53 protein-coding genes and 1 tRNA gene (2 of these 54 only partly in view) are annotated in these 57,671 nt (G+C 32.6%); 25 read left to right on the top strand and 29 right to left on the bottom strand.

What is annotated here, in order from left to right; all coding sequences use genetic code 11:
* The 4 genes from E0I26_RS00915 to E0I26_RS00900 all read left to right on the top strand — a co-directional run.
* Positions 1–876: the 3' portion of a ferredoxin--NADP reductase gene (locus E0I26_RS00915; protein WP_131914624.1), read on the top strand. 177 nt of this gene lie to the left of the window's left edge; the window shows 876 of its 1,053 coding nt (coding positions 178–1,053); the start codon falls outside the window, past its left edge; it ends in the stop codon at positions 874–876.
* 273 nt (positions 877–1,149) lie between these two features.
* Positions 1,150–1,578, top strand: a complete 429-nt coding sequence (locus E0I26_RS00910; protein WP_131914623.1) for a hypothetical protein — start codon at positions 1,150–1,152, stop codon at positions 1,576–1,578.
* Positions 1,579–1,717: 139 nt separating this feature from the next.
* Positions 1,718–2,176: a protease complex subunit PrcB family protein gene (locus E0I26_RS00905; protein ID WP_131914622.1), complete on the top strand. Its 459-nt coding sequence runs from the start codon at positions 1,718–1,720 to the stop codon at positions 2,174–2,176.
* Between the two features lie 296 nt (positions 2,177–2,472).
* Positions 2,473–2,781 (top strand): hypothetical protein, encoded by a 309-nt coding sequence (locus tag E0I26_RS00900; protein WP_131914621.1) that lies wholly within the window; start codon positions 2,473–2,475, stop codon positions 2,779–2,781.
* Between the two features lie 36 nt (positions 2,782–2,817).
* On the opposite strand, the gene E0I26_RS00895 is transcribed toward E0I26_RS00900, so the two are convergent.
* The 4 genes from E0I26_RS00895 to E0I26_RS00880 all read right to left on the bottom strand — a co-directional run bounded on the left by E0I26_RS00895 (position 2,818) and on the right by E0I26_RS00880 (position 8,374).
* On the bottom strand, positions 2,818–3,579 hold the full coding sequence (locus E0I26_RS00895) for a GLPGLI family protein (RefSeq protein WP_131914620.1): 762 nt from the start codon (positions 3,577–3,579) through the stop codon (positions 2,818–2,820).
* Positions 3,580–3,679: 100 nt separating this feature from the next.
* Positions 3,680–6,460, bottom strand: coding sequence for an outer membrane beta-barrel family protein (locus E0I26_RS00890; protein WP_131914619.1), 2,781 nt, complete (start codon positions 6,458–6,460; stop codon positions 3,680–3,682).
* A gap of 249 nt (positions 6,461–6,709) precedes the next feature.
* The gene (locus tag E0I26_RS00885) at positions 6,710–7,720 is read right to left on the bottom strand and encodes a glycosyltransferase family 9 protein (RefSeq protein WP_131914618.1); all 1,011 of its coding nucleotides are present in this window, start codon (positions 7,718–7,720) and stop codon (positions 6,710–6,712) included.
* Positions 7,721–7,768: 48 nt separating this feature from the next.
* On the bottom strand, positions 7,769–8,374 hold the full coding sequence (locus E0I26_RS00880) for a DUF4254 domain-containing protein (RefSeq protein ID WP_131914617.1): 606 nt from the start codon (positions 8,372–8,374) through the stop codon (positions 7,769–7,771).
* An 87-nt stretch (positions 8,375–8,461) separates the two neighbouring features.
* On the opposite strand from E0I26_RS00880, the gene upp reads away from it, so the two are divergent.
* Entirely contained in the window at positions 8,462–9,115 is a 654-nt protein-coding gene (gene upp, locus E0I26_RS00875; protein ID WP_131914616.1) for a uracil phosphoribosyltransferase, read from the top strand.
* Here upp and E0I26_RS00870 read toward each other — a convergent pair.
* Positions 9,110–10,039, bottom strand: a complete 930-nt coding sequence (locus E0I26_RS00870) for a DUF6427 family protein (protein WP_131914615.1) — start codon at positions 10,037–10,039, stop codon at positions 9,110–9,112. The genes upp and E0I26_RS00870 overlap by 6 nt on opposite strands.
* 143 nt (positions 10,040–10,182) lie before the next feature.
* On the opposite strand from E0I26_RS00870, the gene E0I26_RS00865 reads away from it, so the two are divergent.
* Entirely contained in the window at positions 10,183–10,413 is a 231-nt protein-coding gene (locus E0I26_RS00865) for a DUF6341 family protein (RefSeq protein ID WP_113664732.1), read from the top strand.
* 31 nt (positions 10,414–10,444) lie between these two features.
* On the opposite strand, the gene purD is transcribed toward E0I26_RS00865, so the two are convergent.
* Positions 10,445–11,719: a phosphoribosylamine--glycine ligase gene (purD, locus tag E0I26_RS00860; RefSeq protein WP_131914614.1), complete on the bottom strand. Its 1,275-nt coding sequence runs from the start codon at positions 11,717–11,719 to the stop codon at positions 10,445–10,447.
* 133 nt (positions 11,720–11,852) lie between these two features.
* On the opposite strand from purD, the gene E0I26_RS00855 reads away from it, so the two are divergent.
* Positions 11,853–13,175, top strand: a complete 1,323-nt coding sequence (locus E0I26_RS00855; protein ID WP_131914613.1) for a phenylacetate--CoA ligase family protein — start codon at positions 11,853–11,855, stop codon at positions 13,173–13,175.
* Here E0I26_RS00855 and E0I26_RS00850 read toward each other — a convergent pair.
* The 13 genes from E0I26_RS00850 to E0I26_RS00790 all read right to left on the bottom strand — a co-directional run bounded on the left by E0I26_RS00850 (position 13,165) and on the right by E0I26_RS00790 (position 27,998).
* Positions 13,165–13,941, bottom strand: a complete 777-nt coding sequence (locus E0I26_RS00850; protein ID WP_131914612.1) for a glycosyltransferase family 2 protein — start codon at positions 13,939–13,941, stop codon at positions 13,165–13,167. The genes E0I26_RS00855 and E0I26_RS00850 overlap by 11 nt on opposite strands.
* A gap of 1 nt (position 13,942) precedes the next feature.
* On the bottom strand, positions 13,943–15,310 hold the full coding sequence (locus tag E0I26_RS00845; protein ID WP_131914611.1) for an undecaprenyl-phosphate glucose phosphotransferase: 1,368 nt from the start codon (positions 15,308–15,310) through the stop codon (positions 13,943–13,945).
* A gap of 76 nt (positions 15,311–15,386) precedes the next feature.
* Positions 15,387–16,370 carry a UDP-glucuronic acid decarboxylase family protein gene (locus E0I26_RS00840; protein WP_131914610.1) on the bottom strand — a complete coding sequence of 328 codons (984 nt, stop codon included), beginning with the start codon at positions 16,368–16,370 and terminating at the stop codon, positions 15,387–15,389.
* Positions 16,371–16,566: 196 nt separating this feature from the next.
* Entirely contained in the window at positions 16,567–17,295 is a 729-nt protein-coding gene (locus E0I26_RS00835; protein ID WP_131914609.1) for a class I SAM-dependent methyltransferase, read from the bottom strand.
* A gap of 31 nt (positions 17,296–17,326) precedes the next feature.
* Positions 17,327–18,442, bottom strand: coding sequence for a glycosyltransferase (locus E0I26_RS00830; RefSeq protein WP_131914608.1), 1,116 nt, complete (start codon positions 18,440–18,442; stop codon positions 17,327–17,329).
* 21 nt (positions 18,443–18,463) lie between these two features.
* On the bottom strand, positions 18,464–19,588 hold the full coding sequence (locus E0I26_RS00825) for an O-antigen ligase family protein (RefSeq protein ID WP_235831692.1): 1,125 nt from the start codon (positions 19,586–19,588) through the stop codon (positions 18,464–18,466).
* A gap of 130 nt (positions 19,589–19,718) precedes the next feature.
* Positions 19,719–20,789 (bottom strand): hypothetical protein, encoded by a 1,071-nt coding sequence (locus E0I26_RS00820; RefSeq protein ID WP_131914606.1) that lies wholly within the window; start codon positions 20,787–20,789, stop codon positions 19,719–19,721.
* Positions 20,790–20,865: 76 nt separating this feature from the next.
* Positions 20,866–22,170, bottom strand: coding sequence for an MATE family efflux transporter (locus E0I26_RS00815; protein WP_131914605.1), 1,305 nt, complete (start codon positions 22,168–22,170; stop codon positions 20,866–20,868).
* A 96-nt stretch (positions 22,171–22,266) separates the two neighbouring features.
* Positions 22,267–23,253 carry a hypothetical protein gene (locus E0I26_RS00810; protein ID WP_131914604.1) on the bottom strand — a complete coding sequence of 329 codons (987 nt, stop codon included), beginning with the start codon at positions 23,251–23,253 and terminating at the stop codon, positions 22,267–22,269.
* Positions 23,254–23,262: 9 nt separating this feature from the next.
* The gene (locus E0I26_RS00805) at positions 23,263–24,942 is read right to left on the bottom strand and encodes a DUF6909 family protein (protein ID WP_131914603.1); all 1,680 of its coding nucleotides are present in this window, start codon (positions 24,940–24,942) and stop codon (positions 23,263–23,265) included.
* A 145-nt stretch (positions 24,943–25,087) separates the two neighbouring features.
* Positions 25,088–25,966, bottom strand: coding sequence for a carboxypeptidase-like regulatory domain-containing protein (locus E0I26_RS00800; RefSeq protein ID WP_131914602.1), 879 nt, complete (start codon positions 25,964–25,966; stop codon positions 25,088–25,090).
* Positions 25,963–27,474 (bottom strand): GH3 auxin-responsive promoter family protein, encoded by a 1,512-nt coding sequence (locus E0I26_RS00795; protein WP_131914601.1) that lies wholly within the window; start codon positions 27,472–27,474, stop codon positions 25,963–25,965. Before E0I26_RS00795 ends, E0I26_RS00800 begins: the two co-directional genes overlap by 4 nt.
* Before the next feature lie 8 nt (positions 27,475–27,482).
* A complete protein-coding gene (locus E0I26_RS00790; RefSeq protein ID WP_131914600.1) occupies positions 27,483–27,998 on the bottom strand; it encodes a peptidase in 516 nt (171 codons plus the stop codon).
* A 211-nt stretch (positions 27,999–28,209) separates the two neighbouring features.
* Here E0I26_RS00790 and tatA point away from each other — a divergent pair, with 211 nt between their 5' ends.
* The gene (gene tatA, locus E0I26_RS00785) at positions 28,210–28,383 is read left to right on the top strand and encodes a twin-arginine translocase TatA/TatE family subunit (RefSeq protein WP_131914599.1); all 174 of its coding nucleotides are present in this window, start codon (positions 28,210–28,212) and stop codon (positions 28,381–28,383) included.
* Between the two features lie 41 nt (positions 28,384–28,424).
* Here the strand turns inward: tatA and E0I26_RS00780 are convergent, their stop codons facing one another.
* Positions 28,425–30,548, bottom strand: a complete 2,124-nt coding sequence (locus tag E0I26_RS00780; RefSeq protein ID WP_131914598.1) for a Tex family protein — start codon at positions 30,546–30,548, stop codon at positions 28,425–28,427.
* A gap of 53 nt (positions 30,549–30,601) precedes the next feature.
* Positions 30,602–31,420: a BRO family protein gene (locus E0I26_RS00775; protein WP_131914597.1), complete on the bottom strand. Its 819-nt coding sequence runs from the start codon at positions 31,418–31,420 to the stop codon at positions 30,602–30,604.
* Between the two features lie 92 nt (positions 31,421–31,512).
* Here E0I26_RS00775 and E0I26_RS00770 point away from each other — a divergent pair, with 92 nt between their 5' ends.
* On the top strand, positions 31,513–31,842 hold the full coding sequence (locus tag E0I26_RS00770; RefSeq protein ID WP_317126107.1) for a DUF1294 domain-containing protein: 330 nt from the start codon (positions 31,513–31,515) through the stop codon (positions 31,840–31,842).
* Here E0I26_RS00770 and E0I26_RS00765 read toward each other — a convergent pair.
* From E0I26_RS00765 to E0I26_RS00755, 3 genes are all read right to left on the bottom strand, one after another.
* Complete coding sequence (locus tag E0I26_RS00765; RefSeq protein WP_131914596.1) at positions 31,821–32,963, bottom strand: ATP-binding protein; 1,143 nt, start codon at positions 32,961–32,963, stop codon at positions 31,821–31,823. The two genes, E0I26_RS00770 and E0I26_RS00765, sit on opposite strands and share 22 nt — an antisense overlap.
* 130 nt (positions 32,964–33,093) lie before the next feature.
* The gene (gene rpiB / locus E0I26_RS00760; protein ID WP_131914595.1) at positions 33,094–33,522 is read right to left on the bottom strand and encodes a ribose 5-phosphate isomerase B; all 429 of its coding nucleotides are present in this window, start codon (positions 33,520–33,522) and stop codon (positions 33,094–33,096) included.
* A 744-nt stretch (positions 33,523–34,266) separates the two neighbouring features.
* The gene (locus E0I26_RS00755) at positions 34,267–34,500 is read right to left on the bottom strand and encodes a DUF2007 domain-containing protein (RefSeq protein WP_131914594.1); all 234 of its coding nucleotides are present in this window, start codon (positions 34,498–34,500) and stop codon (positions 34,267–34,269) included.
* Between the two features lie 118 nt (positions 34,501–34,618).
* On the opposite strand from E0I26_RS00755, the gene rnr reads away from it, so the two are divergent.
* The 4 genes from rnr (at position 34,619) to E0I26_RS00735 (ending at position 38,769) form a co-directional block, all read left to right on the top strand.
* Complete coding sequence (rnr, locus tag E0I26_RS00750) at positions 34,619–36,811, top strand: ribonuclease R (RefSeq protein ID WP_131914593.1); 2,193 nt, start codon at positions 34,619–34,621, stop codon at positions 36,809–36,811.
* A 5-nt stretch (positions 36,812–36,816) separates the two neighbouring features.
* Positions 36,817–37,485, top strand: a complete 669-nt coding sequence (locus E0I26_RS00745; protein WP_131914592.1) for a head GIN domain-containing protein — start codon at positions 36,817–36,819, stop codon at positions 37,483–37,485.
* 40 nt (positions 37,486–37,525) lie between these two features.
* A complete protein-coding gene (locus E0I26_RS00740; RefSeq protein WP_131914591.1) occupies positions 37,526–38,203 on the top strand; it encodes a LysE family translocator in 678 nt (225 codons plus the stop codon).
* 173 nt (positions 38,204–38,376) lie between these two features.
* Positions 38,377–38,769, top strand: coding sequence for a hypothetical protein (locus tag E0I26_RS00735; RefSeq protein ID WP_131914590.1), 393 nt, complete (start codon positions 38,377–38,379; stop codon positions 38,767–38,769).
* Positions 38,770–38,954: 185 nt separating this feature from the next.
* Here the strand turns inward: E0I26_RS00735 and E0I26_RS16415 are convergent.
* Both E0I26_RS16415 and folB read right to left on the bottom strand, forming a co-directional pair.
* Positions 38,955–39,025: transfer RNA gene (locus E0I26_RS16415), tRNA-Cys, on the bottom strand.
* Positions 39,026–39,129: 104 nt separating this feature from the next.
* Positions 39,130–39,489 carry a dihydroneopterin aldolase gene (gene folB / locus E0I26_RS00730; RefSeq protein ID WP_131914589.1) on the bottom strand — a complete coding sequence of 120 codons (360 nt, stop codon included), beginning with the start codon at positions 39,487–39,489 and terminating at the stop codon, positions 39,130–39,132.
* 125 nt (positions 39,490–39,614) lie between these two features.
* Here folB and E0I26_RS00725 point away from each other — a divergent pair, with 125 nt between their 5' ends.
* The 4 genes from E0I26_RS00725 to E0I26_RS00710 all read left to right on the top strand — a co-directional run bounded on the left by E0I26_RS00725 (position 39,615) and on the right by E0I26_RS00710 (position 42,998).
* Complete coding sequence (locus E0I26_RS00725; RefSeq protein ID WP_131914588.1) at positions 39,615–41,717, top strand: glutamine--tRNA ligase/YqeY domain fusion protein; 2,103 nt, start codon at positions 39,615–39,617, stop codon at positions 41,715–41,717.
* A 302-nt stretch (positions 41,718–42,019) separates the two neighbouring features.
* The gene (locus E0I26_RS00720; protein WP_131914587.1) at positions 42,020–42,349 is read left to right on the top strand and encodes a YtxH domain-containing protein; all 330 of its coding nucleotides are present in this window, start codon (positions 42,020–42,022) and stop codon (positions 42,347–42,349) included.
* A 40-nt stretch (positions 42,350–42,389) separates the two neighbouring features.
* Positions 42,390–42,740 carry a phage holin family protein gene (locus E0I26_RS00715; RefSeq protein WP_131914586.1) on the top strand — a complete coding sequence of 117 codons (351 nt, stop codon included), beginning with the start codon at positions 42,390–42,392 and terminating at the stop codon, positions 42,738–42,740.
* Between the two features lie 3 nt (positions 42,741–42,743).
* Positions 42,744–42,998: a DUF6327 family protein gene (locus E0I26_RS00710; RefSeq protein WP_131914585.1), complete on the top strand. Its 255-nt coding sequence runs from the start codon at positions 42,744–42,746 to the stop codon at positions 42,996–42,998.
* Between the two features lie 27 nt (positions 42,999–43,025).
* Here E0I26_RS00710 and E0I26_RS00705 read toward each other — a convergent pair whose 3' ends face one another.
* Entirely contained in the window at positions 43,026–44,021 is a 996-nt protein-coding gene (locus E0I26_RS00705; RefSeq protein ID WP_131914584.1) for an SPFH domain-containing protein, read from the bottom strand.
* A 79-nt stretch (positions 44,022–44,100) separates the two neighbouring features.
* Between E0I26_RS00705 and E0I26_RS00700 the strand changes: the two genes are divergently transcribed.
* On the top strand, positions 44,101–44,742 hold the full coding sequence (locus E0I26_RS00700; RefSeq protein WP_131914583.1) for an outer membrane beta-barrel protein: 642 nt from the start codon (positions 44,101–44,103) through the stop codon (positions 44,740–44,742).
* An 89-nt stretch (positions 44,743–44,831) separates the two neighbouring features.
* Entirely contained in the window at positions 44,832–46,244 is a 1,413-nt protein-coding gene (locus E0I26_RS00695; protein ID WP_131914582.1) for a hypothetical protein, read from the top strand.
* 37 nt (positions 46,245–46,281) lie between these two features.
* On the opposite strand, the gene gltX is transcribed toward E0I26_RS00695, so the two are convergent.
* Positions 46,282–47,787, bottom strand: a complete 1,506-nt coding sequence (gene gltX / locus E0I26_RS00690; RefSeq protein ID WP_131914581.1) for a glutamate--tRNA ligase — start codon at positions 47,785–47,787, stop codon at positions 46,282–46,284.
* 154 nt (positions 47,788–47,941) lie between these two features.
* Between gltX and E0I26_RS00685 the strand changes: the two genes are divergently transcribed.
* From E0I26_RS00685 to E0I26_RS00665, 5 genes are all read left to right on the top strand, one after another.
* Entirely contained in the window at positions 47,942–51,244 is a 3,303-nt protein-coding gene (locus E0I26_RS00685; protein ID WP_131914580.1) for a hypothetical protein, read from the top strand.
* Positions 51,241–51,660, top strand: coding sequence for an rRNA maturation RNase YbeY (ybeY, locus tag E0I26_RS00680; protein WP_131914579.1), 420 nt, complete (start codon positions 51,241–51,243; stop codon positions 51,658–51,660). The genes E0I26_RS00685 and ybeY overlap by 4 nt, the downstream gene beginning before the upstream one ends.
* 143 nt (positions 51,661–51,803) lie before the next feature.
* Positions 51,804–53,675: a tRNA uridine-5-carboxymethylaminomethyl(34) synthesis enzyme MnmG gene (mnmG, locus tag E0I26_RS00675; RefSeq protein WP_131914578.1), complete on the top strand. Its 1,872-nt coding sequence runs from the start codon at positions 51,804–51,806 to the stop codon at positions 53,673–53,675.
* 162 nt (positions 53,676–53,837) lie between these two features.
* The gene (locus tag E0I26_RS00670; protein WP_131914577.1) at positions 53,838–54,686 is read left to right on the top strand and encodes a class I SAM-dependent methyltransferase; all 849 of its coding nucleotides are present in this window, start codon (positions 53,838–53,840) and stop codon (positions 54,684–54,686) included.
* A 245-nt stretch (positions 54,687–54,931) separates the two neighbouring features.
* A complete protein-coding gene (locus tag E0I26_RS00665; RefSeq protein WP_235831691.1) occupies positions 54,932–55,543 on the top strand; it encodes an OmpH family outer membrane protein in 612 nt (203 codons plus the stop codon).
* A gap of 9 nt (positions 55,544–55,552) precedes the next feature.
* Here the strand turns inward: E0I26_RS00665 and E0I26_RS00660 are convergent, their stop codons facing one another.
* Entirely contained in the window at positions 55,553–55,813 is a 261-nt protein-coding gene (locus E0I26_RS00660; RefSeq protein WP_131914576.1) for a hypothetical protein, read from the bottom strand.
* A gap of 27 nt (positions 55,814–55,840) precedes the next feature.
* Between E0I26_RS00660 and E0I26_RS00655 the strand changes: the two genes are divergently transcribed.
* On the top strand, positions 55,841–57,671 hold the 5' portion of the coding sequence (locus E0I26_RS00655; RefSeq protein ID WP_131914575.1) for a helix-turn-helix domain-containing protein. The gene runs 437 nt beyond the window's last position; 1,831 of the gene's 2,268 nt are visible here — the first part of the coding sequence; its start codon is at positions 55,841–55,843; its stop codon lies beyond the right edge, outside the window.

Genomic DNA, 57,671 nt, shown 5'->3' with positions numbered 1-57,671 from the left:
TGCTCGGCTCCTGAGAGCGGGGAATTGCGCATTGCGGTGAAAGCAGTGAAAAATGGTGCTTTCTCTCAATTTGCTAACACAAAACTTAAAGCTGGTGATGTTCTTGAGGTAGGAAAACCGGAAGGGAAATTTATTTTTGAACCTCAAGTTGGCCGACAAAAAAATTATGCGGCTTTTGTAGCTGGGAGCGGAATCACACCTGTACTTTCCATCTTAAAATCGGTATTGAAAAATGAACCTAAAAGTTCTTTTGTATTGGTTTATGGTAACAAATCCCCCGAAGAAACCATCTTTCATCAAGAATTACACGATTTGCAATTGCAATATGTGGGTCGTCTTTTTGTACATTATGTTTTCAGTCAAGCCAAAGCAGAAAATGCTTTGTTTGGGCGAATTGAAAAATCAACCGTGAATTTTGTTTTAAATAACAAACACAAGGAATTAGAATTTGATAAGTTCTATTTATGCGGTCCGGAAGAAATGATTAATACCGTTTCTGGAGTTTTGAAGGAGCATAATATTAAAGAATCGGCAATAAAATTTGAATTATTTTCTTCTTCTACGAAAGAAAATAAAATAGAAAAATCATTAGAAGGGCATTCTAAAATCACCGTAATGGTAGATGATGAGGAAACGACTTTTGAAATGTCACAAAAACAAACCGTTCTTGATGCCGCTTTAAAACAAGGTATTGATGCTCCGTATTCTTGCCAAGGCGGAATATGCAGCAGTTGTCTGGCTCGCGTTACATCCGGAACTGCCGAAATGACTAAAAACTCCATCCTAACCGATAAAGAAATCGCAGACGGTTTGATTCTTACTTGTCAGGCACACCCAACATCTGAAAGCATTTATGTAGATTATGATGATGTTTAGGAAACTTCTAAATTATAACGAAAACTTCTCTGAAAAGGGAAGTTTTTTTGTTTTAGTGAGGTTTTGATTTTTACTATATTAGCAGAATACTATTACAACCCGTTGGGTGTAATTCCACATATTCGCGTCCAAACTGACTCCATTAGCTAACGAAAAAAAATAAAAAATATTAATCAATTTTAAACAGTTTGTTTTCAAAATATTAAAAAATATTAGTCAAAATTTGACGCAACCAAATTGAGATTTGAGCATCTGACTTAAAAACAAAAAGTTATGAAAAAAATTATTATAATCCTCATTTTTTCAATTGGCTTTATTTCTTGTAGCTCTAACGACGAAACTAAAATCGAGAATTCGGATATAATTGGAAAATGGAATTGGATAAGTACAGATGGAGGGTTTGCATTCCATATTCACGAAAAGCCAACTACTGGAAATACTTTTCAATTAAGTTTAATGAAAAATTATGTATACTCAATAGCCCAAAATGGAAATGAAGTCGAAAGTGGAACATATGAATTAGTAATGAAAAGATCTATTTATTCTGGAGAAATGGAAAGATTTATAATTTGTTATGCTAAAAATCAACAACTTCAAAACGTTGTAATAAACGGAATAATTAAAGTTTACGAAACAAATAAATTGGATATTTCAGATAATAATTATGATGGAATTGGAAGCGGATTCGTAAAAACTGAATAAAGAACTATACAAAACAGCTACTACAATTGATTTGGGTAATTGGTTTAATGGCGAAATGATTTTGTGTGATTTTATCATATATGCGTAAGTTGTAGCAAATTAGACAAAAAAACACGTTAATAATAAAAACATCTACATTATGAAACCAAAAATTTCAATCTTATTTATTACAATATTTATCGGATTAATGACAAGTTGCAGCAAAACGGATGAAGATTTAAATCCGCTTAATTTAACGGCAATTGGACAGAACAATCTTTTTGGAAATGGACGAGAGAATATTGTTCAGCAGAATTTTACAATTTCTGACTCAGACTCTTGGAATGAATTATTGACTAAAATGAATTCCGTGAATAATAACAGTGACGGATTTACAGAAACGAATATTGATTTTGCGAATTTTATGGTTATTGCAGTTTTTGATAAAGTATATGGAAATGGTGGACATTCAATAGATATCATCAAAATTACAGAAACCGAGAATAAAATTATCGTAACAATTGACAATGTTTTAAAAGGAAATGCAACCGCTGTAATGACACAGCCATATCATATTGTTAAAATCCGGAAAACTAATAAATTGATACTATTTGAATAAAATAACGTGCTAAACACTTTATATAATTTATGCTCAATTTGGATTTATTACAAACATTCAACTAATGATTAGCTACGCCTGAACGCAAGAAACTACTTTCTCCCAACCGCGCGAATATGTCGCCACACTGATAGTGCAAAATTCCTTTCTGTGCCCAAAACGAGAGCAGTAAACACAAGCTACAACCCAAAAAAGTTCTATTTTTGTATCTAAAAAAGTGTTGAAATTAAAGAATGCACTGATTGCAAATCAGCCTATCGATTTTTAAGCTAACTGCAACTGAAAACTATTTTTACATGAAATCCATTCGAGAAATTTTCAAAACCAATCCCTCGCTTCTTGACGAACCAGAAGTTGCGCAACTTTTGGACTATTGCGAGCAATTGCAGGATGAAATCGTGGAGTTCAAATTTCAAAAAACGAACAATAAAGAATTGGCGATGCTCGATATGCTTAAAGAAGTCATCAAAGGCTGCAACGCAATCGAAAAAGAACAAATGGAACACGAACGTTTTGGTTTTGAAGCTCCAGCTTATCAAGAAACCATTTCGAACTTAAAAAGCTATATTTTGAAGCGTTGCCAAGACGAAAAAATTTATTTGTGATTTATTTTTTACACGAATTCATTTGTCATTAAAGAACTATAAAAAAGCATTCCATAAAAAAAGATTTTTTTGTCTTTTGTTTTCTTCTTTATCCTCGCCATAGGTGAACCAATCCTTAGTTTTTTCTCCTATCAACGACTTTAGACCCACTAAGTCATAGGTTTTTTTGGCTGTAATCGGTTGTATGTCTGATTCGTTACTGATTTTTAAATCTATTTTGGTAGCTATAAATGAGGTGTATAATCTTGGTATTGAAAGTCCTAAAATCATACCCGGCAAACCATTTATAGAACATGGACCACCAGAAATGGTGATGTCGTCCGTGTAAAAAGCAAATACATATACGTCGTCCATTATTTTGCCCACAGCTTTTCGGCAATTATAACCGGCTATTTCTCTATGTTCATTTGTGATTTTCCATTGTATATTTGGTATGCTGTCTGCTATTACAAAATTAGTTCCTACTATTTGCTTTTGCATATTCATTTTTCCAGTTGTAAAATCAAAATACCAAGTGTTTTCTTCATCCGCATCTTTTTCGTGTTTTGGTATTCTTGTTTTTGGGCTCCATCTATCAAATTTGTATAGGCTTTTGTTGTCGGCAAAAGTATAGGTGAAATAGGATATTTTTAGGTCAGACAGGTTCTCTTTCATCATCTCATCCCAACTGTCATTGCTCATTGTTTTTTTGAGATTGGTATTTACTTCATATTCAATTACAGCTTTATCTATAAATTGTTGTGCTATTGATGTAGTTGTAAAAATTAGTGCTGCAATAAAAAAAAGTATTGATTTCATAGATAGATATTTAGACTTTTAGATAATTAGATTTTTGGTTTTTTTGAACGCTCTTTATGTTATTCCGGGAACTTTGTTTTATTTCAGAACAGTTGCTAATTTATTTTTTTGTTGTTTCGCCTTTGTTTTTAAAATTCCAGGAAAAGCCTATCATAGCATATCTTTTGAGCCTATCGTTTCGTTCCTCGCCTATTACGTTTTCATAAACATATCTATTGATGCCTATATTTTGATTCAAAATATCTCGTACTAGGATATAAGCCGTAAACTCATCGTTTTTGAAGGTCCGTTGTAGCCTTGCGTTCCACAATTGATTGGTAAGATTGGTTTGAAAATCGACCGTTTTTTGACGAGAATTTAAATTGTAGTCTGTGGATAGTTTCCATTTTTCCCTGAAATAAACTCCTATATCCAAGTCCAAATTATTAGTGTTAAATGATTTTATTTCATCGTTTTGAGAAGTACTGTTTCTGTTATTTGAAAATCTATTACTTAAACTAAATTCGTATTTCTTTTCTTTTGATTTATTTAAATAAATTGAAAATCCTGAATTCAACGTATTGGAGTTGTTGGTTTTGTTATTAATACTAAGTACTGATTTGTTATAGTTAACAGATGGATTAAGATTAACATGTAAATCTATTTTTTTTATCTTAAATCCATATCCAAAATAAAAATTACCAGAAAAATTACCGTTTGTATTTATGGGTGTGCTAATTGTTTTAGCGCTTTCTGGATCTATATCTTTGTTGTAAGAAATTAAATTGGCAGTCGTTCTAAAAGAAATATTTTGGTAAAAATGCGATTCTGTCAAAATACTATAACTATTGTGTGATAGGCTTATACTATTGGTAAAGGATTGCTTTAAATCTGGATTACCTAAAGTTTGATTAAAAAAATCTTGATTGTTTCTCAAAGGCTGTAATTGATCGATAGTAGGCTGTTTGGTTGCGCCTTGATAATTGAAACGCAAGTTACTATTGCTTTTGTACTTGTAAGAGAAATTTGCAGTTGGAAAAAAGTTGGTGTAGCTGCGCTTGTATTCTTTGTTTAAAGTTTGATCTTGCAAATCAAACGAAGTAAAACCAAAACCACTTCCAAAGCTATAATTTATTTTTTTGGCATTGTAACTCAATTTTATATTGGGCTTGTTAGTTGTTATGGTCTGTTTGAACTGGTTTGATAAAGAATCTACAACCAAATCATACTTGCCTGTAACCTCCGAATAATCATAGGTTAAATAGTTGCTTTCACCAGTATTATGAGTAACTTGATAGCCAAATTGCAATGCAAATTTCTTTCCAATAGGCTCTGTATAGGTAACATTTAAAGCAAGATTTTGATTTGTTTTTTCTCCTATTTTGTTTTGATCTACATCAACCCTGGAGGAAAAATCACCTCCTTCATAACTTTCGTTAGAAGACTTTAAGAAATTATTTGCATCCGTATTCAAAGTGTTCCAACTACTGTTTACAGAAAATGTACGACGGGCTTTGGCGAATTTATGTTTATACAAAATACTGGCAAACAAAGATTCCTTATCTGATTTTGTAGTAAATGTTTTTTCCTGTTTGTTTTTTAATAATCCATCCTCTCCCGTAGTATTTCCGTTTATAAATTCATCGCTTTCTGTATTATAAAAATTGGTTTTGGCGGTAAATTTTATGGAGTTTACTGAATCTAATTTTACGTCGTAAGTAGCATTTAGTTTAAAATTACTTCTGTTTACATTGCTTACCTTCGATGTGTTTTCGTTTAATTGGGTTTCTCCTACTTGTGTTTGGGTAATCTTGCTATTATTGTTGGTGTAAATTTGCTTATTGTATTTTGGCGATAAATTCAATGTTTGTTTATCATTCCACTTGTTGCTGTACTGCAATCCTGCGTTGGTGTTTTTGATAAACCCATTTTGAGTGTCAACATAAGGTTCATCATCAGTATTGCCACCTGTCCATTCATAACTTACATTTCCATCGTCATCCATGTTCATGCTTATATCATCTCGTCCTCCAAATTTTTCGCTGTCTTGCCAGTCAAGTCCGTCTTGACCCGTATTCCCATTTAATAAAAAAGCGGACAGTTTTCTTTTTCCTTTAAAAGAGCTAAACATAAGATTGCTATTGTATCTGGAATCCATAGTTGTTAATGGTCCGTTTGCAGCATCTATTTTACCAAAATAACCTTTCTTTTTATCTTCCTTTAATTTCAGGTTAATTGTTTTTTTTGTCTCGCCATCATCAATTCCTGTAAACTCGGCTTGATCACTTTTCTTATTAAAAACTTGTACTTCTTTTACTGCATCTGCCCGTAAGTTTTTTACCGCCATACCAGGGTCATCGCCAAAAAATTCTTCGCCATCTACCAATACTTTTTCTACTGTTTCACCCATGGCTTTTATAACACCATTTTTATCTACTTGTATCCCTGGCAGTTTTTTTAGTAATTCTTCTACGTTTGCATTGGCACCTACTTTAAAATCACTTGCCCTGTAACTGGTAGTATCTCCTTTAATTTTAATAGAACCTGTCTTTATAATTACTTCTCTAAGCGCATTAATTTTGCTTATCAAAGCAATTGTCCCCATTTTTTTTTCGCCTTCTTCAACAGTTATGGCATCTACATAATCGGCATATTGGCTATGAGCCGTCATCAATATATAGTTTCCTGCTTTTACATTTTTGAGATTAAAGTTCCCCTCTTTATCCGATCGGGTAAACTTGTATAAAATAGAGTCTTTGGGGGTTAATAAAGCAACAACCGAATTGTAAATGGGGGTTTTTTCGCTACCTTCCTTTAAAACACCCGAAAGGTTTGTTTTTTGAGAAAACGCTGAAAAAGAGAATAAGAACAAAATTGCAATTGTTACAGTAATTTTTGGCATAAATAGGTTCTATTTTTTATTGTATTAGCATTTCAAGATTTCTAAAAGCAACTTGATTAAAAAAGCTCCTCTTTCTCCTAATTGAACTTTGAGTTGTAAGACCTAACTCACAGCCCGCTAAACTAGTATTTTTAACACTAATAATTTAAAACCTATTTGTTAAATAATTTATAAAATTATTCCTTCAAGAAATAGCTAAAAAACAACAATAAACCTAACTATGAATTTGATTTAATTCACTTGTTTACACTAATTTAAAACTTTTACAATAGAATCAACAGTAATGGTTCGCATGGCATCTTCATAGCCATCCACTTTTTTATTTCCATACACCGAAGTCGGTAATTTTGGAAACTGATTTCTGTCCGAAACCAAGGTATTTTCCAATGGCTGATTAAAAGGTGAAAATCCCGCATACGGATGCGTCGCGCCCCAAAGCGTAATCACTTTTACGCCAAGCATTGCTGCAATATGCGCATTTCCGGAATCCATGGAAAGCATCACATCCAGATTACTGATGAGCTGTAATTCCTGTTGAAATTTGAGTTGCCCTGCCATAGTAATGACATTTTCTTTGTTGGAAGCAAGCGAATGCAACAGTTCAATTTCTTTTTTTCCACCACCAAAAAGTAAAATGGTATTGGTTGCATCCAAAGCTAATTTGTCTATCACTTCCTGCATCAAATCCAACGGATACACTTTAGAATCATATTGTGCAAAAGGAGCTATTCCAATTAATTTTTGATTTTTATCTCCAATTAACGCTAGAATTTCTGGGCTCAAAACTGCTTTTTCAGGAAAAACCGTCCCGACACTTCGGGAGAATAAATCAACTGTAAAACCGAGTTGTTCAAACACTTTCACATGTCTTTCAAACATCGTTGGCAGTTGCTTAAACACTTTATTTTCGGGTTGGGTCAACGCCTTTTTCTCCGCTCTTCCTTTATCAACCGATGCTGTTTTTTTTCCGCTTAAAGCAAATAGGTTTCTGACGATTTTAGAACGCAAAACGTTGTGTAAATCGGCAAAAGCATCAATATTTAAACGTTTTAAATCTTGGAACAAACGCAACAATCCAAGAAATCCTTTGTGTTTTTCTTTTTCATCGAAAGCAAAAAAAGCAACATTAGGAATTCCTTCAAAAAAAGGTTTGAAAAAAGGTCGGGAAACCACCGTGATTTTAACTTCGGGGTGCTGACTTACAAAAGCCCGTAAAACAGGAACCGTCATGGCGACATCTCCCATTGCGGAAAGTCTCATGACGGCTATATGTTTGATAGTAGTTGACAATGCTGAGTTTGCCAAAAATTACTTCTTATTTTGATACAAAACAGGATTCAAATCATCATCGTTGTACATTTTCATTTGCTTGTACACTTTCATGAATTTATCCCCATTTTCGATGTCATGCAATAAATCGTCAATGGCCAAAGACAAGTCCGTTCTTTGTTCCAATAAAATATTCAATTTAGCTTGACATTTATCTCTATGATCTTGTGAAGCTTCGGCACGAGTAGCTTCTTCTCTCATGTGGTAAATTTTCAAAGCCAAAATAGACAATCTGTCAAAAGCCCAAGCCGGACTTTCGGAGTTGATTTTCGCTTCGTCTTTTACCTTTACATGACTGTATTTTTGAAGAAAATAACTATCAATATATTCCACCATATCGGTGCGTTCTTGATTAGAAGCATCGATTCTTCTTTTCAAAGTCAAAGCGGCAACAGGATCAATATTTGGATCACGAATAATATCCTCAAAGTGCCATTGCACGGTATCAATCCAGTTTTTATGATACAATAGATGTTCAAATTTATCTTTTGGGAAAGGATTATTAATCGGTTGGTCAACATTATCAAACTGATGATAATCTTTAATGCTTTGTTCGAATACGGAGTACGCTAATTTTGAAAACATATCTTTATATTTTAAAGGACAAAGATACTTTTTTATACTTTTATAGATTATAAAAATATTTATAAGTTTAACAGCAAAAATAAAAACATGCAAATTCATTATTTATCAGAAGACAATAGCATCCTAAATCATTTTTTGGGACAAATACGGAATGTAAATGTTCACAATGACAGCATGCGTTTCCGAAGAAATATTGAACGTATTGGCGAAATAATGGCGTATGAATTAAGTAAAAAATTACAGTACAAAAGTGTTGAAATCCAGACACCATTAGGCATAAAAAAGACTACCGAGATTAAGGACCAATTGGTTTTATGCTCCATTTTACGAGCTGGATTACCCCTGCATTTGGGGTTTTTGAATTATTTTGACAATGCCGAAAATGGTTTCGTATCTGCTTTTAGACATCATCCCAACAATGATGATTACTTTGATATATTAGTCCAATACCAAGCTATTGCTGATATAAATGAAAAAAATTTGTTGTTAGTTGATCCAATGCTTGCCACTGGTCAATCTATTGTTGCCGTTTATAATAAATTAATGGAAAGAGGTACGCCAAAAGAAATTCACATTGCCGTTGTAATTGCCGCGCCAGAAGGCATTGCTTATCTTGAAAAACATTTGCCGGAAAACTGTCATCTTTGGGTAGCTTCTTTGGACGAAAAACTCAATGAGCACAGTTATATAGTTCCCGGTTTGGGAGATGCAGGAGATTTAGCATACGGTGAAAAATTATAATTGGGAGAAAAAAGCAAAAAGACTACAGGCTGTCAGCACATACATAACTAATTCCTGATTTAATTTTTCTTGAGGAATTTCAATATGACTTGTTGCCATCATAGTCAGAGGTGCAAATGTAAAAAGCAACAAATCATTACTTTTACTGGCCGAAATCAGAAAAATTACTACTCCAATAAAGAAAGACGCGATGATTTTTTTGAAGGAAGTATGCAACAATTGTGGTCTGTTTGACAATGTGGCAAACATAGAAACCAGGAAAAACAAAGCGATTGTGGCATAGATTGACAAAGCACCGTTTTGGTAATTATTCGTGAAATAGTTGATTTCAAAATTGATTTGTACACTTTTAATAATGTATTCAATGACATTCAAATCAAAAACTGTTGCATAAATCATAAACAGAATTCCAACAATAAAAAAAGCGATAAAAGGTAATATCCAATTTCTATAATCTCTGGAAACATGGAAAATTATTGATATGAAAACCAACACTAAGAAAATTATACTCCAAAAATGAAATAGTGCAGCCAGAAAAATCCATAATGAGGCATCAAATATTTTTTCTTTGGAAGCTTTCAGGGATTGCAATGAAATCAATCGGCGAAGCGCCAATAGAATAAAAAAATTAGAAACGATCAGGTTTAAATTATCTAATACTGAAGGGAAAAAAAGTAGAAACAAAAAGTAAAAAAAAACCGTGTAGGTACTGTCTTTACTCAATCCGTTTCTCTTTACAACAAAATTCGTGATAAAAACAGATGCCAATAAAACACAGAACAACATTCCTTTTTTTAAAATTAATAAAAAGGAATTAGTCCAGGATAAATCTTGGAATTGGTATATTGAAAAGAAAACCAGCATTAAAATTACGACCAATGAAAAATTTAATGGTGTAGATTTTCTAAAAACACTTGTTATCATACGGATATTTTATACTTTTGTGTTCGTAAATATAATACTTGTTTAAAAAGTAAACCCTGCAAGTTCAAAAAGATTCTTCAAAATAAGAACTTTTACTACCCAGAGTTCCTCAAAAACAATTAATAAAATTAATTTTATACATTATGAAATCATTTTTCGAAGGAATAGAATACTTATTTGTAAATATCTTATTTGCTCCTCTAGACTTTTTACGCTCATTAGAGCTATCATCTTGGTTTGCTGCAAATACAATCAATTGGATTTTCATGATTATTTGTGCTTCGGCAATGGTATATTGGATCAAACAATTGAAAATTTTTGAAGATGCCGGAACAGAGAAGCAAGATACTACCGCTCACTCTTTCTTAAAATAATAATTAAAAAAAAGTGAACGATAATTGGAAACTATTTTAAGTCGTTTCCAATATCTTTTCTAAAATACATCTTATCAAAATTTAGTTTATCTATGTTTTGGTAAGATTTTTTTATGGCCTCTTCGAAATCATTTCCATAAGAAGTTACGGTTAAAACCCTTCCTCCATTTGATACTACGTTTCCGTTATCCAGTTTAGTTCCAGCGTGAAAAACAATCGAATCCTTAATAGTATCTAACCCCGAAATTACTTTTCCTTTTTCGAAATCTTCAGGATATCCACCAGACACCACCATAATTGTAGTGGCGCTTCTTTCGTCAATTTCCAGATTGATTTCGTCTAGTTTTTCATTGGCTACAGCCAAAAATAATTCCACTAAATCCGTTTTCAATCTTGGGATAACCACTTCGGTTTCCGGATCGCCCATTCTCACATTGTATTCTATTACGATTGGTTCGTTATTCACATTAATCAATCCGATGAAAACAAAACCTTTGTATTGAATTCCGTCTTTTTGGAAACCATCAATAGTTGGTTTTACAATGCGTGTTTCGATTTTTTCCATCAAAACAGCATCAACATAAGGAACCGGAGAAACAGCTCCCATTCCGCCTGTGTTTAATCCAGTATCACCTTCGCCAATGCGTTTGTAATCTTTAGCTGTTGGCAGAATTTTATAATTTTTCCCGTCGGTAAGAACGAAACAACTTAATTCTATACCGTCAAGAAATTCTTCGATTACCACTTTAGAACTGGCATCACCAAATTTTTGATGAACCAGCATATTTCTCAATTCTTCTTTGGCTTCTGCCAAATCCTGAATAATCAAAACACCTTTTCCGGCGGCTAAACCATCTGCTTTCAAAACATACGGAGGTTGCAATGTTTCCAGAAATTTACATCCTTTTTCTACCGTTTCTGCAGTGAAACTATCGTAAGCAGCAGTTGGGATTTTATGTTTGATTAGAAATTCTTTAGCAAATTCTTTACTTCCTTCTAATTGAGCACCAATTTTTGAAGGACCGATAACTGGTATATGACTTAACTCAGCATCGTTTAGAAAGAAATCATAAATCCCTTTTACCAAAGGATCTTCTGGTCCTACCACAACCATTTCTACTTTTTCCTTAATAACAAACGATTTTATAGCTTCAAAATCAGTTGGACTGATAGCAACATTAGTAGCTATAGAAGCTGTTCCAGCGTTTCCTGGCGCTACAAAAAGTGTGTCACAAAGCGGACTTTGAATCATTTTCCATGCAAAAGCATGTTCTCTTCCGCCTGAACCTAGTAGTAAAATTGTCATGGTGTAGTTTTCTTTAGTTGTGGTGCAAAAATAATTGCTTTTGAACTTAAAAAATAATTAATTTTCAAAAAGTTGTTGGTTCTCCGTCATTAGTTGTTGGTAAATATTATTTTTGGTGAAATATACCTTTAAAATGTTTCCACTATTTAACTTATCGCTGCAGCTAAATGGCTTCCCAATGAAGGAAGCTAAAGCCGAATTGCGAAAAATTGTGGCACTTTCTGAAAAAGAGCATGAAATTTTCGTTACAAATAAAAAAGTGGAAATTGTCAATTTTCATTTGCAAAACAATCCATTTTATAAAGATTTAGCAGGAATGACAACTTTTACAAACTGGGAAGACTTACCCGTTTTGAATAAAAAAAACTTACAGAAACCGTTACTTGAAAGACTTTCGAAAGGTTATTTTCCTAAAAACAGTTATGTTAATAAAACATCCGGTTCTGGCGGGACTCCTTTTATTTTTGCCAAAGACAAATATTGTCATGCGTTGACTTGGGCTTCAAACATATACCGATTTGGTTGGTATGGAATTGATTTTAATACTTCCTATCAAGCGCGTTTTTATGGAATCCCAATGGATTTCATGGGTAATCAAAAAGAACGTTTCAAGGATTTTTTGACTAATCGTTTTCGATTCTCCATTTTCGATTTATCGGATGAAATTTTAGAAGGATTTTTGAATCATTTTCGAACAAAAAAATTCGATTACATCAATGGATATACCAGTTCGATAGTTTTATTTGCTAAATTTTTACAAAAGAAAAACATCGTATTAACAGCAATTTGTCCCACATTAAAAGTATGCATGGTAACTTCTGAAATGCTTTTTGAAGAAGACAAAATCCTTTTAGAAAAACAATTTGGCATTCCTATTGTCAATGAATACGGTGCTTCGGAACTGGATTTGATTGCTTTTCAATCCCGAAGCGTCGGGACAGAAGGCGAATGGCAGATTAATTCAGAAACGTTGTTTGTCGAGATTTTAGATGACAACAATCAACTTGTTCCCAATGGTATTGCAGGCCGAATCGTGATTACTTCGTTGTTCAATAAAGCGCATCCTTTTATTAGATATGACATTGGTGATATTGGAATTCTGGATGAAAAAAGCACGTTACAAAAACCGATTCTCAAAAAATTAATAGGCCGGACCAATGATGTCGCTATTTTAGCCAGCGGAAAAAAATCACCCGGACTCACTTTCTATTATGTGACAAAAAGTATTATTGAAGACGACGGAAACGTAAAAGAATTTGTTATAAAGCAAACTAAAATTGATACTTTTGAAATTGAATATGTGAGCGAAACCGAATTAAATTTGGCACAAATTAAAAAAATTGAAGAAGCGATTACTTTGTATCTGGAACCCAATTTAAAATTTAGTTTTCTAAGAAAAAAATCTTTAGAAAGAAGCAACAGAGGCAAATTGAAGCAGTTTAAATCTATGCTTTAATTTTCTTACTGTAGCCTGGTTTTATGAGTATTTGAGTGAATAAAAACCCCATCATACAAAGTATTGAAGTAACTAAATTCAAGCGGTGAAATATCCTGTAAACCGAAAAATTGTGTCTTAACAGCTCATATTTTGAGGCAGAAATTGAGTTTTCTCTGATTCTGTAATAAGCCAAACTTTCCGGGACGGGTTGTGCCGTTTTTATTTTCTTGAGAATAGTAAGCCAATGCACCCAATCCTGGCGCTTTCGAATAGAGGAAACAGTTATTTTTCCGAAGTAATTTACATCATATATTCCTGTTAAATTCCCAACATAATTACAAAAAAACAACTGACGATAAGAGAGGTTTCTTGGTGATTCTATTCTTCTATTGAGCGATTCTCCTGCCTCATCAATGCATTCGTAAAAGGAAAAAGTAAACGGTAAATTATGTTTTTTGAGAAAATCAATTTGTAGTTCTAACTTGAGTGGTTTCCACAAATCGTCTGCATCTAAAAAGGCTATATATTTTCCAGATGCTTTAGCCAAAGCGGTATTTCTGGCAATTCCGGTTCCGGAGTTTGCATCGAGTTGAAAAAGTTGAATTCTATTATCTTGACTGGAAATTTCTTTTATTATTGATACCGTTTGATCAGAAGAACAATCGTCTACAATAATCATCTCCCAGTTTTTGTAGGTTTGATTCTGAACAGATTGAATCGTTTCAACAATGAATTTTTCACAATTGAAGGAGGGAGTTATTATGGACACAAGGGGTTTTTCCATTTTAATACGCTTTTTCTTCTCCTTTACAAATATTCACAACCGTTTGGTAGATTATTTTTAAATCTAAAATTGGAGACCAGTTTTCGATATAGAAAACGTCCAGTTTTATTCTATTGACCATGTCTCTTTCTATTTCAATTTCCCCTCGGAAACCGCTAACCTGTGCTAATCCGGTGATTCCTGGTTTTACACTATGACGAATCATGTATTTTTTAATTTTATTAGCGTACGCTTTATTTTGTGACCAAAGATGTGGACGAGGGCCAACTACTGACATATCTCCCATCAAAACATTCAGAAATTGAGGCATTTCGTCTATGCTTGTTTTTCTCATAAACTTACCAGTTTTAGTCACCCTGGGGTCGTTTTTGGAAGTCTCTGATTCTGATGTTTTATTTATTTTCATCGACCTAAACTTATAACAAAAAAATTCGTTTTCATCAATTCCTGGTCTTCCTTGCTTAAAAAAAACAGGTCCTCTCGATTCAAGTTTTATTAAAATAGCCAATAAAGGTGCTAACCATGATAATAATCCTACGATAACAATTACTGAAAAAACAATGTCAAATAAACGTTTAAATACCTTTATGATTGGCTCGTTTAATGGCGTTTTTTGTAACGAAAGAACTGGGAAAAAATCATAATAATCAATCTTTAAATTCTTTGAAAAAATCTCATTTGTGTCGGGGATGAATTTTATGGTTTTATGGTTTTCATCGGCAAAATCAATTAAATCTTTCAGTTTTTCATTAGAAACCTCGTTCAGGGAACAATAAATTTCATCTACCTTATTTTCAATTACAAAAAGTTTTAAATCTTCAAATCTGCCTTCGATTTCTATATTTAATTTTTTATCTGAAAAATACCCTAAAAATCGATATCCATAATCCTTTCTGGTTTCAAAAAGTTCTTTTAATCGAATCGCTTCAGGTGAATAACCAATTATCACCGCATTTCTAAAGTTACTTCCTGTAAGAATTCTATACTTTTTTAAATAAAAATAGAGGCAAAACTTAGCTATTGAAATCAGTACAAAACTTGAAATCATGAATTTAGCAATTAGTACCCCACTGAATAAAACCTGTTTAGAAAATGGAAAAAAAGCAATTACTACTAAAAGAAAGATAATACCTTGTTTGACTATTTTTGATATGATTTCTATAGGAGTAGTAAAACGATACACTTCATAGAATTTAACGAAAAAGCCTACCGTGATCCATCCCGTAATCAGGTAAATAATATAAAGAACAATATTTAAATTAAGATCTCTAAATAAAAAAAGCCCCAGTATAAAAATAACCATTAGATCTATAGAAATACTAATGGGTCTGATGTATTTTGAATATCTTCCTATTTGAGATGCTGTCATAATTAATGAATATAACCTATTTCTCCTCTTGATGCCAATACCTTAAAGACGAATGCAAATTATGCTATTCGCTTTCCTATTTTATATAACCCGAAAAATCCTTGTGTTCTTCTTTTGAAAGTTCTTCGGCTGACAATGATCTAAAATAATCATAGGTAATTTTCATTCCTTCGGCACGTCCTACTTTGGCTTCCCATCCCAGCAATTCTTTTGCTTTCGTGATATCAGGCTGACGCTGTAATGGATCGTTTATAGGTAAAGGATGATATACTACTTTTTGATTGGTTCCTGTCAATTTTATGATTTCTTCGGCAAAATCTTTGATGGTAATTTCATCTGGATTACCAATATTTACCGGATAAACATAATCTGAATGTAATAATCTGAAAATGCCTTCCACCTGATCATCCACATAACAAAACGAACGCGTTTGCATTCCGTCACCAAAAATGGTTAAGTCTTCGCCACGTAGCGCCTGTCCTATAAATGCCGGAATTACTCGGCCATCATTTAATCGCATTCTCGGTCCATAAGTATTGAAAATTCTAACTATTCGAGTTTCTACTCCATGAAAAGTATGGTACGCCATAGTTATAGATTCCTGAAAACGTTTCGCTTCATCATAAACACCTCTTGGTCCGATGGTATTTACATTGCCATAATATTCTTCCGTTTGTGGATGAACCAATGGATCTCCGTACACCTCAGAAGTAGATGCAATAAGGATTCTCGCCTTTTTAACACGTGCCAATCCTAAAAGATTATGCGTTCCAAGAGAACCCACTTTCAAGGTTTGTATCGGAATTTTCAAATAATCTATTGGACTTGCTGGCGAAGCAAAATGCAGAATATAATCCAGTTGACCCGGAACATGAACAAATTTGGTGATATCATGATGATAAAATTCGAAATTCTCCAGTTTGAACAAATGTTCTATATTTTTTAAATCTCCCGTAATGAGATTATCCATTCCAATAACAAAATAGCCTTCCTTAATAAAACGGTCACAAAGATGTGATCCTAAAAATCCAGCTGCTCCGGTGATAAGTATTCTTTTCATATAGATTTTTATAATTTGGGTATTATGGAGTAATTTATTAAAAAGCAAATAAATTATTTCTATAATACAACTCTCTTTGACCTCACAAAGAGGATTCTGTCAAAAATAAACTTATCATTAGGATTGTGAAAGAAATATAAGCAAAATCTTTTCTTTTCTAATAGTTTATCTTCAATCGATAGTGACGGAATTCCAATTATTCTATTTTTTCTAAAACAAAGACATTGTTAAAATAGGCTGTTTTATCAATTGGCAATAATAAACTGAACAGCACTCCAAAAAAGTTAAAAAAGACGATAAAAGGAATTAGAAAAACCTGTTTTACATATTTATTCTCAGGGAGTATATTCTTTATGTAATTTAAATTGAATTGAAAAATAACTTCGATATAATTTCCTGTTTTAAAGTTCTCCACCACCTTAAAACCATTTTTTTGATATAAGTATTTTAAAGCCGGCGTAGTATATCTTGCGAAATCATAGGGCATTTCATGCTCTTCCCACATAAAAGGAGTCGTAATTAGTGCCGTTCCATTTTTCTTTAATACTCTATTAAATTCCTTTAATAATTCATTAATATTAAAAACATGTTCTAAAACCTCTGTGCACAAAAGAGAATCAAACCGTTCATTTTCAAATGGGATTTTTTTTCCATCATAAAATTTATCGACTTCATTATAATTTTGTTCCCTTCCTTCAATCTTGTAATCTACACCAATATATTCCTTCACATTAACAAATAGTTTTTTATAAGGCTTCGTTCCACAACCAAAATCCAACAAGGAACCTTCAAGTTTATCAGCGTTATTTTTTATAGCGATGCGAATTGATTTTCGGATAAGAAAATTATAATTAATGAAAAACCCAATAATCCCGGGATGAAATTTTTCTTTATTAATCTTTTGTTTGATGAATTCCTTGTACATTAATTTTTTTTCAATATTAATTCAACAGCTATTATTTCAAATAAATAGATTCGAGTTCAAAAATATTTTTTTTGATGTTGTAGTTTTCGGAATACGAAGTAAAAGCATTTTTTGACAATTTATCCAATAATTCTTTATCCCTCAATAACTTTAAAATTTCACTTTTAAAACCCTTTATGTCATCATTTTCAATAACAAATCCATTATAATTATCAATAATCAAGTCTTTATTTCCATCACAATTAGTAACTACGCAAGCTTTAGATAATGCCAAACTTTCAATAATAGAATAGGGCATTCCTTCATATCTGGACGTTGAAAGATAGAACTTGGATTGATTAATTATATTAAAAACATCGGTTCTTTCTGTCCAGTTTAAAAGCGTTACGTCATTGTTCATCTCTAACTCCTGAATCAAATTTTTAACTGATTTTAATTGACCTGATACAGGGCCAACTCCCATTACTATTAAATGAATTTTAGCTTCTTTATTAACTTCATGCAAAACCCGTATCATTTGCTCAATATTTTTTTGATACGACGGACGCCCAACGGTACAAATATAAGCTTCAGGCCATGTTTTAGGAATGGTTAAGGATTGTATTTTAACTATTGGTTCAATACAATTATTGAATACAATTACATTTTTATCTTTATAACCAACCTCTTCAGTAGCTCGCTTTTTTTCGGATGCTGATGTGGCCAAAAGAAGACTATTCCCATTGGCAAGAAACTTTTCAATGTTCAAAAAAAGGCTTCTTTTTATACTATTTTGCGTGCTTAAATACGAGAAAGCGTGTGGTGTATAAATTACTTTTATTCCTAATAATTTACCTATAATTCTGCCAATAATACCGCCTTTAGCACTGTGTGCATGTATTAGATTTGGTCTTTCTTTTTTTAGGATTTTATACGTCTGAAATAATGATTTAATATCATTCCCTATTGAAATATCCCTAAAAATAGAAACTTTATATTCTTTTACTTTATTCCCGTTTTTATCAAAAAAAGGTTTGTTCGTGTCTTTGGTTCCATGAATAACTATGTTTTCAAACAAATCAGTATTCACATTCTCTAAAACAAGTCTCAAATATACATCGACTCCGCCTATGGAATGTAATAAATGAATGATCTTTCTTTTTGCCATTTTATCTGATTCTAAAAAATATTATGCAACAATCTGCTTGTTTTTTTGTTGAAGCCAATAACTGGCAAATATAGAAACCCATAAGCCACTGAAAACAATTCCATCAAAACGAAGGAGAAAATCATCTGTAAGGTTTGAAGTAAAGAACAAAAAAAAGAAAGAAATTATAACTGCATTCTTTGTCTTAATTCCTAAATAAGCAATAAATCCAATATAGAATAAAGCTACAATTGGACCCAATATTCCAAATTTCAATAAATAATCTAAAAATTGATTGTGTGTTGGAAATTCATATTTTGCAAGAAAGATTTGATTCGTTTCTTTAAAATACGTTACTAATTCTGTCTTCCCATCCGATGCTCCCACTCCAAAAGGAAGATGTTTAAGGGACAATTCCCAAGCTGATTTCCAGATTGACAATCTAGTTACAAAAGAACTGTACACGGCTATTTCGGGATGGTCAATCTCGTCTAATTTCCCTACTTTGTCCAAATTCGAAAAAATTTGTGTTGAATACTTCTCTTTCATGAAAGGATTCTTTTGTATGAATAAAAATAAAACGGAACCAATCAAAAACAGCATAATAATTGCTCTTTTGAAGATGATTTTAGAACTATAATTTTTCGAAATTTGGAAGTAACCAACAGTAATAAAACCAAACAAAGTACCCAATAATGCCATTCTGGTGTTCACGTACAAAACAAAAAAGAAAGAAAGAATAAAAAGCGTTGAATCTCTAATTTTGGACCATTTACTATAATTTGTTTTTGAAGTTTCAAGCAAAAAATAAAGATTAGAAAAAGCGACAAAAGCCAAGTGCATATTGAGCGCTGGGGCATGAATCCCAATACTGTCAGAAAACACATAACCCATTTCCCAAAGATGAATTCCATTAAGATATTTAAAAAAATGCTCGGGATACAACACTATAAAACGCACAAAAAAGAATGCCATAATAAGTGTTGTACCAACACAATAAGCTTTCAAAATTTGAAGAAATTGAATTCGCTGACAATTCCCAATTAAGAATAGTGGAAAAAAGAGTAACGAAAGGCTTTTTTCCAGTGATTTTAAACCCAATGCATAAGAATCGTTATTTGCGAAAAACAACATTTCCATCAAAAACGGAGCTGCTATTAACAACATAATTGGTAATTGGCTTTTTGAAAGTTTTATTTTTTTTAAAAACAACAAATTGAAAACAACAAAAATTATCAAAAAAACAGTACACAGCTTTCTGAAAATTAATGTAATAGCAATTAAAAATAAAAATAAATTAAATACTTTGTCGAATGTCTTTTCTGAAATGTTCATAATACAATGCAAAATATATTAAAGGGAAAAGGCCTATTTTATGTCTAACGGAAGTGCCTAAATCAGGTTCAAATATACCTTGAACTATAAAATAGGCAAACAAAATTAATAATGTCCACAACTCAAATTGATATTGTTTTCTATTTTTTAAACATCGTGAAAACCGAACAAATAAAATATAAAAAATCAATAATTGCCATACAACAAAGGCTAGTACTTGCGGAGATAAAATGTGCTTAATTGCTTCTACTATTGGCACATTTACAGCCATAAAACCATAGACAATACCAAATGCTTCACCATACCAGGTATCTTGTGATATTGGCGACACTATTGCCGTATTTATATTGTTTTTACTTATATTATTAATGACATAATTTTCCCTTGTTAGTTTTGAAATATACTCTCCTCTTATAACTCCATGACTCAGTGATAAAAAAATAGCAATCAGTAATCCATAAAAAATAGTAGAAAATGTTTTGTTCTCAAATTTGATAAACGATACTACATACATCCCTACTGCAAATATTGGCATCAATAAATAATAGGGTCTGAAAAACGAAAAACAAGCGATTAAAATAAGCGAAAAAATGATTTTAAATAACGGTTTTCTCTTGGATTGAAATATAAAAGGAATGGTACAAAACATCAAAAAAGTTATAAATTCCTTAGTTGGCATAGACATGTATATACCCGTGAGCAGGAGAGCAATATACACCAAACCATTCTTTAGGTTTAACTTATGGAAGTTTGGAGGCACACCTATTTTATATAATAGGTACGTTACTATAGGAAACTGAATTAAGGCAATAGCAAAAAAAGGAAGATGTCGTAAACCCGTAAGTTTATAAAACATAATCGCAAAAGGATAACTGCCAAACCAGCCTATTTCGTGGCCTTTGTCAAATACAATTATTACAGTATCGTTAAAATATCTTTCCGGTAAAATATAAGGCGTCAGAAATGCTACTATTAAATTACAAAAAAACAACCCTATAAATACCGCTTTGTTTTTTTTTATTAGTGTTTTCATCAATACTTTTTATATAAAAAACCTTACTTCGTCTGTGAATAATTATATTGAAATGGTGTTATTTCTCCTTCTTATTTTAATGAAATACAATTAATAACTTATCTTTTTTATAAACAATTATTGCTGTAACTATATTCCAAAAAAGTAAACTTGAAACAAAAGCAATTGCTGCTCCAGTCATAGAATATACCGGGATTAATATAATGTTTAGAATTAAGTTGACTAATACAGCTAAAATTAAAACGATTTGGAAAATACTTTGTCTTCCCGTCATATTCAAATATATAGCTGATACTCCAAAAAAAGAAGCAAACAACTGACCCACCATTAATATCAAAAGTGCTTGTTTGCTTTGTGTATAATTTTCTCCAAAGAAATATAAAATATTTTCGGAAAACAAACAAACAAATAAAACAACCGGTAATGTTAGTAAAACAATCATTCTGGCGCTTTGTTTCAACGTTTTTAATAGTTCTTTTTTATTATTGTCTGTGTAAAGTTGTGCGATTTTTAAAGAAACAGAAATATACACCGAATTATTAATCATAAACAAAATAGAACCTAACTTCATTGCAATGGCATAATAGGCTACCGTTTCATCTCCTTTAAATTTTTTCAAAAACACTACATCGAAAGTCATCATCAAAAAAATAGCTAAATTGCTTATAGCCATCGGGTATGATTTGTGAGCAATAAAGGAGTACGAAAAAGGATTCGTGTCATTTGGTAGAATTGAATCACTTTTTTGTTTTTTAAAAAGTCGAAAAATAATAATCGTTGTTAAAATCGAAAGCGCTACAAATCCTATCAAAAAAGCATCTACCAAATAAGTTTCCTGATGATAATAAAACAATACAATAGCACCAAAAATAACAGAAACATACTTAAAAGTATTTCTAAATAATTCAGCAATATAAATTTTGTCTAATGCTCGAATTGTTTCAGTATTAAACAAGGTTATCGAATAGAAAAACAAAGTAATAATTGCCTTAGCCATCAAAACATAAGTGCTTTTATCGTTGAAAAATAAATTAATGCTATTTTGACCAATGACAAAAAAAACAATCAATACCAGTAAACACAATACAAAAATAAGTAAAACAATTTTTTTATAAATCGCCTTTAATTTTTCCGGTGCATTTGTACTTTTTAAAATGCCTGTAAAATATAATATGGATTGATCAGTGCCGAGAACGCAAATACTGCTTAAAACTAATAAAACCATTCTTATAAAGTCGAATTGACCAATGATTTTTGGATTGTAATTATGCGTTAAAAACAATGAAAATCCGAAAAGGGTAACTACACCTATAATTCTTAAGAACATCGTTTTTAAACTCTGTAAAACAAATGGATTTTTTTTTATTTTATTGAAACCCATATTGATTTTTTTTCAAAATTTCAAGAAATTGTATTGGCCGAATTAATTAAAACCCTATCCGATTGTATTTAGTTTTAAAATGAAAGCAAAAAATAATTATATCATTTTTGCTTTTTTTATCTGACTTTTATAATACGCTAAAAATAAGCGTATTAAAATAAATGAAATCAAGAACAAAATTGGCAAAACCAATTTTAACTTTCCATTGACTGAATTCGCATTTTCAATATTTAATGTTGAACTATTTTCTTTAATAATTTTATTTAATCCTACTAGTTCTACTCTATGATCTCCTTGTTCATTAATCAAAGCCTCTTTAGTTTTAATAACATCGTTTAGCTGTGTGTTTTCATTATAATAAACCAGTTTGTCGCTATTTTGAGCGCCATTTACCCTATTAGAAAATCCATTCAGGACATCATTTATTTGTGAAATAATGGTATCGTTTTGAATCATCTCTATTTGAATATTCTTCACTGTTTCTTTTTGAATTTCCTTATAGTAATCGGAAGTATTCAAAAAATTTAATAACGGTTGAACTGTTTCTGTATCGTTTGTTAACTTTTTTGTTTTAAAATTGATTCTATGAAAGGTGTAATTTTTACTGGTCAAATTATCTTCGAGGATTTTTTTTATATCCCCACCCTCTGCCATCAACTTGATTAATTCAAAGTTTTCTGTTTTATTTTCAATAAATTTATAAACATCCGTTATGGGTTTGATTTCAATTTTTAGTATTTCTTTAGGCTTTTTTATACCAACAATTTCTTTTAGAAAAACAGTATCCCCTTCTTTGATTTTAGATTCAATCAAGTCAATTTTTGAATATAAATAATCGGTACTTCCAAAATTTGGGGTAACTATAACTTGATGATCATAGGTTTTTTTTGTCACATCTAAATAAAATCCTAATCCAACTCCAATTACCAGCAAAATCGAAATTACAATCGCATTTTTTACAAAAAACTGAATACATTTGAATAAAAAGGTATTGATCCATTCAAATAATCGTACTATTTTCTTAGAAATTTGTGTTAAATCGATCTCCTGATCCTCTTGGTTATTGGGTTGGTTTTTGTTCATCCTATGTTTTTATTTTACGTTGAAAATTTGTTCCAATATCTTTATTGTAATCAAATAAGTAGGTTTTACACCCGTAGTTCCAAGCCCACCTGAAGCCAATGTACTTCCTGTTTCCAAAGGATTATCTGATGCATAATACGCATATCTCACTTTGATATCATGAGGAACACTCTTTCTGATTTTTGAAGCGGATTGAATGGCTTTTTGGTAATAAGAACCTTCCATTTCCAATCCTATAACTCCCCAAGTTGATTCATAGAAAAACTTCAATAAATCTCTGTTTTGTAATGAAGTTCCCAAAACAGTAACCATTGGACCTGCAAAAACTGCAATGTCATTTCCTTCAAACATATCAGCAGTCAATTCATTTTCGAAAAAATAATTATCCGCCGTTCCTTCATTGATGTGGGCATTCGGAATCATAATGTCTCCTTTTCCGCCTTCCAGAATTCCCGCTTTTCCCATAATAGAAACTGATTCTACATTAAGCAAAGTTGCTTTTTTATAGGGTTTCAATAACTCATCAATCGTTTCATACGCTTGCTCCCCAAAAGCGTAATCCATAACAATCAGCACTGGTTTTTTATCTCCGGTATTTGCCTTTGGAAACGAAGTTTTTGCCCAATCAATTTTGGCTGTATCAAAAATCTGTACATCTATATTTGTCCCAGAAGTATCCAGTAAAGAAATCATCCCGTGTTTCAAAGCTACTGCCGAAACTTGATTTCTAACTTCATTAGCGCCAGACTTACTCAATTCTTCATAAATAAAGAAATCAGATTTGTCTTTAAACTTCGTTTTTAAAACCTCTGTGGCAAAAATAGAGTTCATCACACTGTGCATGTTCGCGCTAATCACATGAATCGGACGATCTAAAAGTTGATTGTCTTTCAAAACTTCCTTAATGTTAGTAGCCCAAATTTCACCGTGAATATGATGTCCCAATCGTTCTCTTAAAATAGGACTAAATGTTATGGTTCTCTTATTATCATCAACTATTTCTTCAATAGCGAGTTTTCCTAACCAAAAAATAACGTGCAAAAATCGATCTGGCGCCGCGGTTGAACCAAATGCATCATAAATATCCAACACTTCCTCAAATGTTCTTCCCAGAATATTCGCAGCATGTGAAATGGCTTTTTCTTTTTCTACAAGGGTCAATTTTTTCTTTTGAGATACTGCTTGTTCCAGTTTGAACCAATCGCGGGAAACTTCGCCGGCATCATCCAGTAAAACTCTATTTCTAATTTTGTGGGATTCAATGAAAATAAACGTCAAATGCGTCAAAATATCATAAATATCCGAGCGTCCGCGGGTGATTTCCACATTCATTTGTTCCTCATCGATACGGTAGCAATTGCGTCGTCTTTTTGGCGGAACAATCGCTTGAAAATGAGATTTTGAATAGCCTTCTTCCGAAGTTAAATTGATGAATCTACATTCTTCAATTCCTACCGGAAGGCGCTCTATAACATACAAAAGCCCATTTAATTCTACTTTTTCATCTGCAATATTTCCATATATTTCTGGGCTTAATGCCAATAATGCTTCTCTCAATGTATCTCCAGAAACACCCATTGGCTTATAAAATCCTCTATTGAAAAGGTGACGCATGGTGATGTACATTTTTTCAATTGCCGCCGATGATTCTTGCGCTCTAGAGCGTGATATATTTTTAGTTTCTTTCATTCTTCTTTATTTTCTAACCTACAAATGTAGGTTTTTATCTTTTAAGTAGCAGGAGCGATATATTATCGTATTTTATAATATCATATCCTCAATAACGACTGAGGCTAGCTTAAAAACAAATACGACATTATTTCATGCTTATTACTTAGTTTGTTAAAGTCAGATTAATCGCAGGTTCAATAACAGTACCTCTTGCGCTCTTGTTTAATTCAAAATCTATTTTTGGTCTTTTATTCCATTTCCCATTAGAATAAGTAACTGTTAATTCTCTATCTTTATAATTAAACACTACGGATGGAGCATAATCAAATTCTTTAATTATTTTTTTTGATTCTTGATTCTTATATTCGAATTCAATTTTATTATTTTCAATCAACATCCATTCAAATGCAACAAATATTCCTTCTTTAGGAATATTCAGATTATATTTTGATAATTCTATTGTATTCTTTTTCGTCCCTTTTTCTACAAATACAAGGATATCTTCCTTAATGAGATCTTCTCCTGGTAACCCATCTTCTTTAACTTTATAAACTCTTAATTTAAAACAAGCATTTTTTATTTCACTATTGGTGTAAATTATTGCATCCTTTATAAAAGGTGTTTTCGTATAGTCAATTTCATATTTAAATAACTTGGCGTAAATCCATGGCGCTCTTCCTGAGATATGAACAGCACTCGTTTTTTTTGAATCCCCGATAAACCTTGTTATTTCTTTTTTACTCTTATTAATTACAACCTCATTCAATTCAAAAGCTATTCCTTTCATACGTACTTTTTCTGCTTCCGAAACTTTAACTTTCTTGGTTTCAAAACCCAAAGCGGAGAAAATCAAAACCTTATTTTGATCTTCCAAATTAATAGAAAATGAACCATTTTCCTCAGATGTTGTTCCTGAATTTTCGTTTTCAACCCAAATATTAACATATGGAATGGGTTTATTACTTTCATCAAGAACAATTCCTTTAAATTGTGAATAAATAGAAGTACTGACAACTAATAACAGCAGTGTTAATTTTCTCATTTTCTAATTGGCAAATTTTCTAATTGATCTACTATATTTCTGTCATTGGAGAGTCTCGGGATTTTATTTTGTCCACCCAGTTTCCCTATCGATTTCATATAATCCTGAAAACCGTTTTTAGCCACTTTGGTGACAACCACTTTACGCAACACTTTCCCCACAATCAAATCATCATAATAAATGTTTTGTTTTCGCATCGCATTGTCTAACGCTTCCGCAAAAATCACACTGTTCTTAGGTTCGTTTTCAAATTCAATGAACCATTCGTGGTACGGCAATCCTTCTGTTGGCGTGATTTGTGGCGCCACCGTAAATTCATTGATGCGAATATCCGTTCCAAGAATTGCTTCCTGCAAGGCACTTTCCACTTCTTTACCGATTACATGTTCACCAAAAGCCGAAATATAATGTTTGATTCTTCCGGATACTATGATTCTGTATGGTTTTAAACTGGTAAACTGAACGGTATCTCCAATATTGTAGCCCCAAAGTCCCGCATTGGTAGAAATGATTAGTACATAATTCACGCCTAGTTCTACTTCGCCGATGGTGTATCGTTTTGGTCCCGAACCTTCGGGATCGGTATAAAATTCGTCACTTTTTATAAATTCATAGAAAATTCCGGAGTTCAAAAGCAATAACATTCCTTTTTCCTTTTGCGAATCCTGATATGCAAAAAATCCTTCCGAAGCAGGAAATAACTCAATACTGTCTACCTTTCTTCCTATCAAATTCTCAAATTTGGCGCGATACGGTTCATAATTTACACCACCGTAAATAAACAAATTGAAGTTTTTGAAGATGTCTCCCACGGGCTTCCCTCCTTTTTGATGTAATTTCTCAAAATACATTTGAACCCAAGACGGAATACCAGAAATGACCCTCATGTCTTTATTAAATGTTTCCTCGACAATCGCATTTACTTTGGTTTCCCAATCCTCAATACAATTAGTTTCCCAAGAAGGCATCCTATTTTTTTGAAGGTATTTTGGAACAAAATGCGCCACAATTCCAGACAATCTCCCTAATTTAACTCCATTTTTTTCTTCCAATATTGGACTTCCTTGCAAGAAAATCATTTTACCGTCAACAAAATCAGCATTTCCGGTTTCATGAATGTAATGTAAAATGGCATTTCGAGCCGCCTCAATATGAAAAGGCATCGATTCCTTAGTCAAAGGAATGTATTTAGCCCCGGAAGTAGTTCCCGAAGTCTTGGCAAAATAAAGCGGTTTTCCTTTCCAAAGTATATTTTCCTGACCTTTTACCACCTTATCAACATAGGGTTTCAATGCCTCATAATCGCGAATAGGTACCTGTTTTGCAAAATCTTTCTCATTTTTTATTTGGTCAAAATGATGGTCAATACCAAATTGGGTTTGCTTCGCTTCTTTGATTAATTTTTGCAAAACTTTCTTTTGAGTTTCAATAGGATTATTGGCCCAAACTTGTGTTTTCTTGTATATTTTTTGTGCAAATAATTTTGCAGCACTAGATTTTATTGACATTATTAGAATTATTTTTTTGTGTCTTGTTTCCTTCCCTTTGGGGAGGTTGAGAGGGGATTTTTTTCTTCTTTCGCTACTTGTTCTCTCAATTCCAATTCTTGCTTTGATGCAGATAAATCAGCTTGAGAAGGTACTTCATCTGCAGCCGAAAGTATCGAATCTTTATTGAATTTTGCATATTCTAACTCTCCTGTCAACACTTTTTGAATCGACTGGATATACGCTTCGTTTTTCTTTAAGGCTCGTGACAAAGAATCTGATTTTAAAGCCAGTTCCATTGCGTCTTTCTTTAATTTTGAGGAAGAATAGCCTGGTATAAATTCTCGTAAAGGAGTAAAAGCAATAATAAAAGTAGTAACAAATGTAATAATTATTGCTCCCAAAGTCGCTACCACAAAAACATTCATTAAAGTAAGTTTCAAAGAAAATGTTTCTTCAAAAGTATCTTCGTTAAGTATTACTAAACGTCGTTTATTGAATAAATTTTCTTTTAGTTTGCGCCGTTTTAGCCTTTTTTTAGACATACTTTTTTATTATTGAACAAATATAACAATTATTGTCGTTGATTGTATTCGCTTGTTTTTGTTCACTTTTCCTAACCTAAATTTATTTTTAATAAATTTTTAACGCTTTTGAAACCAAATAAATGTATCAAAATGAGTTTCAGTTAACTAATTCTATTTACCTTTGCCCTTAGATTTATTACAAATTTGCTTCGGCATAAATTATCGTATTATGAGTAGTATAGGTGTTACAGAAATCCTTGTTATATTGGCCATTGTTTTATTACTTTTTGGAGGTAAAAAAATTCCAGAACTAATGAAAGGTCTAGGAAGCGGAATTAAAGAATTTAAAAACGCAGCCAAAGACAGTCAACCAGCTGATAAAAAAGAAGAAGAAACAAAATAAAAAAAGGCTTTTCATAATTTGAAAAGCCTTTTTTTTGTTTTTTAAAGTATCATACTCAACTGAATCCTCTTTCTATCCTCATCCACTTCAACAACTTTTACGGTAACGTGTTGATGTAATTTCACTACTTCGTTTACATCGCTTACAAAACCTGCTTTGAGTTGAGAAATGTGAACCAAACCACTTTCTTTTACTCCAATATCCACAAAACAACCAAAATTGGTAATGTTATTGACAATTCCAGGCAAAACCATTCCTGTTTTTACATCTTTTATCGTTTTTACATTCGGGTCAAATTCAAATACTTTGGCTGATTTTCTTGGGTCTAATCCTGGTTTTTCGAGTTCTTTAATAATATCTTTCAATCCCAATAAACCGATTTCGGGGGTAATGTAATTTTCTGGTTTTATTAAAGCGGTTTTCTCTTTGTTGGCAATCAAATCATTCACCGTAAGTTTCAAATCTTTTGCCATTTTCTCCACAATTCCATACGCCTCGGGATGAACGGCTGAATTATCCAACGGATTTTTTGCATTCGAAATTCGAATAAATGCAGCACCTTGTTGATACGCTTTTTCACCCAAACGTGGGACTTTTTTCAGTTGTTTTCTATCTTGAAAAGGACCATTTTCTGAACGATATTGTACAATATTTTCGGCCAGCTTCTCTCCTATTCCACTCACATAACTCAATAAATGTTTACTGGCCGTGTTGATGTTTACCCCAACCGAATTCACGCACCGAATCACCGTACTGTCCAATTCTTCTTTCAACTTATTTTGATCCACATCGTGTTGGTATTGGCCTACACCAATGGCTTTTGGGTCAATTTTTACCAATTCCGCCAATGGATCACTCAATCGTCGTCCGATAGAAACCGAACCTCGAACTGTGACATCATAATTAGGAAATTCATCTCTGGCAATTTTAGAAGCTGAATACACGGATGCTCCTGCTTCGGAAACAATAAAAACCTGAACCGGTTTATCGAAAGCTATTTTCCTAATGAAGAATTCCGTTTCACGCGAAGCGGTTCCGTTTCCTATTGAAATTGCATCAATTTTATAGGAATTCACCATCGAACGAATTTTTTTCATCGCCATGGCTTCCTCTTTTTGAGGCGCATGTGGATAAATGGTTTCGTTATACAACAAATCTCCTTTTTCGTCCAAACAAACAATTTTACAACCGCTTCTAAATCCGGGATCAATTGCCAGAATTCGTTTTTCACCTAAAGGCGGCGCCAGTAATAATTGCCCCAGATTGTTCGCAAAAACCTGAATAGAATTGGCATCAGCCTTAGCTTTGGCTTCTTGCAAAGCTTCATTTGAAATCGCCGGATTCAATAATCGTTTGTAGCTGTCTTCGATAGCCAATTGAACGTGTGGCGTGGTTTTATTTTGACTTTTTAAAACTAACGCATCAATAATATCATACGCTTCATTAATATCAACTTCTACTTTAAACTTGATAAAACCTTCATTTTCTGCACGAAGCATTGCCAACAATCGGTGCGATGGTGCTTTTGTCAAAGGTTCTGACCAATCGAAATATTGGTTGAATTTTTGAGCATCTTGTTCTTCTTTTTTGGTTTTTACCACTTTGGTCGTAATGGTTGCTTTGCGCTCAAATAACCTACGCAATTGTTTACGAACATAAATATTTTCGTTGATCCATTCGGCAATAATATCTCTAGCTCCTTGCAAAGCTGATTCTTCATTGATAATATTTTCATTCAAATATTGTGTGGATATAAAATCGACATCGTCATTATTTTGCGCCATGATGATTTTAGCCAACGGTTCTAATCCATTTTCGCGGGCAACATCCGCTTTAGTTTTTTTCTTCTTTTTGAATGGCAAATAAAAATCTTCCAGTTCTTGTAATTCAAAACTCTGTTGGATTTTTTTCTCTAATTCTGGACTAAGCGCATTTTGTTCCTGAATCGATTTTAAAATCGCTTCTTTGCGTTTTACAATCACTTCATACTCCTTTTGGAGTTTAGCAATTTGCTCAATAAAAACCTCGTCCAGATTGCCGGTTTTGTCTTTTCGATAACGCGAAATGAATGGAATTGTACAATCTTCCTGTAATAATTGAACGGTATTTTGAATGTTTATCGCTGCTGTAGCAACGGATTTTGATATGAATTGTATGTTGGTCATTTCTAGTTTATGCTATTTAATATTTTGAAATGGTTTTGAAATTCTCCATTTGATTATTCCACTTGTTTTTGTGTTGATGGCAAAAAATTTTCTCCCGTTACTACACTTTTTCCTGTTTTGTCTTCCAGTGCCAATCGGGCATTTTTTGCAATTGCTCCGCCTTTTTTACTGGCTTTTGCATTTTCTATAAGTCCTTTGGCTTCATCGGTTTCGGCGATTTGTCTGGTGGAAAGTTCCGCCAAAGCGGTAAAAATTAACTCAGCTTCGCTCATGTGGTCTCTCAGGTTTTGAGACTTCAACCCTTTTACTTCTTTATGTTTCTTAACTGATAATCCCGTCCATTCCTGATGAATAATGTTGGTCAATAAAGCAAACTCATCGGATTTCTCTACACCGCTTTCTTTCCAATAATCGGTAAGTTTATTTCTGGTCTCCTGCCCAGTCATCCGTTGCTGAATCCATTTTTCGCTTCGTCCGAGTTTTTGCCAATTTTCTCGGGCACGATCCAAACTTTGTGCGGGATCGGCAAGTTCTTGCATCCTTTCGTAACCCACTTTTGCCAACCATTGTTTGAAAGGTTCCGCTTTTGGAGAAGGAATAGATTGAATTAGTCTTAAAAGTTGCTCGGTATCTGCCACATCTGTTGCCCTTTGCTTACCATCAGATGCTTCCATTTTCAACTGTCCGATTTCTTCGGACAGTTCACTTCCTTCTATTTTTAGTTTTGATTTTAAATCAGCCCAATACTTTCTTGGTCTATCAGAACCCGATAATATTTCGATTACATCTATAATCGAAAAGTACCAAACTTCCTTTTCATCATCATAATGACTTCTAACTTTTTTTTGTTCAAATAATTTTATTGGACTCATAATTTAAAAATTTTGTAGAGACAATATTGATAGACTAAATTAAATTTGCCCTTATATATTCCTTTTTTATTGTAAAAAAAACAGTGTAATATATGAAATTTAATCAAAAATTAATCAAACAACCACTATCTTTAATCCTTATTTTTACACCAATGATGGTTTTATTATATTGTTTTTTGATTCTCAATTTCTTATCTTTTGTGGTAACCGGCTATGATAAACGATTGGCTATAAAAAACAAAAGAAGAATTTCTGAAAAAACACTTTTAAGCTTCGCATTTATCGGCGGAACAATTGGTTCCGGGTTAGCGATGCTTGTTTTCCGACATAAAACTTCAAAAATGTCTTTTTTATGGAAGTTTTTTTTAATTGGTATACTGCAGGTTTTTATAGCATATTTCTATGTTATAAAATCTAAATAATTACTCTTGTTAATGACTTCAAAAGTAGCATCCGGATAGGCTTTTGCGAAAGCGGCAGGAATTTTGACTTTTTTAGTCTCATTCCATTTAAACTCAAATCCTGACAATTTATCAGCTGTTTCTTCAAGCCAGTCTAGTTCTTGCTGATCATAAGTGCGCCAGAAATAATTATTGCTTTTTATTTTTAAATAATTTTGCTTTTTAACGCGTTCTACTGCCAAGTAATTTTCCCATAAATCGCCCACATCTGTTCTGAAATCCAATCGATTAAAATTAGTAATGATTCCGTTTCTAATGCCATTGTCATAAAAATACCAACGGCTGGATTTCACAATTTCCTTCCGAAGATTGCGGCTAAATCCTTCTACTTTAAAGATAATAAACACTTTAGAAAGCAAATCCAAATAAGTAGCAACTGTATTTTTAGACATTTGCAACTGATTTGCTAATTCCTGCAACGAAACTTCTTTTCCTAATTGATACGCTATCAACCGCAGCAAATCATATATTTTATCGGCGTGTTTTATTCCTTCAAAAACTAAAATATCTTTAAGTAAATACGAATTGATGATTTCATACAAATACTCTTTTTTATCCTCCCAATCTGAATATTGAATCAGTTCCGGATAACTTCCAAAAAGTAATCTTTCCTCTAATTTTTCTGTAGTTTGTTTGTAATTTTCGTATTTGGAATATTCCATTTGTGCTAATGGAAAAAGATATAAGGTGTTTTTTCGTCCTACTAATGGTTCACCAAGAGTATTGTTTAAATCAAATATGGAGGAACCTGTGGCAATAATTTTAATTCCATCAATAGAATCAACAATTAGTTTTAGAATAAGTCCAATATCAGGAATCGTTTGGGCTTCGTCTATAACCAATAAATCAATATTGAGTAATAATCGCTTGTAATTCGCTACGGAACGTTCTTTGAGTAAATTAGCGTCATTGATATCTTCTCCGTTCAGTTGCAAATAACTTCCGTCAGGAATAGTTTGAAGATAATTTTTTAGTAGTTCAGTTTTTCCAACACGACGAGCGCCCAGTAAAATCAATACTTTATTAGAAAGTACTTTTTTACCAAAATCTTGAAATAACGCTCTTTTTAAATAATTTTCCATTCTATTTGATTTAGAAACCTAAACCAAATATAATCAAAAAATAGTAATTCAGTCAGTGTATTGACTAAATTAATGTAAATTCAGTCAACGCACTGACTGAATTAATGTAAATTTAGTCAATAAAAAGATTCTAACAAGAAATTTTATCCACTCTATTTTGGTGTCTTCCTCCTTCAAATTCAGTGTTTAAGAACGCTTCTACCATTTCTACTGCTTGTGGAATCGATGTAAAACGAGCGGGAATACTAATAATATTCGCATTATTATGAAGCCTTGTTAAAACAGCTATTTCTTTTGTCCAGCATAAACCTGCTCTAACTTTTGGATATTTATTCACCGTCATGGCAATTCCATTTCCGCTTCCGCAAATAACAATTCCAAAATCAGCTTTTGCTTCTGATACATCTTTTGCAACAGCATGACCATAATCAGGATAATCTACACTGTCTGCAGAATCCGTTCCGTAATTAGTTACCTCATGTCCTTTTGCTTTAAGCATTTCGACAATTGCTTTTTTGTAATCTGGTCCTGCGTGATCGTTTCCAATGGAGATTTTCATTTTATATGTATTAAGTTGTGTGGTGCAAATTTAAATAAAGAAATTTAGTTTTGTAGAATTTAAATCTCGCTTCTTTGATTGATTATTACAATTGATAAAAGTCATTAAAAATAAAAATTGATAATAGATTGTATAACTGTCAGATTACTATTTGATTAGCAGTTATCAACAATTTTAATAAATCTATAAATAGCTGTGAATCAATGTAGATTTTATATTTAAAATGTTAAAAATTTACATTGTTAATAGCAAAACGCAATCGCTTGATATTCAGTTAACTTTAAATTAACACAAGATGTTCATAACTTTAGATAGAATATTAGAAGTTTTTTTGGGTTGTAATGAAAAAATAAGTAATCCAAAACCCACATTAGAAATCCAAATTTAGTTCGTTGAATTTTTAGAATAGTTATCAATATTAAAAAGTAGTTTATCAACAAAATTTTAAAAAGTACTTATTTACAAAAACTATTCCTTTTAGATTATTAACCATTGTTAATTAAAATTCAAAAAGACTTTAAAACGAAGACTTTAGTATAAAATAACTATGTTGATAAGTCCGTATAACATCTTTAAACTTGATTTCAATACATTTTAAAATAAATTTATTGCGACTATTAACACGCTATAATAACAACCTAAAAATAATTTAAATTTAATTTTTCTTTTTGTTTATATAAATATATGTTGACAACTTTGAAAAAATTAGAATTCAAAAAATAGATTTTAGTCTTCTTAATTATTTTAAACGATCGTTAGATTGTTATTCAAGTCGTCTAAAAATTTTTGTACTTTTTCAAAATCACTGATGTGAATTTTAAGCTTGATTCCACCGTAAGCAAAACTCCCAAATGGATCGACTGAAACTAAGGTTTCGTTTTCAAAAAAATAGTTAATTTTTTCTTGTTCCAATAAATGCTTCAGTACTACAATTTCATGTGAATAATTAAAAATTGCAATGGTTTGAAAGTCTTCCATTTTGATTGTTTTTATAAAGATACAACTATTCTTTAAAGTTATATTTTCTTTAAAACTGTGAACTCTTTACCGATAACAGTTTAGTATTTTGTAATTTTAGACTTTTAAGAACAGATTTATGAGTAAAAGATTAAGAAAGCCGATAAAAAAAGAGAAAGATTTCTCTGATAAAATTCTAAAAATATTATCGCAAAGTGCTAATAAAGCATTCAACTACAAACAAATAGGAGCAAAGCTGGAACTGGATGATACCCAAAGCAGAAATCAAATTATAAAAGATTTGAAGATTCTGGCTTCGCAAAATAAAATTATAGAATCAGAACCTGGCAAATATTTAGTAAAAGCAGTGAGTCAGGATTACTACGAAGGTAAAATTGACATGACCGGTCGTAAAACAGCTTATTTTGTTTGTCCTGAAATGGAAGAAGATGTTTTTATTCCTACCAATAATTTGAACCACGCTTTAGACAAAGATATTGTCAAAGTATATGTTTACAATCGAAGAAAAGGGAAAAGACCTGAAGGTGAAGTGATTGAAGTGATTGAAAGAAATAAAACTGACTTTGTGGGTGTAATTGACATTCAAGCTAATTTTGCTTTTGTTTCTACAGCCAATCCAAAAATGTATACTGATATTTTTATTCCAAAGGATAAAATAGGCGAGGCGGAGCAAGGCGATGTAGTTTTGGTTCATATCGAAGATTGGCCAGCCAGAGCGGATAGTCCTTTTGGTTCCGTAATAAAAGTTTTAGGGAAACCTGGAGAACACGATACAGAGATTCATGCTATCCTTGCAGAATATGGATTGCCATCAGAGTTTCCTATTGAAGTAGAAACATTTGCACAAAAAATTGATACCTCGATAGAAGAAAGTGAAATTGCCAAACGTCGCGATATGCGAGATACGTTGACTTTTACCATTGATCCAAAAGATGCTAAAGATTTTGATGATGCTTTATCATTTAAAAAATTAGAGAATGGTAATTACGAAATTGGTATTCATATTGCCGATGTTTCCCATTATCTTCAAGAAGGAACAATCCTGGATGATGAAGCGTATCAAAGAGCGACTTCGGTTTATTTAGTTGATCGAGTAGTGCCAATGTTACCGGAAGTGTTATCAAATTTTGCTTGTTCATTACGACCAAACGAAGAAAAATATACGTTTTCGGCTATTTTCGAAATCACCGAAACATCACAAGTGGTCAATCAATGGTTTGGTAGAACTGTAATTTATTCGGATCAACGATTCTCGTACGAAGAAGCGCAATACATTATAGAAACCAAGGATGATGTAATTCCCGAAGAAATTTCTATAACTGGAAGTTCGTATCAAGTTTCGGAAGAAATAGTGTCTGCGACTTTAAAAATGGACGAATTAGCTAAAATTTTTAGAAAAAGAAGAATGGCTGATGGTGCCATTTCTTTTGATAAAGTAGAAGTGAAGTTCAATTTAGATGAAGCGGGTGAACCTCAGGGTGTTTATTTTAAAATATCAAAAGATGCGAATCATTTGATTGAAGAATTCATGCTTTTGGCGAATAAAAAAGTAGCAGAATACATTGGAAAACAAAAGAAAACCTTCATTTACAGGATTCACGATGAGCCTAACGAAGATAAGTTAATTGCTATGCAAACAGTAATTGCAAAGTTTGGTTATAAAATTGATTTCCGTAACAAAGGCGATATTTCGAAATCATTGAATGCGTTGATGGAAGAAGTGAATGGTAAAAAAGAACAGAATTTAATTGATACTTTGGCAATTAGAAGTATGAGTAAAGCCAAATATTCTACGGATAATATAGGACATTACGGTTTGGCTTTTGATTATTATTCTCATTTTACATCGCCTATTCGTCGTTATCCCGATGTAATGGTGCATCGATTATTACAGCATTATCTGGACGGAGGAAAATCAGCCGATGAAGAAACGTATGAAACGAAGTGTGTTCATTCTTCCACAATGGAAGGTTTGGCAACCAATGCGGAGCGCGATTCTATCAAATACATGCAGGTAAAATACATGCAAGATCATCAGGATCAAGAGTTTTTAGGTGTAATTTCCGGTGTGACGGAATGGGGAATTTATGTAGAAATCATCGAGAATAAATGTGAAGGAATGTGTAGAATCCGTGATATAAAAGACGATTATTACACCTTTGACGAAAAACAATATGCACTAACTGGCGCAACTTCGGGTAAATTATTACAATTAGGAGATGAAATTTACGTTAAAGTAAAAAATGCCGATTTAGTTAAAAAACAACTGGATTTTAATTTTTTAAGAAGAATTGAAGAACCAATTAAATAAAAAAAATGAAAAAATTAGTGATTATTACCTTTGTATTGTTAACTCAAATAACAAATGCTCAGGTATCCAGAAACTTAGGAGATTTTGATGAAGTAAAAGTATTTGATAAAATCAACGTAAAATTAATTTCAGCTTCAGAAAATAAAATAGTTATAACGGGAGACCGAGCTGATGAAGTAGAAACGGTTAATAAAAATGGAGAACTGAAAATCAGAATGCCTTTTCCAAAACTATTATCAGGCGATGCTATTACAATTAAATTATATTTCAAAAATATTGAAAGTATCAGTGCAAGCGAGGGAAGTTATGTTTCAAGTGAAGCTGATTTTAAACAAACAATGTTGGATTTGAATGCAAAATCAGGTGCTGAGATAAACATTGAAATGGATGTTGATAAAGTAAATGTAAAGGCAAATTCAGGTGGAATAATTGATATTTCAGGTAAAGCCACAAATCAAGATGTTGTTATTACTTCAGGTGGTATTCTAAAAGGAATTGATTTACATACAAAACAAACAACAATAAGCGTTTCTGCCGGAGGAAAATCTGAAATTCATGCAACTACATTGGTTGATGCAAAAGTAAAAGCAGGAGGCTCTATTTTTATCTACGGTAAACCAAAACAGATTAACAAGGAAGTTTTCATTGGCGGTACTATTTTAGAAAAAAATTAGTACTTTGGTTTAGATTTTTGGTAATAAATTTAAATTTTTAATGATAAACGATATTTTATCTGGTATTCCGTGGGGAATTTTTTTGAGTTTTATGATTGGTCCTGTTTTTTTTATTTTACTGGAAACAAGTATTATAAAAGGATTTAGAGCTGCTTTAGTATTTGATTTAGGCGTAGTTTTAGGGGATATTGTTTTTATTGGAATTGCTTATTTAGGCAGTTACAGGTTGATTCAAAGTTTAAAAGATCAACCGGCACTTTTCATTTTTGGAGGTGTATTGATGTTAGCTTATGGTATAATTTCTTTCATTCAATTAAAAAAAGAAGAAAAAATAAACACTGATATTATTGACAGGGAAATAGTAAAAAAAAACTATTTAAGCCTTTTTATAAAAGGGTTTCTGTTGAATATTATCAATATAGGTGTTCTTGGTTTTTGGTTGGCCATTATTATTTCAGTAGGGCCAAAACTAGAAATGCAAACGTCCAGAATGATGACTTTTTTTATATCAGTAGTTGTTTCTTATTTGTTTATTGATTGTATTAAAATACTATTAGCCAAACAATTGAAAACAAAACTAACACCGGTAAATATTTTTAAAATTAAAAAAGGAATCAGTATTGTAATGATGGTTTTTGGGATGGTTTTAATCACCCAAGGTTGGTTCCCAGAAGAAAAAGAAATGGTAAAAAAAGCATTTGAAAAAATAGATAAATAATAGATAATAATTTTAATTATCAAAGATATACCGCTCAATTAGAGCGGTTTTTTTATGTCTTGAAATATTTAAAAATGTTATCAATAATTATAAAATTGATATTTTTAGTGTATTTAACTTGTATTAATAATATAAATTAAATATCTTTGTAAAATAATTTAAATTAAAAAACTATGAACTCAGAAAACAAAGTTGTTTCAGATTCTGAAATTATGAAAAAATTGTTAGAAAAACTAAGATATTCAGCACTTGCTTTTGCAAATGAATTAGATTATAAAAGTCATTCTACAATTGATCATATATTAAAAGGAAGAAATAAAATCAGTGATGATTTAATATCCAGAATTATAAATAAATTTCCTGAAGTACATTATTGGTTTTTAAAAAGGGGTCAAAATCCAATTATTCTGAACGAAAAATTAAAAGAAAATCAAGCTGAATTATTAGGAATTAAAGTTGGTGTTGAAAATACTGATTATAGTTTAGAAACCTATGTAACTTTAAAAAATATAGAAGTTACAATGTCTAAAATTTTAGAATTTTTAGAAAGTAAAAAAATAAGCTAAAAATAAGTTGCTTTTTAGGGGCTTATCTATGGAAAATTATTTTTAACAATTAAGAAATTAAGAAAAATTAAGTGTTAAGTCTTAATGAAACTTAATTTCTTAATGGTTTATAATAGAAATTTTTTTGCACTTTTTCTTAAAAATTAGCCATAAAAAAAACCTCCAAATTGCTTTGAAGGTTTTTGAGGCATCGTCCGGATTCGAACCGGAGTAGGAGCTTTTGCAGAGCCCAGCCTAGCCGCTCGGCCACGACGCCATTGTTAAACGGATGGCAAAAGTACTTAAAAAGTTTAAAGATTAAAAGATTAAAGTTTAAAAGTTTCAAAAAATATTTTTTTACCCTTTTTAAACATCTCTTATTTAACTTCTATATTCTTCCATTTCGATAGTAACTGCTTCAACATCACCACCAATAGGAGGATTGAGTTTAGAAACTTGTAAAATAATTCTTGAAATTTCAGGGATTTCACGAAAAATTCGGGTTAGGATACGATTTGCAACATGTTCCAATAAGTTCGATCGTATGGCCATTTCTTCTTCCACAATACTATTTAAATGCACGTAATCCACAGTATCTTTCAAATCATCTGATATACTGGATTTTCTTAAATCAGTTTTGATTTCTAAGTTTACTGAATAATCAGACCCAATTTTTCCCTCCTCGATTAAACAACCGTGGTAAGAGTAGGTTCTGATATTTTTAAGTTTTATAATTCCCATTTTTTTATTTTTTTTGTTTAAAGTGTAAAGTTTAAATTGGAATTGCTAACTTTTCATAGGTTTCTATGGAAACATTAAACATTAAACCTTAAACTTTTTTACCTTTGCTAAAATAAAACAAAAAAATGTCAACTGAAGAAAAATCACTCCATTTTATAGAACAAATCATCGAAGACAGTTTATCAAACGGTTTTCCCCAAGATAAATTACGTTTCCGTTTTCCACCAGAACCTAATGGGTATTTACATATAGGTCATGCTAAATCGATTTGCTTGAATTTTGGTTTAGGATTAAGGTACAATGCACCAATTAACTTGCGTTTTGACGATACAAATCCAGCCAAAGAAGAGCAGGAATATGTAGATGCTATAAAGGAAGATTTGCAATGGTTGGGTTTCAATTGGGCCGAAGAAAGGTATGCATCGGATTACTTCCAACAATTATACGATTGGGCTGTAAAAATGATTAAAAACGGTAAAGCTTACGTTGACAGTCAATCTTCAGAAGAGATGGCTGAGCAAAAAGGTACGCCTACACAACCTGGAGTTGATGGACCTTACAGAAACCGTTCTGTTGAAGAAAATCTTTCTTTATTCGAAGGAATGAAAAATGGTGATTTTCAGGAAGGAAGCCATGTTTTACGTGCCAAAATTGATATGACTTCGACTAATATGTTGATGCGTGATCCTTTGATGTATCGTGTTTTACACCGTCATCATCACAGAACCGGAAACGATTGGAAAATCTATCCAATGTATGATTTTGCACATGGCGAAAGTGATTATATAGAACAAATTTCGCATTCTATCTGTACGTTAGAATTTGTGATGCACCGGGAATTATACAACTGGTTTTTGGACCAAATTTATGATGACTCAAAAGTAAAACCACATCAATATGAATTTGCGCGTTTGAACTTGAATTACACGGTAATGAGCAAGCGAAAACTGTTGCAATTGGTTCAGGAAAATATAGTAAATGGTTGGGATGATCCTAGAATGCCAACTATTTCAGGACTAAGAAGAAGAGGATATACAGCGAATTCTATTCGTAAGTTTTGTGAAATTATTGGTGTTGCCAAACGAGAAAATATAATTGATTTTTCACTTTTGGAATTTTGCTTGCGCGAAGATTTGAATAAAACGGCTCCAAGAGTTATGGCGGTTTTAGATCCAATAAAATTGGTAATCACTAATTATCCGGAAGATAAAGAAGAATGGCTGGAAGCCGAAAATAATCAGGAAGATGAAAGCGCAGGATTTAGAAAAGTTCCTTTTTCAAAAGAATTATATATTGAAAGAGAAGACTTTTTAGAAGATGCTCCGGCTAAGTTTTTCCGATTGAGTTTAGGCAGAGAAGTACGTCTTAAAAATGCCTATATCATTAAAGGAGAACGTGTTATAAAAGATACTGCTGGAACTATTACGGAGATTCATGTAACGTATGATGAAGACAGTAGAAGCGGAAGTGGGAGCGAAGCCAGTCAACGAAAAGTGGCTGGAACCTTGCATTGGGTTTCTATACAACATACTTTAGAAGCTGAAGTTCGTCTTTACGATCGCTTGTTTATCGATGAAGCTCCAGACAGTCATAAAGAGAAAAATTTCTTGGAATTTATGAATCCTAGTTCGTTACAAATTGTAAAAGGATTTGTAGAACCAAGCTTGGCAACGGTTCAATCTGGAGAGAAATTCCAATTTCAACGGTTGGGTTATTTCAATGTGGATAAAGACACAACCGAAGGTAAAATTGTCTTTAATAAAACCGTTGGATTGAAAGATGCATGGGAAGAAAAAGGCAAAAAAGAAGAAAATTTATTGATGAATACTCAAAAAGAAATCAATAAATATGTGAAAGAAAAGGATGAAAACAATGCCAATTTGATTCTAAACAGCATTGTTGATAACATAAAGAGTATTGATAATTACAGTTTAATTATTCAGACTATTGTCAAAAATATCAAGAATGATAATAACTCGTTGTTGTTTTCAAATTTAATTTTGCATCATTCAGATAAAGTGCAGGTAAAAGATATTGAAGAAGAATCTTTGACAAAATTATATATGATGTCATTAAAAAGTCAAATGGCAGCCGTTAGAATTTTAACCATTGAAAATTTACAAAATGATTTGAATAATTTTACTCTTTTCAAAGTTCAACTTTCAGAATTAAAAACGAACGAGAAAAACGAAAAAGTGTTACAATTATTAAACGATCTTAAAATATAAGGTTTATTTTTAAATAGATTTTATCAATCAAAAGCTCTCTTTTTAGAGGGCTTTTTTTATTATTGTAATTTCTTATAAAAATACTATTTTTAATACTTTTTTTCAATTAAAAACAACGTCTATAAATCGATTTTAAGACCGTTTTTTAGAATAAACAACACTCAACACGAAATTCAAATAAACGTGTAACAGCTTGCTTTTATTTGCTTTTTGCCTTGTAAAATTGCACTTTAACGAGTTGTTAACGGGTTGTTGTTAATAAATCCGTATCTTTATGAAACAAACTTTTAAAATTAAGAATCATGTCGAATAATACGGGAAATACATTATTGGCTCTTTTGACTGGAGCAGCTATTGGAGCTGGAATCGGAATTTTATTCGCTCCGGATAAAGGTTCTAAAACAAGAGGGAAAATTAAAAATGGTTTTGATGATGCCAAATGTGAATTAAAAAATAAACTTGATCATGCATCTTTAGAACTGAAAGATAAATTCGCAAGTGCAAAATATGACTTAGAGGGAACATACGAAGAATTAGTTTCAAATATGAGTCACAAGACCGAAGATGTAATTTCTTTCTTAGAAGAAAAATTGGCGGAGTTAAAGAGGCAGAACGCTAAACTTCAAAAATAATTTTGATTTACCTATTGTATCAAATCCTAAAAATAAATCCATGGCTTTTGAAGAACTAAAAGAAAATACAGAAAACATTCAAGAACAAGCCAAAGCTTATTTAGAAAGTACTGCGGCTTATTATAAATTGCGGGGTTTCAAGGTTGCAATGAAATCAACAACAATGATAATAAAGTTTTCATTGATTTTATTATGTTTCAGTATGGTTTTATTGTTTTGTTCTGTAGCCGCTGCGTTAGCTATAGGCATAGCTTTAGATAGTTATGCTTTGGGATTTTTAATTGTTGGTGGAGTTTATCTTTTGATAACAGTAATTTTATTTTCTATAAAAGATAAAATCGTTGAAGGACCAATTTTAGAGAAATTTTCAGAAATCTTTTTTAACGACTAACTTATGGAAACCAAAAAATATACATCCTATGCTCAAATTGATAGGGAACTGGAAATCTTAAAGATTGAAAAAGAAATCAGTTATCAAAAAATGGCTTATGGTTTTCAAAAAACGAAAGAAAGCATAACGCCAATGAACCTTGTGAGTGGAGTTGTTGGTTCTGGTTTATCGGCATTTTCAGGCTCGTATGGAACGGTGTTAAATATTGCATTACCATACGTGATCAAATGGATTAAAAAAATAAAAAGAGGCAATTAAGCCTCTTTTTTTATGAATTCAAGTAAATTATTCTTCTGTTTCCGGTGTTTCTGGAGCTTCCGGTTTTTCAGGTAATTGATAATCGGTTTTATTTTCCTTTTTTAGATTTACTTTTCCACTTCTCTTTTTCATCATTTCACCCACTTGGTTCGAAGCACTGAATGAAGCAATCATATTGTTGAGCATGTCACTTCCGGCTTGTGGAGAATTAGGCAATAAAATCAGATTAGAATTTGCATCAGCACCAATAGCTTGTAAAGTATCATAATGTTGTGTTACTACAATCAATGCCGAAGCTTCCTGAGAGTTTATTCCAACTCTGTTCAAAACATCCACACTTTCTACTAAACCTTTGGCAATTTCTCTTCTTTGGTTGGCAATACCTAGTCCTTGTAATCGTTTGCTTTCTGCTTCAGCTTCAGCTTTGGCTACAATTCTAATTCTTGATGCTTCAGCTTCAAATTCAGCTACTGTTTTTTCTCTATCAGCCGCATTAATTCTATTCATGGCATTTTTCACTTGAATATCCGGATCAATATCAGTTACCAAAGTATTGATAATCGTATATCCATAAGTGGTCATGGCTTCATTCAATTCTCTTTTTACCGCAATGGCAATATCATCTTTTCTTTCAAAAACATCATCCAGTTTTAATTTTGGAACTTCAGCACGAACCACATCAAATACATAAGAAGTAATTTGATCGTGTGGATATTCCAGTTTATAAAAAGCATCATAAACGGTCTCTTTAATAACCATAAATTGAACCGAAACTTTTAGTTTCACAAAAACGTTGTCCTTGGTTTTTGTTTCGATGATAACATCTAATTGTTGGATTTTTAGATTTACGCGTCCTGCAATTCGATCTATTAAAGGAATTTTCAAATGCAAACCGGATTGTCTGATACTTAAAAATTTTCCAAATCGCTCTACAACAACAGCCGTTTGCTGTTTTACCGTAAAAAACGAAGACAGTAAAATGAAGAACCCAAAGACTAGTAGGATAATTAACGCAATATTCATAATATTTTTTGTTTTTAGTTAAAAATTATCTCACAATTTACAAAAAAACTTTAGGTTTGTCTTTGTAAATTTTAATTATATGAGAAAGATAACGTTTACTTTATTTTTTGTTTTCATTTCAAGGGCAACCTTTGCGCAATATGAATACAGGGATTCAAATAGGATAGGAATCAGTTTCGGAGTCAATCAATTTACCTTGAACACGAATAATTTCCAGACTAAACCTGAATTGGGTTGGAATGCTGGACTTTCTATGCGAGGAAATTTCTATAATAATTGGGACATGGTGTATAACATTCAATTTAGCGAGAATAATTTTTCTGTTGCAACGAACAGTTTGACTTTGGTAAAAGAAGATGTTAACTATAAACTGGCGTCAGCTCAAGTGTCTTTACAGGTGAGTTACAGGCTTATTGAAAATCATTTGAGTTTGGAGTTTGGACCCATCGTTCAAGTAAACGGAAAATTAAATATGGATAACACTGATGAAAATAATGTTATTTCTGGGACAACCTTGTTAGCCAAAGATATTAGGGAGATTTCAAATTTTAATTTTTATCCAACAGTTGGAATCACTTTTGGAGTCCGTCATTTCAGAGCTAATCTTTCGTATCAATATGGAATTAATAATATGCTTGAAAACTTAAACAACAAAAATTTAGGAGTCAATTTCAAAGGGAATCCAGGAATAGTAAACGGAAATCTGATTATTTATTTATAAGAAAAATTATATTAAAAATTTATCATAAAATCACTCTAATGTATTATATTTGAGTGATTTATATTTTTAACTTAAAACTAAATTTATTTATGAAGAAGCCACTTTTTTATTTTGTATTACTTTCCAGCATTTATATGAATGCTCAAACCACTATCGTTGAAGAAAAATTTGTGGAAGATAATGTTCCATTATCCTATTCTTTTTTAGAAAATTCAAATGAATTGGTAATTCATAAAGGCAAACACGTTAAAATGTCTTTAAAAAGAGAAGTCCACAGTATAAATAAATATGAACATAATTCTACAAAAAGTATTCTTATTGATAATGCCGTTTTGATGGATATTTCATTTTCCGATTTGAACAATTCTGTTTTTTTAGCTTCAGACTATGCGGCAATGAAATGGTCAACTGATTACAAAATTTATACGGAAGGAAAGCCTTCATCTCTAATAAAAAAGAAGCAAAATTATGATGTTTTTGATAAAGATAATTTGTATTTATTAGCAGATAAAAATGAAAATTCCAAAATTAATTTTGATAAAGAAGATTTATTTTTATATAAAATTAATGCAAAAACTCAAAATAAAGAAAAGATACTTATTAGTGAACCTATAATTAATCAAATTGTAAAAGACGATTATTATGATTTAAAAAAGATTTATTTTAAATCATTTTTCAGAAAAGATTATTTCGAATTAGTTACAAAATTGATTAGCAAAGATTGTAATACATCAACACTTTATAGATTTCTATATGATTATAATGGAAAGAAAATAAATTCTTATACTTATAAACTTTCTTTAGACAATCCATTTATTAGAACAAATAACGGGGGTGGAAATTTATCATATACTTCTTTTCAAAATAGCTCTAACGTAATTGTTGGTTTTGTCGACCAGCTTACAATTAATAATTTTTATATTGATGAATTAACTCAAGACATTTATGTTTATGGTTTGTATGGAAAGAAGGATAAAAAGAACATAAATTCTAATCCAACAGGATATTACGTTTGTAAATTTAATCAAAAAGGAGATTTAATTTGGAAACAAACAAACGATATTAATGACAAACAATTGAATGGTTTTGGTAACGAGGGCAATTTATTTACTAGTTTAAATATAAATAAATCAAATGTCAATTTTATAATTTATTCAGAAAAGTTCGATGAATTTGTTTTTTATAAACAATTGAATTTAGAGAAGGGAAATGTTATAAATGAAAATAAAATAACATATAAAGAAGATAAGATCTTTACAATGATGAGTGGCACAAGAGATTTTATCCTATCGTTTTATGAAATAAATAAAACTAAAGTTAGATTTGATGCTTTAGGATTGGTTTATTATGATTGTAATCAAAGTTTTAAATCATATATAAATAGTATTAATTCATCAAAAGATAAAATTTATCTACATACATTAGTTTCAAAAGAAGGTATTTGGTTAATAGAAACTGATAATAAAAATTATTACAAAGTGACTTACTTCAATCACGAGTAAAAACTAAAAAGCTCCCAAATTTGGGAGCTTTTTAGTTTTACAAAGTTGCTATTGCTTTTTGAATTCTATTAATCGTTTCGTCTTTTCCAATTACTTCAACGATATCAAATAGGTGAGGACCTTTCAGCGCGCCAACCAAACTCAAACGAAACGGTTGCATTACTTTCCCCATTCCAATTTCATTTTTCGTCATCCAGTCTTTTACAATAGTTTCAATATTCATAGAAGTGAAATCGGTAATTTCCTCCACAACAGAGATTAATTCCTGCATCAAGGCCGGTGTTTCTGCTTTCCAGTTTTTACTTGCTTTTTCATCATAGGCTGTTGGAGCCACAAAAAAGAAATCACTCATTTCCCAAAATTCAGAAACAAAATGCGCGCGTTCTTTGATTAAAGAAACCACTTTAGTTAAGACACTTTCCGTTACAGAAAAACCTTTTTCAGCCAAAATAGGAGCATAGGCTTTCGCCAAAGTTGTATCTTCCTGTTTGATTAAATACTGATGATTGAACCATTTGTTTTTTTCCGGATCAAATTTAGCCCCAGATTTATGCACTCTGTTCAAGTCAAATGCTTCCACTAATTCTTTCAGCGTGAATAATTCTTTATTCGTTCCGTCATTCCAACCTAATAATGCTAAAAAGTTGATGACTGCTTCCGGGAAAAACCCTTTTTCTCTGTAACCCGATGAAACGCCTTCTGCGGTTTTCCAATCTAATGGAAATACAGGAAATCCCATTTTGTCACCGTCACGTTTGGATAATTTTCCGTTTCCAACAGGTTTCATAATCAATGGTAAATGTGCAAATTCCGGTGCTTCCCAACCAAATGCTCTGTACAATAAAACGTGTAAAGGCATCGATGGCAACCATTCTTCACCACGAATTACATGCGAAGTTTCCATTAAATGATCATCCACAATATTAGCCAAATGATAGGTTGGCATTCCATCACTTTTGAACAATACTTTATCGTCTAAAAGATTCGTTTCAAATTTCACATCGCCACGAATGATGTCATGCAAATGCAATGTTTCATTCACCGGAGTTTTAAAACGGATTACATAATGTTCTCCATCAGCAATTCTTTTAGCAGTTTCGTCTGCAGAAATCACTAACGAAGTGTCCAGTTTCTCTCGGTTATGGTGATTGTATATAAAGGTTTTTCCTTGTTCTTCTTCTAATTTTCTTGCTGCATCCAAAGCTTCGGCTGTATCAAAAGCATAATACGCATTCCCGGAATTGATTAATTCAGCAGCATATTGTTGGTACAAATCTTTTCTTTCGCTTTGACGGTATGGACCAAATTTTTCGTTTTTACCAATAGTCTCATCTGGCGCAATTCCTAACCATTCCAGCGCTTCCATGATATATTCTTCGGCACCTGGAACAAAACGGTTTTGATCCGTATCTTCAATTCTCAGGAAGAAAACACCATTGTTTTTTTTGGCAAACAAATAATTGAATAATGCGGTACGAACTCCGCCAATATGTAAAGGTCCAGTTGGACTTGGTGCAAAACGCACCCGAACTTGTTTAGACATTGCTGTAAATTTTTTGCGAAGATACAAATTCGATTACTCAATTGGATTATTTGAAAATGAGATAATGTAAGATTAATGAGTTTGATGAGTTTTAACATTTCTTTAGTCATATAAATTATTACTTTTATTGGTTATAAAAAACAAAGCATAAATTTTGGAAACTCAGCAGTTTATTTATCAAAAATTAGAAGCTTTCATCAGGAAGTTTTATACCAACGAATTGATACGGGGAACTATTTTCTTTATCGGTTTAGGATTGTTGTATTTTCTTTTTACGCTTTTTGTCGAATATTTTCTTTGGCTCAAGCCAATGGGAAGAACCATTTTATTTTGGACTTTCGTTGGAGTAGAAGTGTATTTGTTGTTTCGTTTTATTTTGTTTCCAATTTTTAAATTATTCAAACTTCAAAAAGGAATCGATTACAATCAGGCTTCTACAATTATTGGAAATCATTTTACGGAAGTGAGCGACAAGCTGACTAACTTTTTACAATTATCAGATTCTGATAGTTATCAGAATAAATCGGAATTATTGGCCGCTTCGATTGAACAAAAAGCCAACGCATTGCAACCAATCCCTTTTGGGAACGCCATAAATTATAACGGAAACAGAAAGTATTTTCCTTTGGCTTTAATTCCAATAGTATTATTTGCTTTCTTTTATTTTTCTGGAAACAGCAGCATGATTTCTCAAAGTTTGAATAGAGTAGTGCATTTCAATTCGGCATTTTTGCCACCGGCTCCTTTTAAATTCGTTGTTTTAAATTCGAATTTACAAACCGAACAAGGAAAGGATTTTATACTTCGAATTAAAACCGAAGGAAAAATTGTTCCTGAGAATGCGATGATTTTTATTGACGATGAAAGTTATTTTATGGAATCAGTCAAAGCTGGAGAATTTCAATTTAAGATGGCAAAGCCTTCAGAAAACATTTTGTTCCACGTGGAGGGAAATGCTATTTCTTCTCCGAATTATGAATTGAAAGTGATAACCGTTCCTTCGATTGCTAATTTCGAAATGCAGTTGATCTTTCCGTCGTATTTAAATAAAAAATCGGAAACAATCAAAGGAACAGGAAATGCGGTTATTCCGGAAGGAACGCGTGTGACTTGGAAAATGAATACGCTAGCGACACAGAATGTAGCGTGGATGGACGGAATTACCAATGCTTCTTTTTCGAAAACAGAAAACACCTTTATTTTATCTAAAAATATACTTCAAAACACAGATTATCAAATTCTTACTTCAAATGAGAAGGTAAAAAACCACGAAAAACTCAATTATCAGCTTACTGTTGTCAAAGATCAGTTTCCAACGATCAATGTGAACAACGCACCGGACAGTTTGAAGGTTGCCAAGAATTATGTTTTAGGTCAAATCTCGGATGATTATGGTTTGTCTAAACTTCAGATTGTCTATTACGAAAGAGAGAAACCACAAACCGCTAAACGTGGAACAATTGCTATTAAGAAAAGTGCGTTTGATCAATTCGTGTTTTCGTTTCCAAGCAATCTTCCGGTAGAGCAAGGCGTGTCTTATGATTATTATTTTGAAGTTTTTGATAATGATGCGATACATAATTTCAAAAGCACGAAATCTTCGGTTTTCTCTAATCGCGTTTCTACAGATGAAGAGAAGGAAGATCAAATTTTGCAACAGCAAAACGACAACATCAATAGTTTAGAAAAGTCTTTAAAAAATCAGGATAAGCAAATCTCTGAAATGGAGAAGTTGCAAAAAACCGGGAAAGAAAAAGAAAATTTGGATTTCAAAGATCAGCAAAAAGTAAATGATTTTATCAAGCGTCAAATGAAACAAGATGAGATGATGAAGGAATTCACTAAAAAAATGAACGATAATTTGGAGCAATTCAAAACCGACAAAAAGGATGAGTTGAAAGAGGAGCTTCAAAAACGAATGGACAAAGCGGAAAAGGAATTGGAAAAAAATCAGAAGCTTTTAGACGAATTGAAAGAACTGAACGATAAAATTCAGAATGAAGAGTTGTTGTCTAAGTTGGATAAATTCAAACAAAATAGTAAAAACCAAACCAAGAATTTAGAACAGTTGGTGGAATTAACGAAGAGGTTTTATGTAGAAAAGAAAGCGGAACAATTAGGTAACAAACTGGACAAGCTTTCTGAAAAGCAAGATAAATTATCCAATGACGAAAAGGAAAATAAACTGGACAAACAGGAAGACATCAATGCGGAGTTTGACAAAATCCAAGAAGATTTAAACGATCTGGAAAAAGAAAATAAGGAATTAAAATCCCCATTGGATTTACCAAAAGACGATGCTAAAGAAAAAAGTATTGACGAAGATTTAAAGAAAGCTTCTGAGGAATTAAAGAAAGACAAAAAAGATAAAGCCAAGCCAAATCAAAAAAGCGCTTCTAAAAAGATGAAAGAGATGTCGCAAAAAATGGCACAAACTTTGGAGGGGTCAGAGATGGAACAGTTGCAGGAAGATGTTGCCATGTTGCGACAGATCTTGGATAATTTATTAGCGTTTTCTTTATCACAGGAAGACTTGATGGGCCAGTTTAAAAAGCACAAATCAGGATCTCCGGCGTTTAATAAAAACATTAAAATTCAACAGGATTTGAAACAACAGTTCAAGCATGTTGATGATAGTTTATTTGCGATGTCATTACGCAACCCAAAAATTGCTGAAGATATCACTAAAGAAATTGGTAATGTAATTTACAACGTCGATAAATCGTTGTCCAGTTTAACCGATGCTCAAGTGCCAAAAGGGTTGTCGCACCAACAATACACTATTTCAGCAGCTAATAAACTAGCAGATTTTCTAAGTGATATGCTTAACAATATGCAAATGCAAATGTCAGGAATGGGTTCTGGGAAACCGAAGCCGGGTCAAGGACAAGGAATGCAATTGCCGGATATTATTAAAAAGCAAGAAGGTCTTGGCGAGAAAATGAAAGACGGAATAAAAAAAGGAGAGAAGCCTGGCGACGGTCAAAAAGGACAAAATGGTAAACAAGGCAAGTCTGGCGAATCGGGTCAAGAAGGAGAGGGAGGCGAAGGTGATGCGCAAGCTATAATGGAGATTTATAAAGAGCAAAAGCAATTGCGGGAAGCATTGCAAAACGAATTGAACAAACAAGGATTGGGTGGTAATGGACAAAGCGCTTTGGAACAAATGAAGCAAATTGAAAAGCAATTATTGAACAAAGGTTTTAAGAATGAAACGCTTCAAAAGATACTGAATGTGAAACAAGAGTTATTGAAATTGAATTCTGCCATTCAACAACAAGGAGAGGAAAACAAGCGCCAATCTGAAACCAACAAAAAGGAGTTTAATAATCAATCTAATGCGCTGCCAGCTGCTTTATTAGATTATTTGAATAGCATAGAAATATTAAATAGACAATCCTTACCTTTGCGCTCGAATTTTAATCAAAAGGTTCAAGAATATTTTAATAAAAAATGATCAATTTTAATTACGAAACCGACTTTAATTTAGATAACGAAGAAGCTATTGCTACTTGGTTAGGAAATGTTATTACTTCGGAAAAGAAGAAAGAAGGAGAGATTAATTACATCTTTTGTGACGATGAGTGTCTTCATAAAATAAATGTGGAGTATCTGGATCACGATACGCTAACGGACATCATCAGCTTTGATTATTCTATGGGTAATGAATTGCACGGTGATATTTTTGTTTCTATCGAAAGAGTGAAAGACAATGCCGCTGACTTCAATGTTTCTTTTGAGGAAGAACTAAAGCGCGTTTTAGTTCACGGAATTTTACACTACTGTGGCTACAAAGACAAAGGGGAAGCCGAAGAGCTTTTAATGAGAAATAAAGAAGATGAAAAAATCGCTATGTTTCACGTGGAACAATAGTGGTGTTTTGAATTTCAAATCGAAAGTATTTCACGTGGAACATGTAGTTTGGATTTGAATGACAAGTTTGTAATGTTTCACGTGGAACAATAAAATAGATTTCAAAATTACAATCCTGAATACGGATTAAATTATAAAAGAGGATGTTTCTAAATGAATATGATGTGATAGTTGTGGGCGCAGGACATGCCGGTTCTGAGGCTGCTGCTGCTGCTGCAAATCTGGGTTCAAAAACCTTATTGGTTACAATGAGCTTGCAGAATATTGCCCAGATGTCATGCAACCCAGCGATGGGCGGTATTGCCAAAGGACAAATTGTGCGTGAGATTGATGCGCTTGGAGGATACTCGGGAATTGTTTCAGACAGGACTGCAATCCAGTTCAAGATGCTGAACAAGTCCAAAGGACCTGCAATGTGGTCGCCGCGCGTTCAAAGTGATCGCATGCGTTTTGCTGAGGAGTGGAGAATGATGTTAGAAGGAACTCCAAATCTTGATTTTTATCAAGAAATGGTGAAAGGTTTGATTATTGAAAACGGAAAGATAAAAGGAATCCGCACTTCGCTTGGAGTAGAGATTCGATCCAAATCGGTTGTGTTGACCAATGGAACTTTCTTGAATGGGTTGATTCATATTGGTGAAAAACAATTTGGTGGTGGAAGAGCAGGCGAGAGTGCCGCGTATGGAATTACCGAAGATTTAGTTGCGGCTGGTTTTCAATCAGGACGAATGAAAACAGGAACGCCTCCAAGAGTCGATGGACGTTCTTTGGATTATTCGAAAATGAACGAAGAAAAAGGTGATGCCAAGCCAGATAAGTTTTCCTATTCGGATGTGACTTCACCGTTAATTCATCAAAAATCGTGTCACATGACCTATACGTCTCTTGAGGTTCATGATATTTTAAGAGAAGGTTTTGATCGTTCACCAATGTTCAATGGAAGAATAAAAAGCCTTGGACCGAGATATTGTCCGTCAATTGAGGATAAAATAAATCGTTTTGCTGATAAGGAAAGACATCAATTGTTTGTGGAGCCGGAAGGATGGAATACCTGCGAAGTTTACGTAAATGGATTTTCTACATCGCTTCCTGAGGACATTCAATTCAAAGCGTTGAGTTCTGTTGCGGGATTTGAGAAAGTAAAATTCTTTCGCCCAGGATATGCAATCGAATATGATTATTTCCCGCCGACACAATTGAAACATACTTTGGAAACAAAATTGGTTGAAGGATTATATTTCGCAGGACAAATAAACGGAACAACTGGATATGAAGAAGCGGCTTCCCAAGGATTGATGGCTGGAATAAATGCGCATTTGAAAGTGCATGAAAAAGCGCCATTAATTTTAAAAAGAGACGAGGCCTACATCGGAGTTCTTATTGACGATTTAATTACGAAAGGAACAGAAGAGCCGTACAGAATGTTTACGTCTCGTGCGGAATACAGAACGTTGTTGCGTCAGGATAATGCCGATTTCAGATTGACGCCAATGTCATATGAAATAGGTTTGGCTTCAGAAGCGCGTTTGCGTAGAATGGAACACAAATTAAATGAATCTGAAAAAATGGTCGCTTTCTTCAAAGAAACAAGCGTTTCGGTTGCGGAAGCAAATCCTATTTTAGAATCAAAAGATACGGCACTGATTACACAAGGAGATAAAATGTTCAAAGTGTTTTCTCGTCCGCAAATTGATTTAGAAGACATTATGAAATTTGAAAAGGTTGCAGCCTATGTTGCGGAGAATGATTTAGACCAAGAAATTTTGGAGCAAGCCGAAATTCAAGTGAAGTATTCAGGTTATATCGAAAAAGAAAGAAACAATGCAGATAAACTGCTTCGATTGGAAGATGTAAAGATTCCTGAAAATTTCGATTACGATAAAATTAAATCGATGTCAATTGAAGCAAAGCAAAAATTGAGCAAAATCCGTCCGGTAACTATTTCTCAAGCATCAAGAATCAGTGGTGTTTCGCCAAGTGATGTTTCGGTGTTGTTGATTTATATGGGACGATAAGATTTTGATTTAAATCAAAAGTCAATTTGTTCCACGTGAAACTACGCTGCGAAGCCTTACTATAATTGAAGAATCACAAAAATAAAAAATTCAGCCCTGAAAGCATCCGTTGGTGTTTTCAGGGTTTAGTTTAAAATTAAAATATAAAAGCACTATTAATTAATGGACATTTCAAACCAACAGCCTTTTTTAACCGTTAAAGATTATTCTGTTTCTCAGGAAATTTTCGACTTATATCATGACGCCAAATTAGACATGCTGATTACGTCTCCGCAACCCAGTTTAGAAAATCTAGGAAAGTACTACGAAAGCGTTGATTATATTTCGCACACTGACAGCAAAAGGTCTCTGTTTGAAAAAGCATATCATTTTGTAAAAAGTATTGCGCTTAAAAATAAATTGAATTTAATTAATTCATTGCAATCTAATAAAGGAAGCATTTTAGATATTGGTGCCGGAACAGGAGATTTTTTATCTGTGGCCAAAGAAAACGGTTGGCATACCATAGGAGTGGAGCCAAGCGAAAAAGCAAAAGCGATTGCAAAAAAGAAAGGCGTTTCATTTGTTGGAGAAACTAGCGAATTAGACAATCATTCTTTCGATGTGATTTCGATGTGGCATGTTTTGGAACACGTTCCTAATTTGGAAAACCAAATCAAAGAATTGAAACGATTATTAAAACCAAACGGAACTTTAATAATTGCGGTTCCTAATTTCAAATCTTTCGATGCAAAACATTACGGAAAGTTTTGGGCCGCTTATGATGTGCCAATTCATTTTTGGCATTTTTCAAAAACGGCAATAAAAATGCTTTTCGAAAAAGAAGAAATGAAATTGGTAAAAGTGCTTCCTATGAAGTTCGACTCTTTTTATGTTGCTTTACTTTCGGAAAAATACAAAACGGGTAAAATGAATTATATAAAAGCCTTTTTTGTCGGATTGCAATCGAATTGGAAAGCGAAGAAGAATTTTGAGTATTCTTCACACATTTACATCCTAAAAAACAACTAAAAATCGTTTTAAGCGCATTTAAGCGTATTTTTTGATGAAATCGAGGGTGATTATCGGATTTTTAGACTAATTAGTTTATTTAAAAGATATAGAAGCCATTTTTAATAGTCACAAATTATGCATTGATAAATCACAATAATAAAATCTTATATCATAAAAAAGTAGCATTTTTTAAACTTTATGTCAATGCTATCTATTTTTTTATATTTTTGTCTCCAATACTTAAAAATTAGAAATTAACCAAAATGAAATCGAAGATTCACGAATACCAAAAAAGAAATATTAAAAATATGAGTAAAAAAGCATTAGTAATTATCGCACTTTCAATTTCACTTGTTGCTTGTAATAAACCTGCAGAAGTTAAGGAAGTAAAAACAGCTTACGTAGACACTTCTGAATTAATGAAAGAATATACAGAGGCAAAAGACCTTGAAGCAAAATATAAAACAAAGGCAGAAGAAAAAGGAAGACAGCTAGAAGCTGAAATTAATCGTTTCAAACAAGAAGCGGCAAGTTTTCAAGCTCAGGCACAAGCCAACGGTCAGGCATGGGCACAACAAAAAGGTGCTGAATTGCAAAAGAAAGAGCAACAATTGAGTTACGCACAACAAGCGTTGTCTCAAGAATTGCAACAAGAAAGCGGAAAAGAAATGGATTCTTTAGTAAGCGGAGTGAAAAAATTCATCAAAACGTACGGTAAAGAAAAAGGATATGCATACATCTACGGTACAGGTGACGCGGCTTCAATTTTATACGCTGAAGACAAATTTGATATCACAAAAGAAATCATCAAAGCCTTGAACGATAAATACAAAGCACCTGCTAAAACGGAAGAAAAAGCAGAAGCTAAAAAATAATTTTTTATATTAATTCAAAAAACTGCCTTCGTCTACAACTAGATTGAAGGCATTTTTTTTGAAGCTATTTCCCGCTATCCACTGTAATCTCTCGTTTAGAAAGTGTTTTTTCTTATCCAGAAAAGGAGCTTCTTTTAGTCGCTCTTTTCCGGCCAGAAAAAAATCACTTTCTAAATTTCGAGGATTTCCGCTGCTATCAGGGCTAAAAAACATTGGAATTATAATCCTAAAATGTTTTCCAAAAATTAAAATAGTATTCCTAATTTTCAATACTTTAGCTTTATATATACACGCCTAATGCAAACCATTTCAGAAGCCGCCGCTTATACCTTACGATTCATCAATCAAACCCATCGATCCGTTTTCCTGACCGGGAAAGCAGGAACCGGAAAAACCACCCTTTTACGGGAAATTATCCAAACCACACACAAAAATACTGTTGTTGTGGCACCAACGGGAATTGCCGCGTTAAATGCTGGCGGTGTTACAATTCACTCTATGTTTCAGTTGCCGTTTGGAGGATTTATTCCAGATAATTCATCGCCTCAATTTTTCGAGAACACCAAATTTGAAACCAAAGCCACCTTGCGCAGGCATTTCAAAATGAGCGGTTTGAAGAAATCGGTGATTCGCAATATGGAATTGTTGATTATCGATGAAGTCAGTATGCTTCGCGCGGATTTACTGGACGCGATGGATTATATGATGCAAACCGTACGTAAAAGAAACACTGCTTTTGGCGGTGTCCAAGTCTTGTATATTGGCGATTTATTACAGTTGCCACCGGTAATTCGGGACGAAGAATGGCGTACGCTGAAAACGTATTACAAAGGAAAATTCTTTTTCCATTCGCATGTGGTACAGCAAAATCCGCCTTTATACATTGAATTATCCAAGATTTTTCGCCAGACCGACGATACGTTTATCTCGGTTTTGAATAATTTACGCAACAACCAGATTTCGCAGGAAGACATTCAAACCTTAAACCAATACGTCAAACCCGATTTTGATTTAAAAGCTAACAAAGGATACATCACATTAACCACGCATAACAACAAAGCCGATACGATGAATGCGCAGGCTTTGGAAGATTTAGAAGGAAAGTTAGTGATTTACAAACCGGAGATAACCGGGGATTTTCCGGACAAGATATTTCCCGTGGAACAACAATTGCAGTTGAAAGTGGGGGCGCAAATCATGTTTGTAAAAAACGATTTGTCCTTTGATAAAAACTACTTCAACGGAAAAATGGGGATTATCAAATCGCTATCGAGTCAGGAAATCCTGGTTCATTTTCCTGAAGAAAATAAAACCATAGAAGTCGAAAAATACGAATGGCAAAACATCCGCTACAAAGTGGATGAAACCACCAAAGAAATTGAAGAAGAAGTTTTGGGGACTTTTGTGCATTATCCCATCAAATTGGCGTGGGCGATTACGGTTCATAAAAGCCAGGGATTGACATTTGACAAAGCTGCGCTTGATGTTTCGCAAGTTTTTCTTCCGGGACAGGCTTATGTGGCATTATCGCGTTTGCGCTCGTTAGAAGGGCTTATTTTGCTTTCTCCGCTGCGCATGAATGGCATTTCAAACGATCAGGATGTGATGGATTATTCATTAAACAAAGCTTCGGATTCGTTTTTAGAGAATGCCTTGCATTTTGAAACCAAAAATTTCATACATAACTATCTGATAAACACCTTCGATTGGAATGATTTGGCTCAGGAATGGCGCAATCATAAATTCAGTTACAACGAAAAATCAGAAATTTCAGAAAAATCGAAACATGCCGTTTGGGCCAAAAAGCAAACGGAAGTCATCGAACAGCTTTTGGATCCATCCAAGAAATTTATTTCGCAATTGAATAAGCTTTTTGGTCAGGAAACCGTCGATATGAATCATATTTCGGAACGCATTCAAGCCGCTTTCAGTTATTTCTTAAAACCGATGGACGATTTGGTTTTTGAAATCCTTTGGAAACTAGAGGAAGTAAAACGCATCAAGAAAGTAAAAGCGTTTTATGACGAATTAATCGTGCTGGAAGAATTGCAAACCAAAGCCGTTCTGCGGTTAATGAAGGCCAAATTATTGATAGAAACCGTTGTTGCAGGAGAAACCATTTCGAAAG

Origin of the sequence: Flavobacterium rhamnosiphilum, from assembly GCF_004349195.1 — a bacterium.
GTDB lineage: Bacteria > Bacteroidota > Bacteroidia > Flavobacteriales > Flavobacteriaceae > Flavobacterium > Flavobacterium rhamnosiphilum.
The sequence above is the reverse complement of the archived record's forward strand: the minus strand, read 5'-3'. Positions and strand labels throughout refer to the sequence as shown.

What these genes read in the sequence shown, in the direction of transcription:
- E0I26_RS00745 (WP_131914592.1), top strand. Translation starts at nt 36,817, where the DNA reads ATGAAAAAATTAGTGATTATTACCTTTGTATTGTTAACTCAAATAACA.
- E0I26_RS00715 (WP_131914586.1), top strand. Translation starts at nt 42,390, where the DNA reads ATGGCTTTTGAAGAACTAAAAGAAAATACAGAAAACATTCAAGAACAA.
- E0I26_RS00780 (WP_131914598.1), bottom strand. Translation starts at nt 30,548, where the DNA reads ATGACCAACATACAATTCATATCAAAATCCGTTGCTACAGCAGCGATA.
- E0I26_RS00820 (WP_131914606.1), bottom strand. Translation starts at nt 20,789, where the DNA reads ATGAAAACACTAATAAAAAAAAACAAAGCGGTATTTATAGGGTTGTTT.
- E0I26_RS00830 (WP_131914608.1), bottom strand. Translation starts at nt 18,442, where the DNA reads ATGGCAAAAAGAAAGATCATTCATTTATTACATTCCATAGGCGGAGTC.
- rpiB (WP_131914595.1), bottom strand. Translation starts at nt 33,522, where the DNA reads ATGAAAATCTCCATTGGAAACGATCACGCAGGACCAGATTACAAAAAA.
- E0I26_RS00895 (WP_131914620.1), bottom strand. Translation starts at nt 3,579, where the DNA reads ATGAAATCAATACTTTTTTTTATTGCAGCACTAATTTTTACAACTACA.
- E0I26_RS00910 (WP_131914623.1), top strand. Translation starts at nt 1,150, where the DNA reads ATGAAAAAAATTATTATAATCCTCATTTTTTCAATTGGCTTTATTTCT.
- E0I26_RS00905 (WP_131914622.1), top strand. Translation starts at nt 1,718, where the DNA reads ATGAAACCAAAAATTTCAATCTTATTTATTACAATATTTATCGGATTA.
- E0I26_RS00775 (WP_131914597.1), bottom strand. Translation starts at nt 31,420, where the DNA reads ATGAGTCCAATAAAATTATTTGAACAAAAAAAAGTTAGAAGTCATTAT.
- E0I26_RS00710 (WP_131914585.1), top strand. Translation starts at nt 42,744, where the DNA reads ATGGAAACCAAAAAATATACATCCTATGCTCAAATTGATAGGGAACTG.
- E0I26_RS00800 (WP_131914602.1), bottom strand. Translation starts at nt 25,966, where the DNA reads ATGAGAAAATTAACACTGCTGTTATTAGTTGTCAGTACTTCTATTTAT.
- E0I26_RS00815 (WP_131914605.1), bottom strand. Translation starts at nt 22,170, where the DNA reads ATGGGTTTCAATAAAATAAAAAAAAATCCATTTGTTTTACAGAGTTTA.
- E0I26_RS00805 (WP_131914603.1), bottom strand. Translation starts at nt 24,942, where the DNA reads ATGAAAGAAACTAAAAATATATCACGCTCTAGAGCGCAAGAATCATCG.
- E0I26_RS00720 (WP_131914587.1), top strand. Translation starts at nt 42,020, where the DNA reads ATGTCGAATAATACGGGAAATACATTATTGGCTCTTTTGACTGGAGCA.
- upp (WP_131914616.1), top strand. Translation starts at nt 8,462, where the DNA reads ATGCAAATTCATTATTTATCAGAAGACAATAGCATCCTAAATCATTTT.
- E0I26_RS00865 (WP_113664732.1), top strand. Translation starts at nt 10,183, where the DNA reads ATGAAATCATTTTTCGAAGGAATAGAATACTTATTTGTAAATATCTTA.
- E0I26_RS00790 (WP_131914600.1), bottom strand. Translation starts at nt 27,998, where the DNA reads ATGTCTAAAAAAAGGCTAAAACGGCGCAAACTAAAAGAAAATTTATTC.
- rnr (WP_131914593.1), top strand. Translation starts at nt 34,619, where the DNA reads ATGAGTAAAAGATTAAGAAAGCCGATAAAAAAAGAGAAAGATTTCTCT.
- E0I26_RS00795 (WP_131914601.1), bottom strand. Translation starts at nt 27,474, where the DNA reads ATGTCAATAAAATCTAGTGCTGCAAAATTATTTGCACAAAAAATATAC.
- E0I26_RS00725 (WP_131914588.1), top strand. Translation starts at nt 39,615, where the DNA reads ATGTCAACTGAAGAAAAATCACTCCATTTTATAGAACAAATCATCGAA.
- E0I26_RS00740 (WP_131914591.1), top strand. Translation starts at nt 37,526, where the DNA reads ATGATAAACGATATTTTATCTGGTATTCCGTGGGGAATTTTTTTGAGT.
- E0I26_RS00825 (WP_235831692.1), bottom strand. Translation starts at nt 19,588, where the DNA reads ATGTTGTTAATAGCAGCTCCGTTTTTGATGGAAATGTTGTTTTTCGCA.
- E0I26_RS00670 (WP_131914577.1), top strand. Translation starts at nt 53,838, where the DNA reads ATGGACATTTCAAACCAACAGCCTTTTTTAACCGTTAAAGATTATTCT.
- ybeY (WP_131914579.1), top strand. Translation starts at nt 51,241, where the DNA reads ATGATCAATTTTAATTACGAAACCGACTTTAATTTAGATAACGAAGAA.
- E0I26_RS00900 (WP_131914621.1), top strand. Translation starts at nt 2,473, where the DNA reads ATGAAATCCATTCGAGAAATTTTCAAAACCAATCCCTCGCTTCTTGAC.
- E0I26_RS00695 (WP_131914582.1), top strand. Translation starts at nt 44,832, where the DNA reads ATGAAGAAGCCACTTTTTTATTTTGTATTACTTTCCAGCATTTATATG.
- E0I26_RS00885 (WP_131914618.1), bottom strand. Translation starts at nt 7,720, where the DNA reads ATGAGACTTTCCGCAATGGGAGATGTCGCCATGACGGTTCCTGTTTTA.
- mnmG (WP_131914578.1), top strand. Translation starts at nt 51,804, where the DNA reads ATGTTTCTAAATGAATATGATGTGATAGTTGTGGGCGCAGGACATGCC.
- E0I26_RS00665 (WP_235831691.1), top strand. Translation starts at nt 54,932, where the DNA reads ATGAAATCGAAGATTCACGAATACCAAAAAAGAAATATTAAAAATATG.
- E0I26_RS00700 (WP_131914583.1), top strand. Translation starts at nt 44,101, where the DNA reads ATGAGAAAGATAACGTTTACTTTATTTTTTGTTTTCATTTCAAGGGCA.
- tatA (WP_131914599.1), top strand. Translation starts at nt 28,210, where the DNA reads ATGAGTAGTATAGGTGTTACAGAAATCCTTGTTATATTGGCCATTGTT.
- gltX (WP_131914581.1), bottom strand. Translation starts at nt 47,787, where the DNA reads ATGTCTAAACAAGTTCGGGTGCGTTTTGCACCAAGTCCAACTGGACCT.
- E0I26_RS00880 (WP_131914617.1), bottom strand. Translation starts at nt 8,374, where the DNA reads ATGTTTTCAAAATTAGCGTACTCCGTATTCGAACAAAGCATTAAAGAT.
- E0I26_RS00735 (WP_131914590.1), top strand. Translation starts at nt 38,377, where the DNA reads ATGAACTCAGAAAACAAAGTTGTTTCAGATTCTGAAATTATGAAAAAA.
- E0I26_RS00870 (WP_131914615.1), bottom strand. Translation starts at nt 10,039, where the DNA reads ATGATAACAAGTGTTTTTAGAAAATCTACACCATTAAATTTTTCATTG.
- E0I26_RS00705 (WP_131914584.1), bottom strand. Translation starts at nt 44,021, where the DNA reads ATGAATATTGCGTTAATTATCCTACTAGTCTTTGGGTTCTTCATTTTA.
- E0I26_RS00765 (WP_131914596.1), bottom strand. Translation starts at nt 32,963, where the DNA reads ATGGAAAATTATTTAAAAAGAGCGTTATTTCAAGATTTTGGTAAAAAA.
- E0I26_RS00855 (WP_131914613.1), top strand. Translation starts at nt 11,853, where the DNA reads ATGTTTCCACTATTTAACTTATCGCTGCAGCTAAATGGCTTCCCAATG.
- E0I26_RS00890 (WP_131914619.1), bottom strand. Translation starts at nt 6,460, where the DNA reads ATGCCAAAAATTACTGTAACAATTGCAATTTTGTTCTTATTCTCTTTT.
- folB (WP_131914589.1), bottom strand. Translation starts at nt 39,489, where the DNA reads ATGGGAATTATAAAACTTAAAAATATCAGAACCTACTCTTACCACGGT.
- E0I26_RS00770 (WP_317126107.1), top strand. Translation starts at nt 31,513, where the DNA reads ATGAAATTTAATCAAAAATTAATCAAACAACCACTATCTTTAATCCTT.
- E0I26_RS00845 (WP_131914611.1), bottom strand. Translation starts at nt 15,310, where the DNA reads ATGACAGCATCTCAAATAGGAAGATATTCAAAATACATCAGACCCATT.
- E0I26_RS00810 (WP_131914604.1), bottom strand. Translation starts at nt 23,253, where the DNA reads ATGAACAAAAACCAACCCAATAACCAAGAGGATCAGGAGATCGATTTA.
- E0I26_RS00835 (WP_131914609.1), bottom strand. Translation starts at nt 17,295, where the DNA reads ATGTACAAGGAATTCATCAAACAAAAGATTAATAAAGAAAAATTTCAT.
- purD (WP_131914614.1), bottom strand. Translation starts at nt 11,719, where the DNA reads ATGACAATTTTACTACTAGGTTCAGGCGGAAGAGAACATGCTTTTGCA.
- E0I26_RS00840 (WP_131914610.1), bottom strand. Translation starts at nt 16,370, where the DNA reads ATGAAAAGAATACTTATCACCGGAGCAGCTGGATTTTTAGGATCACAT.
- E0I26_RS00850 (WP_131914612.1), bottom strand. Translation starts at nt 13,941, where the DNA reads ATGGAAAAACCCCTTGTGTCCATAATAACTCCCTCCTTCAATTGTGAA.
- E0I26_RS00755 (WP_131914594.1), bottom strand. Translation starts at nt 34,500, where the DNA reads ATGGAAGACTTTCAAACCATTGCAATTTTTAATTATTCACATGAAATT.